A 56307-nucleotide genomic window follows, 5' to 3' on the forward strand; every position below is an offset into this window, starting at 1 on the left:
GCCGGGGTGCTCAACGTGGTGCACGGCGGCCCGGATGTCGCCAATCAGATCTGCGATCACCCGGACATCAAGGCGCTGTCGTTCATCGGCTCGACCCATGTGGGCACGCATCTCTACCGCCGCGGCTCCGAGGCCGGCAAGCGGGTGCAGTCGATGATGGGCGCCAAGAACCATTGCGTGGTGATGCCCGACGCCAACCGCAGCCAGGCCATCAACAACCTGCTGGGCTCGGCCTTCGGCGCCGCCGGCCAGCGCTGCATGGCCAACTCGGTGGTGGTGCTGGTGGGCGAGGCGCGGGCCTGGCTCGACGACATCGTCGAGGGTGCCCGCAACATGAAGGTCGGTCCCGGCACCCAGCGCGACGCCGATCTCGGCCCGCTGGTATCGCCCGCGGCCAAGGAACGCGTCGAGGGGCTGATCGAGGCCGGGGCCCGGGAAGGCGCAACCCTGGCGCTGGACGGCCGTAGCCTCAAGGTCGAGGGCTACCCGAACGGCAACTTCGTCGGCCCCACGGTGTTCAGCGACGTGACCGCCGAGATGACCATCTACCGCGAGGAGGTCTTCGGGCCGGTGCTGTGCGTGGTGGGCGTCGAGACCCTCGATGAGGCCATCGCCTTCGTCAACGCCAACCCCAACGGCAACGGCACCTCGATCTTCACCAATTCCGGCTGGGTGGCACGGCGTTACGAGAGTGACATCGACGTCGGCCAGGTCGGCATCAACGTGCCGATCCCGGTGCCGGTCGCCTACTTCAGCTTCACCGGCTCCCGGGCCTCGAAGCTTGGCGATCTCGGCCCCAACGGCAAGCAGGCGATCGCCTTCTGGACTCAGACCAAGACCGTGACCGCCCGCTGGTTCGAGCCCGAGAACGTCTCCGGCGGCATCAACAGCACCATCTCGCTGGGTTGAGCATCCGTCAGCCGTGGTTTCGAGCGGCCCCGTCTGATAGCAGGCGGGGCCGCTTGCGTCGGGACGTCGCATGAGCCGAGACCGGCACCGTGGCGCTGACCTAAGTCCAATTGCCGCTGGTGAACGCGCTGGCCTACCGTGGAGCCTTTGCGCTTTCTCGAGCCCTCACGAAAAACAACAAGGATCCACGACATGAAGATCAATGCCGCCGTGCTGCAGGAGATCGGGCGTGCTCGCCCCTATCACGAGACCCGACCGCTGGAGATCGAGGAACTCGAGCTCTCGCCGCCTGGCGATAACGAGGTACTGGTGCAGATCAAGGCCGCCGGCCTGTGCCACTCGGATCTCTCGGTGATCGATGGCAACCGGCCGCGCCCGGTGCCGATGGCGCTCGGCCACGAGGCGGCCGGGGTGGTCAAGGCGGTGGGCCGGGGCGTCACCGACCTGAAGGAAGGCGATCATGTGGTGGCCGTCTTCGTGCCCAGCTGCGGACACTGCGCGCCCTGTGCCGAGGGGCGGCCGGCCCTCTGCGAGCCGGGCGCCCAGGCCAACAACGCCGGCACCCTGGTCGGCGGCGGTCATCGCCTGCATCGCGCCGACGGCACGCCGGTGAATCATCACCTCGGGGTTTCCGCCTTCGCCGATCATGCGGTGGTCTCCCGGGACTCCCTGGTCAGGATCGACCCGCGGCTGCCGTTTCGTCATGCCGCCCTGTTCGGCTGCGCGGTGCTTACCGGCGTGGGCGCCGCCATCAACTCGGCGGGCATCCGCGCCGGCCAGACGGTAGCGGTGATCGGCCTCGGCGGGGTGGGGCTCAACAGCGTGCTCGGCGCCCTGGTGGCGGGGGCCAGCGAGGTGATCGCCATCGACCTGGATGACGACAAGCTGGCGCTGGCCGCGGAACTGGGCGCGACGCAAACATTCAACAGCGCCGCCGCAGATTGTGCCGAGCAGGTGCGCGAGGCGACCCAGGGCGGCGTGGACTGCGCCATCGAGATGGCGGGCTCCGAGAAGGCACTGGAGTTCGCCTACCGGATCACTCGTCGCGGTGGCCTGACCGTTACCGGCGGCCTCGCCCACCCCGAGCGTAAGGTGGCCATCCAGCAGGTCAGCCTGGTGGCCGAGGAACGCACCCTTCGCGGCAGCTACGTGGGCAGTTGCGTGCCGGTGCGCGACGTCGGCCGCTACGTCGCCCTCTTCCAGCAAGGCAGGCTACCCGTCGACCGGCTGCTCTCCCGGGTGCTGACTCTCGACGAGATCAACGACGGCTTCGAGCAGCTCGCCGCCGGTCAGGCCGTGCGCCAGGTGGTGGAGTTCGAGTAGACGCCTCACTTACGCCGCGATCGCGCACTTGTCCAGCAGCGCCATCACCGGCTCGACCTGACCGACATGCAGCACCAGCTTCACCTCGCCAGCCGGAGCATCCTGCTGCGGGGTGACCACGGCGAATTCACCTTCTTCCAGGTGGAACTCATGGATCTCGCGCTGGCCCGCGGCGGTCAGGCAGCGAATCGAGCGGTAGGACTCGTCCTCGCCATAGGTCAGGCGATGATAGACCTTGAAGAAGGTGTAGAGGCTCAAGCCCTGAGGAAACGTGGGCCAGCGGGCGGGAATGCGGCGCGTCTCATTGTCGATGGTCTGGCCGGTGCGTTCGGCATCGGCAATCGCCTTCTCCAGCGGCTCGGACAGCAGGGTGGCGGCAGCATCCGGGCGGGGCGCTGGCGTTTCCTGGGTATCCTTGTAGCGGACCAGAAGGCGGGTGATGTCATCTGCCGAACCCAGCGCATGGTCGCTGTGATGCAGGTCCGCCGGCGCAAAGCTGCCATTCTCCCAGCCGTAGATCACCTGCAGGGTCAGGCGCCCCTCGCGTAGCGGTTTCCCCAGCAGGGCTTCGAGCGCCACGCGCAGATGGAGGTTGCGCTCGGGCACATCGTTGTCGAAGGCCTTGTAGGGCATGGCAAAGATCTGGTGCAGGCGCCCTTCGGCGTGCTCCTTCGCGGCGGTATATAGCATCCTGAGTCCCTGCAGGTGGTTGTTGGTGTCGGGTCTTCCGGGCATCGTCAAGGTTATCGGCCGGATAGGCCATTACCTGAGCGGGAGAGATGACTGGCCCGGGCGGGATGACGCCGCCGCTTCAACACGAGATAATCCCCTCGTCATACCCACAATTCATTCACTGTCGCCAGGGGAGTCCCCGGCCGCGCCGTCACCAGAGACACGGCCGAGCCGGGACTGAGAGTGCACCGTGTGCTGACCCTGGAACCTGATCCGGATCATACCGGCGGAGGAAGTGCGACATGCCTTACCCGACGTTTGCCGCGCTGGGCGCGGCGCTTGTGCTGTTCACCTGGCTTGGCCTGCGCGCCCGGCGTACTAACGGGGCGCTTGATGAAGATGTTCTCGAGGACGATGTTCTTGATGACTATGTCACCGCCCGCAACTCCCAGACCGCCTCGACCTTAGGGCTATCCTTCCTGGCCTCCGGCATGGGGGCGTGGATTCTCTTCGCGCCGCCGGAAGTGGGTGCCTTCGTGGGGCCTATCGCGCTGGCAGGCTATGCGCTGGGCGCGGCGCTGCCCTTCGTGGTGCTGGCCGCCTGTGGTCCGGCGATCCGCCGCTACCTGCCCGAGGGGCGCAGCATCGGCGAGTTCGCCGAGCGCCGCTACGGGACCGGCGTGCGCCGTTATGTGTCACTGATCTCGATCCTCTACATGGCCTGCTTCCTGGCCGCGGAGCTGACCGCCATCGGCGGCATCACCGCGCTGCTCTCCGAGGTGTCGCCGGCGCTGGTGGTGATCGGCGTGGCCGTTACCACGCTGCTCTACACGGCGCTCGGCGGGCTGCGGGCGAGTCTCGCCACCGACCGCTGGCAGGCGGGGCTCCTGATCGCCTTGCTGGCGGTGGTCGGCTGGCTGGGCCTGTCGCGGCTGCCGGCCTTGCCGGAAACGGCCGAGATGCCGGGCATTCCGACTGGCAGTGCGCTCTCCGTGGCGGCGACCCTGGTGATCGCGGTCACCGCGGCGAATCTCTTCCATCAGGGCTACTGGCAGCGGGTCTGGGCGGCGAAGAGCGGCCAGGCTCTGGGGCGCGGGGCGCTTCTCGGCGGCCTGGTGACCGTGGCGGTGGTCGCGGTGGTCGGGGGCCTGGGCATCCTCGCCGCCATGTCCGGGATCGCACTTGGCGAGCCGCCGATGCCATTCTTCGCGCTGCTGATCGACGCGCCCGCCGGCCTCAAGCTGCTCGGCCTGGTGCTGGCGGTGACCCTGGTGGCCTCGAGCGTCGATACCCTGCAGAACGCCATCGCTTCGCTGGCGGTGGGCGATGGCAGCGAAAGCGGCCGGACGGGCCTGGGCCTGCCCATGGCCCGCTGGCTGACGGTGGCGCTGATGGTGCCGGTGGTGGCGCTGGCGCTGCAGAATCTTTCGGTGCTGCGGCTGTTCCTGATCGCCGATCTGCTCTGTGCCTCGGCGGTGGTGCCGGTGCTGCTCGGCCTGTGGCCGCGCATGACCACCGCCGCCGCGGTAGCCGGCGGCCTGGCGGGCCTTTTGGGTGCCGTGCTGCCCGGCTGGCTGGCTCAGGGCAGCTTCATGGCGGGGCTGATGGCGGCGAGCTTCCCCGGCGGAGTGCCGACGCTTGCGCCCTTCCTCGGCGCCTTGCTCGCCTCGACGCTGGTCAGCCTTTTCGTCGCTTCCCTGCGCCCGGCGTTGGCCACCCGCACTGGCTAGGAGGCGCCAGAGGGTTTGCAAGGCCATGACATGGCGCCCACTATCAGGAGATTGACGATCAATCCGCTGATAGGAGGCTCCATGTCCGATACCCCCAAGGATCCGCGCCGGCGTCATTCCGCCCCGGTGGTTGATGGTCTCGGCAAGTCCGCCAGTCGCGCCATGCTGCGTGCGGTGGGCTTCACCGACGCGGACTTCGCCAAGCCCCAGGTGGGCATCGCCTCGACCTGGAGCCAGGTCACGCCCTGCAACAGCCATATCGATGGCCTCGCCGACGAAGCCCGGGCCGGGGCCGACGGTGCCGGCGGCAAGGGCGTGATCTTCAACACCATCACCATCTCCGACGGCATCGCCAACGGCACCGAGGGCATGAAGTACTCCCTGGTGTCGCGGGAGGTGATCGCCGATTCCATCGAGACCGTGGCCGGTTGCGAGGGCTTCGACGGCCTGGTGGCGATCGGCGGCTGCGACAAGAACATGCCCGGCTGCCTGATCGGTCTGGCGCGGCTCGATCGCCCCAGCGTCTTCGTCTACGGCGGCACCATCCTGCCCGGCGAGAACCACACCGATATCGTCTCGGTGTTCGAGGCGGTGGGCGCCCACGCCAAGGGCGATCTCGACCTCATCGACGTCAAGCACATCGAGGAGACGGCTATTCCCGGACCCGGTGCCTGCGGCGGCATGTACACCGCCAACACCATGGCCTCGGCCATCGAGGCGCTGGGCATGAGCCTGCCGGGCAGCTCGGCGCAGAATGCCGTCTCAAAGGCCAAGCGCGACGACTGTGCCGCCGCCGGGGCACAAGTGCTCGAGCTGCTCGAGCGCGATATCCGCCCCTCGCACATCATGACACGCGAGGCCTTCGAGAACGCCATCACCGTGGTGATCGCGCTGGGCGGCTCCACCAACGCGGTGCTGCACCTGATCGCCATGGCGAACAGCGTCGGCGTCGAGCTTTCCCTCGATGACTTCACCCGGCTCGGCAAACGGGTGCCGGTGCTTGCCGACCTGCGCCCCAGCGGTCACTACATGATGAGCGAGCTGATCGAGATCGGCGGCATCCAGCCGCTGATGAAGATGCTGCTCGAGGCGGGACTCCTGCACGGAGACTGCCTGACCGTGACCGGTCGCACGCTCGCCGAGAACCTCGCGGGTGTGGCGGCCTACCCGGACGATCAGCGTATCATCGCGCCGCTCACGGCGCCGTTGAAGGCCGAGAGCCACCTGCGCATCCTGCATGGCAACCTGGCTCCCGAGGGGGCGGTCGCCAAGATCACTGGCAAGGAAGGCGTGCGCTTCACCGGCACCGCCCGAGTGTTCGGCTCAGAGGAGGAGGCCCAGGCCCGCATCAACGACGGCACCGTGGTGGCCGGCGACGTGGTGGTGATCCGCTACGAGGGGCCGCGCGGCGGCCCCGGCATGCGCGAGATGCTGACCCCGACCTCGGCGATCATGGGGCGCGGGCTCGGTGATTCGGTGGCGCTGATCACCGACGGGCGCTTCTCCGGTGGCAGCCACGGCTTCGTGGTCGGCCACATCACCCCGGAGGCCTTCGACGGCGGGCCGCTGGCGCTGCTCGAGGATGGCGATGAGATCACCATCGACGCCGAAGCCGACACCATCACGGTGGCACTCCATGAAGCGGAACTCGAGCGTCGCCGGGCCGCCTGGCAGCAGCCGGCGCCGCGCTATCGGCGTGGGGTGCTGGCCAAGTACGCCCGTACCGTGAGTTCCGCCTCCACGGGCGCGGTCACCGACCTACCGGACTAGGCTCAGCCGCCAGGGCACGTTCACGACATGTAAGGTGCCCTGGCTGTTCGACGCCAGCTAGCCGTTCGAGGGCTCCTTTCCCTGCGTGCCGGGTAAGGGGCCTGCCGGCGAGCCCGTCGGTGCATCCTTCTTCTCTCCCTCGTCCTCTCCCTCTTCCCGATCCCCGGCCTCGCCCTGCGCCTCGACGGCCTCCATGACCTTGGCGCCGTCGGGCAGCGCGAAGAGGGTGGCGTCGGGTGTCTCGCCGGATATCGACAGTAGCCGGAAGCGCCCGGTGAGGCGCAGCATGCCGAGGTCTCGTTTCACCAGGGCGCTGATGATGGGGTCGGGCCGATCGCTCAGGGCACGGTAATAGGCCTGCATGCCCGTCATTAGCTCGGCCACCAGGGGATGATCGCTGACCACCAGTCGTTCCTCGTGGGGCTCTCCCCGGCCATCGACCCAGTGCAGGCGATAGACCTCGCCTTCGATGCCGCCCACGGCCTCCTGCTTGTGCATCGGCTCCAGCACCTTGAGCTCGGCCGCCGGGCGGGGATGCTCCGCCAGGTTCTCGTTGCGGGTGCGCTTCGCGAGGCGTCGGAGGTTGGTCAGGCTGATGACCACCCGACCACGGTTGAGATCAGTGACCAGATAGGCGGCGTCACCCCGGCGCAGGAGGTAACTCGCCGGTCGTGAGGGAAAGTCCAGGCGCAGCCGATCATCGGCCCAGCGAACGGTCATCTCCAGCAGGCGATTGCCGCGACTGCTCTCCAGGGTGGCGATGCCATCGGCGTGGGCAGGCAGGTCGGCCAATACCAGCAGGATCAGCAGCGAGCCGAGCAGCGGGCGTTGCCATGGCATGGGCCGGCACTCCCTGTCGATGAAGGCGGAGCAGCGGCACTTTCCCCCTGCGCTAGGGTTCAGTGTAGTCAGCCTCGGGGGCGGTTACCGGTGTCAGGGCTCGCAGTTGGCGGTATGACGCAGGCGCAGCCGGGCCCGCAGGTGGCGGGCCAGGGCATCGACGCCGATATTGAGCAGGGCGGTGATCAGGATCAGCACCATGGCGCGGTCGAAGCGGATCTCCTGGATGGCGCTGTCGACGTAGAACCCCAGGGTGGTGATGCCGAGAATGCCGAGAATGGCCGTCTCGCGCATGATGATCTCCCAGCGATAGAACAGTAGCGCGAGGAAGGGGCCATAGAGGCGCGGCGTCAGCTCATAGGCATAGCGCGAAAGGCCCCGTGGGGCGTCCGGACGCAGGCGGATTTCGTTGCTGCGCCGGCCGACCAGGTGGCCGATGATGCCGCCGTTGTGAATCGCCAGCGCCACCACCGCCGGCAGCATCGAGGGCCCCCAGAGCTGCAGCAGGATGAAGGCCAGCAGGTATTCGGGGGTCGATCGCAGCACCACCAGCAGGCCGTGGCCGAGCAGGTGGGGCAGGCGGGTGCCCGGGAGGCCGTCGCCGCTGCGATGACCATTGGTGTGATGATCGTCGGCAAGGGCAGAGCGGCGTTGAAAAGAGTGTCGTTGGAAAAAGTGACGGGACACCAGCGGGTAGAGCACAAGCGCCAGCATGCCGGTCAGCACCAGGGCGATCTGGGTCAGCACCAGGGTATGCCAGATGCCGGGCAGCGCCTGATTGGCCAGCAGATCCCCTAGCCAGCCGGCGAGGCCGGACAGCCCCTCGCCCTGGCGCAGCGGCGCGGGCACGATATCTTCGGTGAAGAAGCGCGAGACGTTGCTCCACACGATCGGCAGGCCGCTGCCCAGGCAGAAGGGCGCCACGGCCAGATACACCGGCACCAGCCAGGGCCGCACCCAGAGCCTCAGGGTGGCGATCAGGGCGTAAAACAGCAGCAGCAGGGCGCCCACGGTGTCGTAGTGGCCCTGGGCGAAGGCCGATTCCAGGTAGAAGCCGAGGGTCGGCATGCCGACGAAGCCCAGCACGGCGCTGGAGCGCAGGCCGCACTCGAGTCGGTAGCTGGTATAGCTGACCAGATGCGGCCAGGCCTCGTGCAGGCGGGTGAAGGCAAGCGTAGAGAGCCGGCCGCTGCCCGACGGCAGCACTCGTTCGGGCAGCGGGTCGGTTTCCTCGAGGATCTCGGCAAAGACCTTGGCGAAGACCCCGGCATAGGGCAGGGCGATGGCCAGCACCCCGGTCAGCGGGTGCAGGCCAAAGAACTGCAGGAAGATCAGCGCCCAGAACAGTTCATGGATGGCGCGCACGAAGGCACAGAGGCTGCGTACCAGACGAGAGCGAAAGACCAGCGCCAGCAGGAAGCCCGCCGCCGCGCCGAGCCCCACGCCGACGAAGGCGAAGGCCAGGGTACGCAGCAGGGCTACCCCCAGTGCATCGACGGCGCTGACATCCGGCTGCACCAGGCCCTTTACCAGCCGGAGGAGCTCGTGCCAGGGATCGTGGGCGGTGATGGACAGATCGGCGAGGCCGAGGCAGAGAATCGCCAGGGCCACGAAGCCCAGGCTTAAACGAGCCGTTGCGGAATGCCACATGGGAAAGGCCTTGCGGATGGGGTGCCTCAGTAGAGCGGCAACAGGTCCTGGGCGGTGAGCCGCACGCTGGGGGCGTCCAGCGCGATGCCGCCTTCGGCGATGCCGATCACCCGGTCGGTGAAGCGCAGCGCCAGCTCGACGTCGTGCATGGCCAGCACGGCGGTGGGGTAGGCGCGGGTCAGCTCGACCATTAGCGTTTCCGACTGGGGGCCGTCCAGCGCCGAGACCGGCTCGTCGGCCAGCAATACCTCGCCGCCCTGGTGAATCGCCCGCGCCGCGGCCACCCGCTGGCGCTGGCCGCCGGAGAGCTCACCGGCCACCGCCCAGCACTTGTCATCGATCGCGAGCCGTGCGAGCAGCGGCCGGATGGCCGCCACGTCACGGCGGAAGGGCCGCGCCAGGGTCACCAGGTTGTACCAGGTGGGGTGCGTCGCCAGGGCGCCCATGTAGACGTTATGGAAGACGCTGAGCGAGGGCACCAGGCCCAGATCCTGAGGCATCAGGGCCGCGCCGCGGCCCTGCCAGTGCTGGTACATCACCGACAAAAGACTCGATTTGCCTGCGCCGCTCTTGCCGACCAGCGCGACCCGCTCGCCACGCTTGAGGGTCAGGCTGAGCGGCCCCAGCACACGGCTGGCGCCATAGTCGGCGACCGCCTCGGTCAGGGCCAGGCTGCTCATCAGTCGATCAGGCCCAGTTCCTGGCCGACGGACTCGATGATTGCATAGTCATCATTGCTGGCCGGGATGAAGCCGGAGCGGGGGAAGCTTTCCAGCAGCTCGGGGGCATCCATGTCGAGCAGGGCCTGCTGGACGCGATCGGCGAAGCCGGCGCCGAAGCGCTCGTTCACGTCGCCGCGGATGGTCCACTGGTAGTCCGGGTAGTTCGGGGTCTTCCACACCACCTCGACCTGGTCGGTGTCGATGTTGCCGGCCTCGACCTCGTTTTCCCACACCGTGTAGTTGACCGCGCCCAGGTCATAGGCGCCGGAGGCCACCAGCGAGATGGTGCGGCTGTGGTTGCCGCTGAAGCCGACCCGCGAGAAGATCTCTTCCGGCGGCTGGCCGAAGGCCTCGCGCAGGAAGTACTCGGGCATCAGACGCCCTGAGGTGGAGCCCTTGGAGCCGAAGGTGAAGGTCTTGTCGCGCATCGCCTCGGACAGGCCTTCCCCGGCCTCGAGGCCAGTGCTCTGGTGGGCGATGAAGTAGGTCATGAACTCGGCGTCCTCGACCCCCTGGGCGAGGGCGCGAGAATCCGGCACTCGGGCGCGGGCCTGCACGCCGGAGAGGCCGCCGAACCAGGCCAGCTGGACCTGGTTGTTGCGAAAGGCGGTGACGGCGGCAGCATAGGACTTCACGGGCACGAAGCGCACGTCTACCTCGAGTTCGTCTTCCAGGTAGTCGGCGACCTTCTGGAAGCGCTGCTGCAGACGGGTCTCGTCCTCGTCGGGAATGGCCGTGAAGACGAAGGTCTCGGCGCTGGCGACGGGGGCGGCCAGCAGCACGGTCAGGGCGAGAGTCAGGCGCTTGAGCATCGAAGGGGGTCCTTGTGAAACGAGGGAAGAGCCGCCATGGCGGGCCGGATCAGGCGCTATGGTACTCAAAGGGGGGCGTCTTGTCCTGCCGGACGCTCGCGCCCCCCGCCCTCAGGCGCCGAGCCGGATCGGCGCCGGATCGTCGTTGGGAGCGTCGCCGGGAGCGTCCTCCGGCGCCAGCACCCGGCCGATGATCGCCGCCTCGCCATAGCCCAATGCCTGGAGTTCGGCGAGGCAGGCCTCGGCCCGGTCGGGCGGCACCCCGGCCAGCAGGCCGCCGGCGGTCTGGGGGTCGAAGAGCAGTGGGTAGCGGGGATGCTCGCGCCACTGCGCCTGATCGCGGAGGGCTCGGCGCAGGCGCACGTTGGCCGGCTGTAGCGAGCTCAGGATGCCGGCGGCGGCGGTGGCCTCGGCGCCCTCGAGCAGCGGCAGCGCCGACAGCGAGAGCTCGGCGTCGACGCCGGAAGGGCGCGTCATCTCGATCAGGTGGCCGAGCAGGCCGAAGCCGGTGACATCGGTGCAGGCGCGAGCGCCGTGAGCCACGAGGCAGGTCGCGCCTGCCTGGTTCGACTGGCACATGCTGTCAAGCGCCGCATCGATCCAGCGTCCGCGGGCGGCGAGCTGGGCCTGGGCGGCGAACAGGGTGCCGGTGCCCAGTGGCTTGGTGAGGATCAGGGCATCTCCCGGGCGCAGGCCGCCCTTGCGCAGGGGGCGCTCGGGCGCCTCATCGATCAGACCGTTGACGGCGAAGCCGAGCGCCAGTTCCTGGCCCTCGCCGGTATGACCGCCGACCAGCTGGCAGCCGGCGGCGTCGAGCACCTTAACGGCGCCGGTCATCATCTGGCGCACCGTGTCCTCGACCTTGGCCTCGAGCCCCGGCGGCACCGTGGCCACGGCCATTGCGGTCTGAGCCTCGGCGCCCATGGCGAAGATATCGCCCAGCGCATGGTGGGCGGCGACCTGCCCGAACACATAGGGGTCATCGATGAAGGCGCGAAAGAAGTCGATGCTGTGCACCATGGCCTTGCCCGGCGGTACCCGCACCACGGCGGCATCGTCGGGGTCAGCGAGCCCCACCAGTACCTCGTCGCGCGTGATCGGGGCGAGATCGGCAAGCGCCCGGGACAGTACCGAGGCGCCGACCTTGGCCCCGCAGCCGCCGCAGCGCATGGCCAGCGCCGAGAGCGCCTGGTGCTGCTCGGCGTCGTCCAGCGGCACTCGGGGCGCAGCGCGGGATGACTTGCCCTCGCTCATCGCCGGCAGCGCATTGAAGCGCGCCATGAAGTTCCGGTCGATGCGGTCCTTCCAGCGCCACAGCCAGGCTCCGGCCCAGGACAGGGGGCCGCGGGAGGCCACGGCGTAGCGGTCGCCGCTGCTGATCAGCGCCAGCCACTGGCGCTGCGGACAGTAGGCCGTCAGCGTCTTGCCGATCAGGCTGGCGCGCAGGTTGTCGGCCAGTGGCCGCCCCTGGCGCACCGCGAACACGCCGGCCTTCTCCCGGGGCCGGTCGTCCTGGCTGGCGATATCGCCGGCGGCGAAGATATCCGGGTCGTTGACGCTCTGCAGGTAGTCGTTGACGCGGATGAAGCCCTGCTCATTCAGGGCTAGGCCGGTGCCCTCGAGCCAGGAGGCGCCGCCGGCCTGGGTCACCCAGACGGTCTCGTCGGCGGCGAAGGCCTCGCCGCGGGCATCGATCAACCGATCGGCCTCGACCCGGGTGATCTCGCAGTCGGTATGCACCGCGACTCCGCGGGCCTGTAACAGATGCATGAAGCGGGCCCGCACCCGGCGATTGTGAGTGGGCAGGATCTCGGCGCTCTGGGTGAAGAGGGCGCAGCGGAGCGCGTCCGGGTCGCGGCCCTGAGCCGAGAGCTCATGGCGCAGGCGATGCTGCATGGCCAGCAGCAGCTCGACACCGCCGGCACCGCCGCCCACCACGGCGAGCCGCAGGGGCGCTTCAAGGGTGGCGGGGCGCTGGGCGAGACGCGTGAGCAATTCACGCCAGCGCTCGCGGAAGGCGCGGATCGGCTTGACCGCGACCGCATGATCCTCGGCGCCGGCCACCTGGCCGACTCGAGGGGTCGAGCCGATGTTGATCGAAAGCTTGTCGTAGGGCAGCGGCGGGCGATGGGCGAAGGTCACCCTGTGTGCGGTGCGCTCGATGCCGGAGGCCTCGTCGCGGATGAAGCGGGCGCCGGCGGCCTGAGCCAGGCGGCGCAGGTCGATGTGGACCTCGTCGAAGTCGTAGTGCCCGGCCACATAGCCCGGCAGCATGCCGGAATAGGGGGTATGGGTATCGCGGCAGACGAGTGTCAGGCGCACCCCGGGTTCCGGGCGCATGGCGAAGCGCCGCAGCACGGCGACATGGCTGTGCCCGCCGCCGATGAGCACGATATCGCGACGGATCGGAGAGGAAGCTGTCTGCATGCGCATGGTCTCTGCAAGGCGGTAACGGGAGAGCGTGACGGCTGGCCGGATGGCACCCGCCAGCAATAAAAAGGTCCAGCCCCGACGTGGGGCTGGACCTTCATAGTCTATCGGCCGGGCGTGGCTTGACGCCATGCCGTCGTCAGCGCAGCACGTCAGGCGCGGCGAGGCATTAGCCGAAGGGGCAGATCAGGGGAGTCATGTCCTAGGGTGGCAGGGGACTGCCATCATCGACGCACACGCAGTTGCGCAGCGATTGAAGCTCGTCGACCGAGAAGTGCTCGATCTTGCCGGCCAGCAGGTCGCTGAGCCGCTTGGAGGGGATGCCCGCGCGTTGGGCGATCTCGCGGTTGGGAAGCTCGGAAAGAGCGATCTTGCGGGAAACGATGCGCATCAGGCGCGAACGCTTCTCCAGTTCCCTGACGTCCAGGTCGGGTGCCATTCGCGAGGGTTCGAGGGCATCCCAACCGGTCGATAATCGTGCCGTACTCATGACGCTCCGTAGACTTGGCTTTCGATGGGCTCAGCATGCAAGGTTTTGGCGTGATTCGCCAGTGGAATCACCACGATTTTTGCGATCTTTTCTGCTCGCGGTCAAGGCGTGCCTGGAGCGTCATCGTGCTGAGGCGGGAAGGGGAGTAGACTGCCGGCCCGACACCCCTGACTGGACGTTTTTTCATGGCGCTCACCGCGACCCCCTACAAGGTGGATCTCAACCTTACCGATCTCGACCGCAACGTCTACCAGACGCTGCGCTTCACCGTGGCTCGCCACCCCTCCGAGACCGAGCCGCGCATGGCGGCGCGCCTACTGGCCCATGCGCTGTGGTATGACGAGGCGCTGGCCTTTGGCCGTGGGCTGTCGGACGTCGACGAACCCGCGCTGTGGGAGAAGAGCCTGGACGGTCGCGTGCTGCACTGGATCGAGGTCGGCCAGCCGGATGCCGAGCGCCTGACCTGGTGCTCGCGGCGCACCGAGCGGGTCTCGCTGCTGGCCTACGGCAGCCTGCGGGTCTGGGAGACCAAGGTGCTGCCGGCGGTGGCGACCCTCAAGAACCTGTCCATCGCGGCCCTGCCCCAGGAGGCGCTGGAGGCCCTGGCCCAGGACCTGCCCCGCAGCATCAACTGGGCGGTGATGATCTCGGAGGACACCCTCTACGTGACCGACGAGCGTGGCCAGCACGAGCTGGCGCTCGCGTGGCTCAAGGGCGGCCGCGACTGAGCGAGCCTATCCTTTGGTCGTAAGAAGATGGAGATGGTGGGCGGCCTCGTGCTAGCGTTTTAGCGACTATGCATTAAGGTGACAGGACAGTCCGCAGCGCCGGCATGACCTGTCGCCGCGAACAACAACACCGGGGCGCCGGCCTGCGCCGAGCTAAGCCCTGCACCAAGGAGTCACCATGCGCGTTCTCAAGTATGCCCTCGCCGCGTCGCTGATCGCGGCCTCGTCCTCGGCCACGGCCCAGCAGCTGTCGATCGCCACCGGCGGCACCGGCGGCACCTATTACCCCTACGGTGGCGGCATCGCCGAGCTGATCAACAACCAGCTCGAGGGCTTTGAAGCCGTCGCCGAGGTCACCGGTGCCTCGGTCGAGAACATGGCGTTGATCTATCGCGAGGATTCGGACCTGGCCATCGCCCTGGCCGACACCGTCTACCAGGCCTACTCTGGCACCGGCGACTTCGACGGTCGTCAGGTCGAGGACGTGCGCGCCATCGCCTCTTTGTACCCGAACGCGGTACAGATCGTGACCCTGGCCGATTCCGGCATCGAGAGCCTCTCGGACCTCGAGGGCAAGGTGGTGTCGGTAGGTGCGCCGGGCAGCGGCACCGAGCTCAATGCCCGCGCCGTGCTCGAGTCCAACGGCATCAGCTACGACGACTTCGATCCGCGCCGGCTGAACTTCAACGAGACCGCCGATGCGCTGCGCGACGGCGATATCGCCGCCGGCTTCTGGAGCGTCGGCCCGCCGACCAGCTCGATCCTCAACCTGGCCACCACCCGCGACATCCGCCTGATCGGTCTGACCGATGAGGAAGTCGCCAATGCTCGTCAGGAATCCGAGGTGTTCGCCCCCTACAAGCTGCGTGCCGGCATCTACGAAGGCGTCGAGGAGCCCGTGCAGACCATTGGCGTCCCCAACGTGCTGACCGTCAATGCCGCCATGGATGATCAGCTCGCCTATGACATCACCAAGCTCTTGTTCGAGCAGACCGACAAGCTGATCGCCATCCATCCGGCGGCCAACGACACCACCGTGGAGTTCAGCGTGGATGCCACGCCGATCCCCTTCCACCCGGGCGCCCTGCGCTACTACGAGGAAGTGGGCGCCGAGGTGGCGGACCATCAGCGGCCGTGAGGTCATGATGTTATTGACCCAAGATGATGCACAGGGGCGAGCCGGCGGGCTCGCCCCCTTGTGTTTAGGCGGCCTGCGTTTCGGCACCTTCCGTCTCGACCTTGGCCGTCGGCACGCTTTCCTTGGGCTGCTGGCGGCGATGCTGATCGTCGCCGCTTCGCCCGCGCTTGCCGACGGTAGCGACGAGGATCGCCTGCTCCAGGTGCGGGATCGCCACGGGACGCTGCTGGTGAGCCTGCCGATGCCAGAGGGCGAGGGCTGGTGCCTTGAGTGGAACCACTCGGTCGAGGGCTTTCCGGTGCTCGACTGCTACCGCAACCAGCAGGGCCGAATGGTGCTCGAGCGCAGCCATCAGCCAGACTTCGCCGCCGGGCTCGGGCATGTGCCGGGTCGGGGGCGTCAGGTCAGCGACGGTGAGGGTGGCTACTGGATCGAGGAGATCCAGGAGCCGGTGCCCGGCGACCGCTACCTGCTGCGGGTTGGGGCGTTGCGGGTCGATCATCGCCTGATCCGCGAGGGCCGGACCATCAGCCTGAGCGAGCTGGCGGCCGGGCAGCGGGTCAGCATCGGGCTGCGCCCGCTACCGTCGCCCTGATTGTGCCGCCCGGCGCCACTTGGAGGCCGGGTGGTGTTACCTTACCGATTCTCCGTATGCGATCTTCGCGTACTCGACTCTAGTGTACTGAAGGGACTCCATGAGCGATTCGGCAACTTCTCCTATCGTGCCTGGCAGCCAGGCCCCCCATGCGCGACCGATCCTGTGGCTGATCGCCCTGGTGGCGGTGGGCCTGTCGCTGTTTCAGCTCTATTCGGCGGGCATCGAGCCGCTGGGGCTCTTCTACCAGCGCAGCATTCACCTGGCGCTGATCATGATGCTGGCCTTCCTGATGTTCCCGGTGTTCGGTCCGCACCACCGGCGGGGCGTCGTTGGGGGCATCATCGACCTGGCCTTCTTCGCCGGCGCGCTGATCACCGGCGGTTACCTGGTGCTGTATCTGGATGACATCTTCAACCGCGCCGGCTTCTGGAACCAGACCGACATCGTGGTGGGCTGCATCGCCACGGTCACGGTGCTGGAGGCGAGCCGTCGGGCGGTGGGCCTCGGCATGACGGTGATCGGGATCCTGGCGCTGCTCTATGCCTTCGCCGGGCCCCGAGGCGAGCTGCCCTGGCTGGGTCAGTTCCTGCCCGGGATCATGGAGCATCGCGGCTACAACCTGGACCGGGTCGTGGGCCAGCTGTACCTGGGGCAGGAGGGCATCTTCGGCCTGCCGATGGGGGTCGCCGCCACCTACATCTTCATCTTCGTGTTGTTCGGCGCCTTTCTCGAGATCACCGGCGCGGGCAAGTTCTTCATCGACCTGGCCTATGCGGCCACCGGGCGCCAGCGCGGCGGCCCGGCCAAGGCGGCGGTGATCGCCTCGGCCGGCATGGGCTCGATCTCCGGCAGTGCGATCGCCAACGTGGTCACCACCGGGGCCTTCACCATTCCGCTGATGAAGCGGCTGGGCTTCAAGCCGGCCCAGGCCGGTGGCATCGAGGCCGCGGCCTCCACCGGTGGGCAGATCATGCCGCCGCTGATGGGGGCGGGCGCCTTCCTGATCGCCGAATACACCCAGATGCCCTACCTCGAGGTGGTCAAGGTCAGCGTGCTGCCGGCGATTCTCTACTTCGCCACCGTTTATTTGTTCGTGCACATCATCGCCCTCAAGCAGGGCATGCAGGGCATGCCGCGCGCGGAGTTGCCACAGATGCGCGAGGTGATGCGCGAGGGCTGGCACTTCCTGCTGCCGCTGGGGGTGCTGGTATGGCTGCTGGTGATGAACATGTCGCCGATGCGGGTCGGCTACTTCGCGGTGATCACCATGCTGGTAGTGGCGGCGCTGCGCTTCTCGGTGTGGTTCCTGTTCGTGGCCCCGGCCGAGGGCCAGCCGGTGACCGGCAAGCGGATCGGCGAGGCGCTGTGGGCGGGCCTGGTCAAGCTGACCCGGGGCCTGGAGCTCGGCGCGCGCAATGCCGTGGCGGTGTCGATGGCCTGTGCGGTGGCCGGCATCATCGTCGGTGTGGTCGGTCTTACCGGCCTCGGGCTCAAGTTCTCGGCGATGATGCTGGCCTTCTCGGACGGCAACCTGCTGCTGGCGCTGGTGATGGTACTGCTGGCGAGCCTGGTACTGGGCATGGGCCTGCCGGTCACGGCGAGCTATATCGTGCTGATCGTGCTGGTCGGCCCGGCGCTCTCCAATGAGTTCGGCGTGCCGCTGCTGATCGCCCACCTGGTGGTGTTCTGGTACTCCCAGGACTCCAACGTCACGCCGCCGATTGCGCTGGCGGGCTTCGCCGGGGCGGCGATTGCCGGCAGCAAGCCGATGGAAACCGGCTTTCAGGCCTGGAAGTTCGCCAAGGGCCTCTACCTGATTCCGCTGTTCATGGTCTTCAATCCGGAGATCATCGTCGGCGGCCCGGTGCCGGTGGTGATCTGGAACGGCCTGATCGCCATCCTGGCGTTGGGCGCCTTCGCGGCGGCCCTGGAGGGCTACCTGTTCACTCGCATGTCCTGGCCGGTGCGGCTGGCCATCGTGCCGGCGATCGTCGCGGTCTTCTACCCGGACCTGCGCGCCGAGATCATAGGTGCCGCCGTGATGACGCTGGCCATCGCCGGCAACTGGCTGGCCTGCCGCCGGGAGGCATCGGCAACGGCGGCCTGATCGTGGCTTGACGTAACAGGCTGCATGACCAGACAGAACTTATGAACAGACTGGCCGTATAGACAGGCCCCGCCCGGACTTTCCGGGCGGGGCCTTTTACTTTTGGTTCGTCGCAGACTGGCGTGGCACCAGCCATCGGTTTACGACTGAGGGGTGTGAGGGGCCTCAGGCCTGTTCGGGCGTCTGTGTCTCTGTCGGTGTCGCCTGCTCGGCAGGTGTGGCCTCTTGGCCTGCCTGGCTGACGGCTCGTTCGTCGGCCTCGAGATCCTCGTTCGGGGCGGTTTCCACGGCCTCCAGTACCAGGGCCACCGGCGCGGGCTCGCGGTCGGCGCTCAGCGCCAGGGCCTCGGGCTCTGCCGTCGACCAGCGCACCATGTCATCGCCGTCGCGCACCTCGGCCTGCAGCACCTGGCGGTGGTCGTCATTCAGGGCATCGCTTGGCATCTTCAGGCTGAAGGGCAGCGGCAGGGCGACCTCGCTGGCGTCGAAGGTCTTATCGGTTAGCACCTTTGCGCTGCCGTCCTCGAGAGTGACATCGATCAGCTGTACGTGGATCTTGGCATCCGCCGGCAGCGAGATATTGTCGGGGGCGCTGAGGGTGCCGTTGAGGGTCAGGGTGGCGGCATTGTCCAGGGAATCGTCAAGCGTCTCGGCATCCTGCTGATTGGCGTTCTGCTGGGTGATGGTCTTCTCGTCGGCGCCTTGTGCCGTGCTGCTGTCTGCCTTATTGCCGGTGGTGGGCGCCTCGCTGCCGGTGTCACAGGCTGTCAGGGCGAGGGCGCTGGTCAAGGCGGCGATCAGAGTCAGATGGCGTGTCATGTGGGCATCTCCTTCGTGCGTGTTCGGGGCCGGGCCCCGGGCTGGCCGGCAGTCCTGCCGGCGTTGATGGGCCAGACCCTAGCAAGTGAGTGAGCACTCAGGGTGCAAGTTGCTGTCTCCGTCGGGCGACGCCCGGCGGCGTGAGACTTCCCCCGACGCCCCGGAGGCGGTATGCTGCGCGGTTTTCAGGCGGCTGGATCGGGTTTGGTCGGGCCGTCTCCTCGCCCCGCTGTGCGCTACCTTCAAGGCGTGCAGCCCAACCATTCAGGAGCAAGGCGATGCAGCCGTCGAACGAGCCGCCACGCGTTGGCGTGATCATGGGATCCAAGTCGGACTGGCCGGTCATGGAGCACGCCGTGGCGATGCTCGAGAGGCTCGGTGTGGCCTACGAGACCAAGGTGGTGTCCGCCCATCGGACCCCGGACCTGCTCTTCGACTACGCCAAGAGCGCCGCCGAGCGTGGCCTCTCGGTGATCATCGCCGGCGCCGGCGGGGCCGCCCACCTGCCCGGCATGGTGGCCTCCCAGACGCCGCTGCCGGTGCTCGGCGTGCCGGTGGAATCCAAGTCCCTCAAGGGTCTGGACTCGCTGTTGTCGATCGCCCAGATGCCCGGCGGCATCGCCGTGGGTACCCTGGCCATCGGCAAGCCCGGCGCCACCAATGCGGGGCTGCTGGCCGCGCAGATCGTCGGCCTGCAGGACGGCCGGGTGCGCGAGGCCGTCGAGGCCTTCCGCGCCGAGCAGACCCAGAAGGTGCTGGATAATCCCGATCCCCGGGCCGAGTGAGGAGAGACTGTCATGAGTGATGCCGCGATCAAGGCGCCCGGAACCGCCATCGGCGTGCTGGGCGCCGGCCAGCTGGGCCGCATGCTGGCCCTGGCGGGCTACCCGCTGGCCAACCGCTTCGTGTTCCTGGACACCACGGGCAACCCGAGCGCTGGTATCGGCGAGGTGATGATCCTCGACCCGAAGGACCAGCAGCGTCAGCTCGAGGAGTTTTTGGCCAAGGTCGACCTGGTCACCTACGAGTTCGAGCACCTGCCGGTGTCGCTGGTGCAGGCGATCGAGGCTCACCGGCCGGTCTATCCCTCCAGCGAGGCGATTCGCGTCTGCCAGAACCGGGCCGAGGAGAAGGCGCTGTTCGATCGCCTGTCGATCCCGACCCCGGCCTATCGTCTGGTCGAGAGCGCCGAGGCGCTCGAGGCCGCGGCCCGCGAACTGGGCACGCCGGTGGTCGCCAAGTCGGTCACCGAGGGCTATGACGGCAAGGGGCAGGCGGTGCTCAAGTCGCCTGACGAGGCCCGGGATGCCTGGGAAGCGATCGGCCACCCGCGCCTGATCGTCGAGGCCTTCGTGGACTTCGTGCGTGAGGTGTCGATCATCGCCGTGCGTGGCCGTGACGGCGAGGTGGTCTTCTATCCGATGGCCGAGAACCAGCATGTCGACGGCATCCTGCGCTACTCGGTGGCGCCGCTACCGGATCTCGATGCCAGCGTCCAGCAGACCGCCGATGGCTACATTCGCGCCCTGCTCGACGAGCTGGACTACGTCGGGGTGCTGACGCTTGAGCTGTTCCAGACCCGTGACGGCGGCCTGATGGCCAACGAGATGGCGCCGCGGGTGCACAACTCCGGCCACTGGAGCCAGGACGGTGCGGCGACCAGCCAGTTCGAGAACCACCTGCGCGCCATCCAGGGGCTGCCGCTGGGCGCGACCGAGGCGCGGGCGCCGACCTGCATGGTCAACGTGATCGGCCGCGAGGGCGACTCCGCCGAGATCCTCGCCCTCGACGACGCCCACCTGCATCGCTACGGCAAGAGCGAGCGGGCCGGACGCAAGCTCGGTCACGTCAATCTGGTGGCGCCGACCCACGGCGCGCTGATGGAGAAGGTGCGTGCCTGCGCGGCTCTGCTGCCCGAGGCGCCGGCGCCGAAGATGAGCTTCGAGGACTGACGCTTTGGGAGCGGTGGTCGGCTCCGGACCCGATCGCCGCACCGAGCTGAGCCCATGTCGACCAGGCCATGGCTCCTAGGCTCAGCCTATGTCTCTCAGGCTCAGGCCATGTCGCTCAAGCCGAGGCGGCCTCCGACGCAAAGACGCCGCACCCCCTTGGGTGCGGCGTCTTCGTGTGGTGGTGGGTGCGAGCGGCGGCGGATCAGCCCATCAGCCACTGGCTCGCCAGGCCACCCCCGCCCAGCAGCAGCGCGAACAGGATCAGCGCCAGGATGAAGGGACGCAGGCCCAGCGAGCGCAGCCGCTCGAGGCGGGTCTCGTAGCCCAGCGCCGCCATGGCCATGGTCAGTGCCAGCTGGCCGGCGAGCACCAGGCCGTCATGCAGTACCGCGGGCAGGACGATGAAGCTGTTGAACACCACCATGGCCATGAAGCCGAAGGCGAACCAGGGAATCACCAGGCCGCCTTTGGTGTCTGTTTCGGCGGCGCCGTCGCCCCGGCGCAGCCACCACTGGCCGACGATCAGCAGGAAGGGCACCAGCAGCATCACCCGCACCAGCTTGACGATCACCGCATTGGCCAGGGCGTCCGGGCCCACCGCCTCGCCGGCGGCGACCACCTGGGCGACCTCGTGGACGGTGGCACCGATATAGACGCCGAACAGACCCTCATCCATTCCCATCAGCGGATACAGCAGCGGGTAGATCAGCATCGCCAGCGAACCGAACAGCACCACCGTGGCTACCGCCATGGCGGTGGCGGCGGGGCGGGCGCGGATGGTGGACTCGGTGGCCAGCACCGCGGCGGCGCCGCAGATGGCACTGCCGGCGCTGGTCAGCAGGGTCGTTTCCCGATCCATCCCCAGCAGCCGGGTGCCGATGAAGTAGCCGCTGACCAGCACGCTTGAGATGATCAGGATATCCAGCAACAGCACCTTGGGGCCGAGGGCCATGATCTGCTGCAGCGTCAGCGAGAGGCCGAACAGCACGATGCCCCCGCGCAGCAGCCAGCGGGTGGCGAATTTCAGCCCCGCCGCGGTGTCTGTGAGTCGCCGCGAGACGGGCAGGTTGCCGACCAGGATGCCCAGCAGCAGCGCCACGACCAAGGGGCTCACGCCGCTCCCGGCGAGGGGGGGCAGTTCGGCCAGGCCGACGCCGGCGGCGGTGAGAACGATGCAGACCAACAAGCCTTGCCACATGAGTCGTGTCTCCTTGAAGCGTGATGCGACAAGGCTAGGCGAGGATAGATCAAAAGGTTATCGTTTAATAACGATATCCCTTTTCGGTAAAACCGATATGACGCCACCCGTCAGTTTTCGTCAGCTCCAGGTCTTCGTCGCGGTCGCCCGCCGCGGTACGGTGAGTGCCGCGGCGCGGCAGCTGAGCCTCTCCCAGTCGGCGACCAGTCAGGCGCTGTCCGACCTGGAACGGGCGCTGGAGGTGGCGATGTTCGAGCGGCTGGGCCGCCGCCTCGAGCTCAACGACCGGGGGCGACAACTGCTGCCCCAGGCCGAACGGCTGCTCGACGGCATGCAGGAATTCGTGGCCTCGGCTCGGGAGCCGGAGGGCGCCCTGCGCGGCACCCTGTCGGTATCGGCCAGCGCCACCATCGGCACCTATCTGCTGCCGACGCTGGCGGGTGACTTTGGCGAGCGCCATCCCGGCGCGGATCTGCGCCTGAGACTTCGCAACAGCGGCGAGGTAATGACGGACGTGCTGCGCTTCGATGCCGACCTGGGCCTGATCGAGGGCCAGTGCCACGAGCCAGGGCTCGTCAGCGAGCCCTGGAGCGAGGATCGGCTGCTGGTGGTCGCCTCGCCCCGTCATCCCCTGGCCGCGTTGGACACCCTCGAGGGCGAGGCCCTGGCCGAGGCTCCCTGGATCCTGCGCGAGCAGGGCTCCGGGACCCGGGAGGTCTTCGAGGCGGCGATGGCGCCGGTGCTGCAGGCCGCGCCTTCGCGACGCCTGCGGGTGCGCATGGAACTCGGTCAGCACGAGGCCATCAAGCAGGCGGTGAAGGCCGGGCTGGGGCTCGGCTGCCTGTCGCGACTCGGCGTGGTCGACGAGCTGGAGCGAGGGGAGCTGGTGACGCTTGCTACCCCGCTGTCGCTGGTGCGGGCCTTCTCGCTGGTCTGGCATCCCGAGCGCTATCGCAGTCCACTGTGGCAGGCCTTCAAGGTCTTCCTCGACGAGGCGCGCTGACGCCTCTGTCGTCGGTCGCGGGCCCTGCCAGGAGCCCGGTTAGAAGGTCTCCAGCCGCCATGCTTCGAAGGCCGGTTCCTCGTAGGGGTGCGCCGCCCTGAGCGCCGCCACGGCGTCGCGGATCCGCGCGTCCTCGCACACCAGTTCGATCTTCAACTCCTCGACCCGCTCCAGTTCCCCGACCCGGCCGATGTGCGGGTCGGCGCCATCGAGGGGGCGAAACTGGCCGATGCCGGGCGTCTGGAAGCAGCAAGCTTCGTAGTCGCCGATACGCCCGGCACCGCTTGCGAAGACGGCTTCCTTCACGGTCTCGGCGTGCTCGGCGGGCACGAAGAAGGCGAGCTTGTACATGGTTCTGTCCCTTTTGGATGGGGGATGGAAGAAAAAACTTGTGCGCCTGGAACTTATTGTCCAGTATTTGTACAAATAGGTGTGTGTAGTACAGGGCTGGCGCGACCCTTTCGCGTCTGAGGGACACCTTGGGCCAATTATGCCCCGAGGACACCGCAATCAGGTATGTCCGACAGGAGAAGGTTCCATGAAAGTCATCGCAGTCGCAGCACCTCAGTGGATGGGTATCGGTCTGGTCGGCATGATGCTCGCCGGCACGGTCCAGGCGGATCACCACGGCATGGCCAAGGCCGATATCGTCGACACCGCCGTCGCGGCCGGGCAGTTCGAGACCCTGGTGGCCGCGGTCAAGGCTGCCGACCTGGTCGACACCCTCAAGGGCGAAGGCCCCTTCACGGTGTTTGCGCCCACCGACGAGGCCTTCGCCGCCTTGCCGGAAGGCACCGTCGACACCCTACTGATGCCGGAAAACCAGGATCAGCTGCAAGCCGTGCTGACCTATCACGTGGTGCCCGGCAAGATCATGGCGGAAGATGCCATGGTCGCCAGCTCCGCGACCACCGTGCAGGGTCAGGATCTCACCATCACCACCATGGACGGCAAGGTGATGATCAATGATGCCACCGTGACCGCGGCCGACGTGATGGCCAGCAACGGCGTCATCCATGTGATCGATAAGGTCCTGCTCCCCGATTAAGGCACTGATTACTGAGATGATCCCCAGATCAGTAGCGGGGAATCCAGACGGCTCCGTGCCTAGCCCGTCAAGCCCGACGCCATCCCGTCGCACCCCTGTACCGCCTCCCTCGGGAGGCGGTATTTTTATGTCCAGCCCTTTTGTGGCGGTCTCTCGTGTGGCGATCCCCTGCCTGACAACAGGTATTGGCGATGTGTCCCGCGCGGTTACGTCATTGACGGGGGCCGTCATTCACCTGGCTGGAGATGAGCATGGACGACGAACTTGCCGCCTTGCTAAAGCGCCTGGGCCTTACGCCGAGCGGGCCTCTTGCCCCCTTGAGCGGCGGCGATATTGCCGAGGTGGCACGACTCGAGACCCGTCAGGGCGCGATCGTCGTCAAGCGCGACGATCCCGCACGGCTGGCGGGCGAGGCCGAGGGCCTGTGCACACTTCATGATGCGCTTAAGGGAAGTGCGCTGCGGGTGCCCGAGGTGCTGGGCCAGGAAGGACCCTGGCTGGTGATGGAGGCGCTGTCGACTGCGCGGCCGAGCGCCACCAGCGACACGGCGCTGGGCGAGGGGCTGCGGGCGCTGCATGGCGTGAATCGCGAGGCGCATGGCTGGCCCCGGGACAATGCCTGCGGCCACACGCCCCAGCCCAATGCGCCGCTCGCCGATGGTCGCGCCTTCCAGCGTGAACGCCGGCTGATGCCTCTAGCGAAGGCCTGTCACGAGCAGGGCCTGCTGGAGCGGCCACTGCGGAGACGGCTGGAGGCCGTGGCCGAGGGGCTCGAGAGCTGGTTGCCCGATGCGCCGGCGAGCCTTCTGCATGGTGATCTGTGGTCGGGCAACGTGCTGCACACCGACGAGGGCCCGGCGCTGATCGATCCGGCGGTGTATGCCCACTACCCGGAGGTGGACCTGGCCATGCTGACGCTGTTCGGCACGCCGTCCGCGGCCTTCTTCGAGGCCTACTGGAATGGCCACGGTCCCGGCGATTGGCCGAGGCGGGAGGCCCTGTTCCAGCTCTACCCGCTGCTCAATCACCTGCTGATGTTCGGCAGCGGCTACCGGGGCGCCGTGGAGCGCGTCCTGGGACGACTGGAGATGAGCTAGAGGCCGTCGATGGCGAGGTGAGCTGAAGGCCGGGAAATCGACTCAGCGGCCTCTGCGGCCAGTGGCTCGCGTCAACCAGTCTCGACCACGCTGCCACCAATGAGGCTTTGATGTGGCCCTTGCCGTTTCGGGGTGGCGCAGGAAGTCGGCGAGGGGAGCCACCTGGCTTGGCCGGTCGAGCATCGGCGCATGGCCGCAGCCCGGTACCTCCAGGCTGACCAGGGAAGGCTGGGCCTTGCGCATTCGCTCGATGCTCTCGTGGGCGAGCAGCGGCGAGTCGGCGCCGCGTATCACCATCATCGGACAGCGAATCGCCCGCCAGTCGGCCCAGGTGTCGCGGGGCGTGTCGTGGATGAATTGCTCGCCGATGCGGGGATCGTAGTGATAGGTCCAGCTGCCGTCGGGCAGGCGGCGGGCGCTGTCCAGGGCCAGCTGCCGCCAGGCGTCGTCGCTGTCGATGCCGAAGCCCGCGTAGTGGTCGCGAAGCTCGGCCTCGAGGTCGCCGAAGTGGACGAAACGATGCATGGCGCCGAAATAGGTGGCCAGGCTCGCCAGGCCATCCGGATCGAGTTCGGGGCCGACGTCGTTGAGCACCAGGCGCTCGATCCGCGAGGCGGTGGCGGGCTCGGCGGCCAGCAGCAGGCCCAAGAGCCCGCCCATCGAGGTGCCCACCCAGGGCACGCGCTCCAGGCCGAAGTGATCGAGCAGGGCCACCGCCACTTCCTGGTAGTGGGCGTAGAGGTAGTCATGGGCGGGGTAGAGCGACCAGCTCGACAGGCCGCGGCCCGGGGTGTCCGGGGCCAGCACCCGCCACTCGGGGCCCAGTTCGCGGGCCAGGGCCGCGAAGTCACCGCCGTGGCGAGCCAGCCCGTGCCAGGCCACCAGGGTGCGCGGGGCCTCGGGGTTCCAGATGCGCACCGCGATCTGTAGTGCCCTGACCTTGACCAGCTCCAATCGATCCATGCGGTCTGCCTTCTCTTTCGTGGTGCTGAGCTCTTGGTATTAAGCTCTTGGTATTAAGCTCTTGGTTTTGAACTCGTGGTAGCGGGTGCTTGGTACCGGGTTCTTGGTACCGGGTTCTTGGTACCGGGTTCTTGGTACCGGGTTCTTGGTACCGGGTTCTTGGCGCTTGGGGCCGGCGAGGGGTGGGCGGCGGCCTATGCTGCTATGCAGCATAGCTCACCCTGGCGCAGGGCCGCCATCGGCAGGGGTTCGATAGTCAGGCTCAATCAAGACCGGAAAAAGGAACAATCATTAGCCTGCTAGTATACATACACGCATGTAGCTATAATGTGCGACATCCGATTACAGCCTGATGCGTCGTTGGCTTGCCTGGCGATGCGGGGACGCGTGATAGCAACGTCCCCTATGCTATACCTGTCTCTTCTCTTTTCTCGATCAAGGAACGCTCATGCCGCCCATTCATGCTCCCTCTGTATCCGGCAGGCGCCTGGCTCGGCGAGCCCTCATGCTGCCCCTGGTGATGTCGCTTGCGCTGGCAGCTCAGGCGCAGGGCGCCGATCTTTTGGGTATCGCCAGCGACGCCCTGGAGAACGATGCCAGCCTGGCCGCGGCGCGAGCGAACCTCAACAGTACCCGGGAAAGCCGTGAGGTGGCGAACGGTGACCTGCTGCCGCAGCTCACCGCCTCCGGCCAGCTGGCTCACAACCGCACCTATGACAGTCAGCAGTCGACCCTGAGTGGTCAGGGCAGCGATGACACCTACAACAGCGGCAGCCTTTCCCTCGCGGCTAGCCAGGCGCTTTATGATGCGGCCAATGCTCGGGACGTGGAGGCGGCCGAGCGCCAGATCGACCAGCAGACCCTGGAGCTGGTCGCCGATGAGCAGCAGCTGCTGTTCGATGCCTCGAGCGCCTACTTCGAGATCCTTCGCGCCAATGACATCCTCGCCGCTCGACAGGCCCAGGAGCGGGCGATTTCCCGCCAGCTGGAGCAGGCTCGCGAGCAGTTCGAGGTCGGCCTGATCGCGATCACCGATGTCGAAGAGGCCCGCGCCAGCTTCGACCAGGCTCGGGCCGAGCGGATCACCGCCCAGAGCGATCTGGAGGTCAGCTTCGAGGAACTCGAGCGGCTGACCGGCAAGCGGTATTCGAGCATCCAGGGGCTGGCCGAGGAGCTGGCGGTCGAGCTGCCGACCCCGTCCGATCGGGATGCCTGGGTCGACCTGGCCCTCGAGGAGAGCCCGCTGCTCAAGAGCGCCATGGCCGGGGTCGAGGTCTCCCGCGCGAACGTCGAGACCTCCAAGGCCGCTCGCCTGCCGGTGGTCGAGGCCTTTGCCGACTACGACTATGCCGATAGCGACCGGGATCAGTATGAGGGTCACGACTCGGCCAGCCAGGTCGGGGTGAGTGTCAGCCTGCCGCTCTATACCGGCGGCTCGACCAGCGCCCAGATCCGCCAGAGCACCTACACCCTGGAGTCGAGCCAGTACGAGGCCGAGGCCCAGCGTCGTTCCACCATCCAGCAGGTGCGCTCGCTGTTCACCCAGGTGCGCAACGACGTGGCCACCGTGGAGGCGCGTCGTCAGGCGGTGGTCTCCAACCGCAGTGCCCTGGACGCGACCCGCTCGGGCTACGAGGTCGGCACCCGCAACATCGTCGACGTGCTGGATGCCGAGCAGAGTCTCTACGACGCCATCTCCAACCTCGCCGAGGCGCGCTACGACTATGTGCTCGACCTGCTCGAGCTGCGACAGCAGGCCGGCACCCTGAATGTCGAGGTGATCCGCGAGCTCAATGCGGAGCTCGACGCCGACCAGGCCGTGATGCTGGACGTCGGCGAGGGCAGCGATGCCTACGACGCCATGCTCGACATCGGCAAGCCCCCGCAGCGGGGGAGCTAAGCCAAGGCCGCCGCCTGCAAGGGCGGCGGTGTCGCATCGGGCGGGTCAGACACATCCCGGCCACTCATCATCACTAGCCTTCGCGCCCCCGAGCGGCGGCCGGCCATCCAGTTCGTTGCGCGGCATCACCGGCCATGCATGTATCCATACATGTATGGATGTTATGGGGCGAAGGTCGACGGTAGTGAACACACAACGCATTGATTTCAACATTCGAGCGGGAGACACACATGCAGGATAACGCACACCCGATGCGCCGCTGGCGCCTGGCGTTGCTGGGCCTTGGCCTGGCGGGGCTGCTGGCCGGCTGCGGCAGCGAGTCGAGTGGCCAGGCCCAGGCCGCGGGGAACGGTCAGGCGGCGCCGCCGACGCCCGGTCAGGTCATGACCCTCGAGCGGCGCGATATCGCGCTGGACAAGTCCTACCCGTCGCTGCTCTCCAGCGAGAACGAGGTCACGGTGGTGGCGCGGGTCAGCGGTCTGCTCGAGGCACGTCAGTTCGAGCCTGGCGAGCGAGTCGCACAGGGCGACAGCCTCTATGCCATCGAGCGGGCCACCTACCAGGCGGCGCTGGACAGCGCCGAGGCCGACCTCGCCAGCGCCAAGGCCGAGCGGGAGCGTGCTCAGCGGGACGCCGCCCGCTACGAACGATTGCTCGATCAGAACTCGGTGAGTCGTCAGGACTACGACGATGCGCTGGCGGACCTGCAGGTGGCAAGGGCCAGCGTGGCTCAGGCGCAGGCGGCGCTGGACAGCGCCCGCATCGACCTGGACTACACCGACGTCGCCGCCCCGGTCGGCGGCGCGATCAGCCTGAGCGAGGTCAACGTCGGCAACCTGGTGCAGTCCGGCACCGAGCTTGCCACCATCACTCCGTTGGATCCCCTCGAGGTGCGCTTCCAGCTGCCCCAGGCCGACGCCCTGGCGCTGCGGCGTCAGCGTGACGACAAGGCCGCCCCGATCGCGGCAACCCTGTCGCGTCCCGCGGAGCAGGGGAGTGTCGCCCAGCGTCTCGAAGGCGAGCTCGACTTCCTGGGTAGCCGGGTCAACGAGAGCACCAGCACCATCGAGGCCCGGGCCATGTTCGACAATCCCGAGGGCCGCTTTCTGCCGGGGCAGTTCGTGCGTGTCTCCCTCGAGGGCCTCAAGCGCTATGACGTCCTGGCGGTTCCCGAGATCGCCGTGACCGAGGGGCTGATGGGACCGCAGGTGTTCGTGCTGGACGACGAGGACAAGGCGCGGTCGCGTACCGTGGAGCTCGGCGAGACCGCCGGCCACTGGCTGATCATCAAGGGCGGCCTCGAGGTCGGTGACCGGGTGCTCGCCAGCGACCCGGGCGGTGTTCAGCCGGGTATCACCATCGACCCCCAGCCCTTCGACGGCGACGCAGCGAGCGGGAGCTGATCCATGACGTTTTCCGATTTCTTCATCCGCCGGCCGGTGTTTGCCACCGTGGTGTCGGTGATCATCGCGCTGGTGGGCATCATGGCGCTGCGTGCGCTGCCCATCGAGCAGTACCCGAGCGTGGTGCCGCCGACGGTGTCGGTGGAGGCCAGCTACCCGGGGGCCGACGCCGACACGGTGTCACAGACGGTCGCTGCGCCTCTCGCCGAGGCGATCAACGGCGTCGAGAACATGCTCTACATGAACTCGACGACCTCCGACAGCGGCACCCTGAGCATGAACATCGCCTTCGCGATCGGCTCGGACGGTGACACCAACACCATCAATGTCAACAACCGGGTCCAGCAGACCCTGTCGCAGCTGCCCGAGTCGGTGCAGTCGCAGGGCGTCACGGTGGAGTTGAAGTCCAGCAGCATCCTGATGGTGCTGGGCCTGACCTCGCCGCAGAACGATTATGATGCCACCTTCATGCAGAACTACGCGACCCTCAACCTGCTCGACGAGCTGCGCCAGGTGCCCGGGGTCGGCAGCGCCGAGGTGCTGGGGGGCGGCGAGTTCGCCATGCGCATCTGGCTCAATCCGGATCAGCTGGCCGAGTACGACATGACGCCGGCCGAGGTGGCCGAGGCGGTCGGCTCCCAGAACACCGAGGTGTCCGCGGGCGGCCTGGCCAAGACCCCGCAGGGCGAGGCGCGGGCCTACAGCTATACCATCACCGCGCCGGGGCGCCTGAAGAGCGCCGACGAGTTCCGCGACATCATCCTGCGCACCAACGCGGACGGCTCGGCGCTGCGCCTGGATGACGTGGCGCGCATCGAGCTGGGGGCTTCGTCCTATAACGTCGATGCACGGCTGAACGGCGGCAGCATGACGCCGATCATGATCAGCCAGCAGCCCGGTGCCAACGCCCTGGAGACGGCGAAGCAGGTGATTGCCACCATGGACCGGCTCCAGGAGCGTTTCCCGCCGGGGCTCGAGTACAAGGTGCCCTACGACACTACCCTGTTCATCGATGCCTCGGTTAACACGGTGGAGCATACCTTCATCGAGGCCTTCCTGATCGTCGCCGCGATCGTGCTGATCTTCCTGCAGAACTGGCGGACCACGGCGATCGCCATGTCGGTGGTGCCGGTGTCGGTGGTGGGCACCTTCGCCGGGCTCTACCTGTTCGGCTTCTCGATCAACCTGCTGTCGCTGTTCGCCCTGGTACTGGCCATCGGCATCGTGGTCGACGACGCCATCCTGGTAGTGGAGAACGTCGAGCGTATCCTCGAGGAAGACCCCAATATCAGAATCCTGGCCGCCACCAGCCGGGCGATGACGGAGGTCGGCGGCCCGGTCATCGCCACCTCGCTGATCATGGCGGCGGTGTTCGTGCCGGTGGGCTTCCTCGGCGGCTTCACGGGACAGATCTATCAGCAGTTCGCCTTGACCATCGCGGTGTCGGTGGCGATCTCGGCGGTGGTGGCGCTGACCTTCACGCCGGCGATGTGCGCGATCTTCGTGCGCCACAAGTCGCGCCATCCCCGCTCCCGGCTGGTTCAGGGTCTGACCGCGCCGCTGCGCGCCTTCGATCGCGGCTTTGCCGCCGTGACCCGGGCCTATCTGTGGCTGGTGGCCCTGCTGGTGAAGCGCTGGATCCTGGCGCTGACACTGGGCATCGCCACCTGCGTGGGCTCCTATGCCCTCTACGAGAGCACCCCGACCTCGCTGGTGCCCGAGACCGACCAGGGCATGGTGCTGGCCAGTGTCACCCTGCCCGAGGCGGCCTCGCTTGCGCGCACCCAGGACTACATGGCGCGGCTCAGCGACAAGATCGAAGAGGTGCCCGCGGTGCGCTATGTGGCCGCCGTGGCGGGCTATGACATGCTGTCCGGCGCAGTGAACTCCGCCCGTGGCATCATGTTCATCGCCATGGAACCCTGGGCCGAGCGTGACATGAGTGCCAGCGAGTTGATCGGGCAGATCATGCAGTTCGGGGCCGGCCTCGACGGCGGCAAGGCGATGGCCTTCAACCTGCCGCCGATCATCGGCCTGTCGACCACCGGCGGTTTCACCGGTTACCTGCAGTCCTACGAGGGGGCCGGCGCCAAGGAACTGGCACAGGCCTCGATGAAGGTGATGCAGGCGGCCAACCAGCGGCCCGAGCTCAACCGGGTGTTCACTACCTACAACGCCAATGTGCCGTCCTACCGCGCCGAGATCGATCGCGAGAAGGCCCTGAGCTATGGCGTGTCGCTGGATGACCTGCACACCACCCTGTCGAGTACTCTGGGCAGCGGCTTCGTGAACTACTTCTCGTATCGCAGCCGCAACTTCCAGGTCTACATGCAGAACGAGGCCGAGTTCCGTCAGACCCCGGACGCACTGAATCAGATCTTCGTACGGGGCGGCGACGGCGAGCGCATTCCGCTCTCCGAGTTCGTGACCCTCGAGCGGCAGTCCACCGCCGCGGTGATGACGCGCTTCAACGTCTATCCGGCGGCGCAGTTCCAGGGCGGGCCGGCGCCGGGCTACAGCTCCGGTCAGGCGGTCGAGGCCATGCAGGAGGTGGTCGCGGACACCCTGGGTGATGGTTGGGGCATGGGCTGGACCGGTACCGCCTACCAGGAGACCAATGCCGGCAATGCGGCCACCCTGGCGGTGGTGTTCGGCATCGTCATGATCATCTTGATCCTGGCCGCCCAGTACGAGAGCTGGTCGCTGCCGCTGGCGGTGATCACCGCGGTGCCCTTCGCCTTCCTGGGCGCCATCGGGGGCATCGTGCTGCGCGGGCTGGATATTAGCGTCTATGTCGAGATCGGCATGCTGGTGGTGGTCGGCCTGGCCGCCAAGAACGCCATCATGATCGTCGAGTTCGCCGAGCTGCAGCGCAAGGAGCACGGCAAGTCGATCCGCGAGGCGGCGATGATCGCCTCCGAGCTGCGCTTCCGGCCGATCGTGATGACCTCGCTGGCGTTCATCTTCGGTACCCTGCCGCTGGCCACCGCCACCGGTGCCAGTGACACCAGCAGCCAGCACATCGGCACCACCGTGGCGGTGGGCATGGCCTCGGTGGCCGTGCTGGCGAGCCTGTTCGTGCCGACCTATTACGCGATGATCGCCAACGTGCAGCAATGGCTGGCCGACAAGCGTGGCCGGCGCCACGACGACATGGCATTGGAGTCGTCCACGCACTGATCGCCTTGCCGTGATCGCCCGACCAGGCCGCTTCCCCACCGGGGAAGCGGCCTTTTTTGGGTCTTAGTGCGCGGGCGCGCCTGGGGACGTTGGCCGCCCTCTGGTGGCGTTTATGCCTTGGGGTGAACGATCAGGGCGCGCAGGGAGACGGCGGCGGGGAAGGAGGCGAAGAGAGGGCGAATAAGGCGTTCAGGCAGAACCGTCGGCCGGGGAGGACGGCTCTGCGGTATCGCGGGACAGCAGGTCGAGGAGGCTATCGATGATGCCCCGGCCCCGCTCGGTGAGGGAGTACTCCTCGGGGGTACGCAGCCAGTCGTGCAGCATGCCGCCGATGGTGTATTCCATCATCTGGGCGGCCCGGGTCGCATCGACGCCCGGTGCCAGCTGTCCGGCGCGCTCGGCCATCTCGAAGTGGCGCAGCATCGAGCGGTAGCAGTCATTGGCCATCCGGTGTTGCATCTGCAGCGGGTTGATGTCGCTGAAGAACTCGCAGCGATGCAGGATGATCGAGAGCACGCGGCGATGGCGGGGCTGTTCGATGCGCATGAGCGCATGTCTGAGCGTCAGGCGAATGGTCTCGATCGGCGTATGACCCTGCTGCGGGGCGTCCAGCTCCCGGGTCAGCTCTTCGAAGGGAAGGTGCACCCGGTCGCTCATGGCGTGAAACAGATCCGCCTTGTTCTTGAAGTGCCAATAGACGGCGCCACGGGTCATTCCCGCATGGCGGGCGATCTGTTCCAGTGTCGTGCGGGCGACGCCCTTCTCGAAGAAGATGTCCTCGGCGGCATCCAGCAGCGCCTCGCGGGTCGCCTCGGCGTCGGCTTTGGTCTTTCGGGCCATAGGGAAGGGCGTTGATCGTCACGGGGAATGGTGGGGTCATTCTAGCGCATTGAGCGTCCACTTACATGCATGCGTGTATGCATCAATCGTCGCAGATCGAGCGGTCGAGCTCGTCATGCCTGCCGCGAGGGCGTATAACGGCAATCGATTGAAATCGTGTTATCAGAATCCTGTTTTCAAAACGCCGTTTTCAAATCCCTGTTTTCAACCTACTGTTGTCGACATGCTGTCTTCGAGACGGTGCTCGTCCAGCGCCGCCGGCCCGGGCGCGGTAAGGCACCGGCACCCCTGTTTGCGAATAAGGAAACTCCGCTCATGGCTCGTGCCCCCTTCGAACTCGCCGGTGTCAGGGTGTCCCCCGGTAGCCGCGCTCAGATCGACGTGCCGGTGGCGAAGCTCTACACCCATGCGCCGCTGCACATTCCCGTCGAGGTGGTGCATGGCCGCCAGCCCGGTCCCACCCTGCTGGTCTGTGGCGCCATCCACGGCGATGAGATCAATGGCGTCGAGATCGTGCGCCGTCTATTGCGTTTGAAGGGCCTTCAGGGGCTGCGCGGCACCCTGATCGCGGTGCCCATCGTCAACGTCTTCGGCTTCGTGCAGCACAGCCGCTACCTGCCCGATCGTCGCGATCTCAATCGCTGCTTCCCGGGCAGCGAGACCGGCTCGCTGGGCTCGCGGGTCGCCGCGCTGTTTCGCGAAGAGATCGTCGATCAGGCCAGCCACATCATCGACCTGCACACCGGCGCCATCCATCGCACCAACCTGCCACAGATCCGGGCCCAGCTGACGCCGGGCAGCGAGACGGAGGCCATCGCCATGGCCTTCGGTGTGCCGGTGATCCTCAACGCCGAGCTGCGCGAGGGCAGCCTGCGCCACTATGCGCAGAACCGCGGTGTGCCGGTGCTGACCTACGAGGCCGGCGAGGCGCTGCGCTTCGACGAGTGGGCGATCGCCCCCGGGGTGCGAGGCGTGCGCCGGGTGATGCGCGCCATCGGCATGTTGGCCAGCGACCGCCGTCGCGCCACGCCGCGTCCGGCAGAGATCGCCAATGGCTCGAGCTGGGCGCGGGCGCCGATCGACGGCATTCTGAGGCCCAAGGTGCGTCTCGGCGCTCGGGTCGCCAAGGGCGAGGTGCTGGGCAAGGTCGCCGACCCCTTCGGCAATTCGGAGGAGGAGGTGCGTGCCACCGCCGATGGTATCGTGATCGGCATGGGCAACCTGCCGCTTGCCAATGAGGGGGAAGCACTTTTTCATGTGGCGCGCTTCGATGCCATCGAGGAGGCCGAAAGCGCGGTCGAGACCTTCCAGTCGGATTACGACCCGGTCCCGGAGGGCATGGCGTAGCCCGACGGCATGTCGTCGCCGTCAGACATGAGTAGCCGGCAGACCAGCGCGGAAAGGGCGGATGCTGGCGTTTGGCAATGACGGGGCAGCTCGGGCCCCATCCTTGCTGTCAGGCCGGCTGGGCCAGGCGCTCCTCTGAGACCAGTGACAGCGCTTCGTCGAAGACCTCGAGCCCGGCGCCATCCCGGTGGGCGTTTTCCGAGAGGTGACGGCGGAAACGTCGGCCGCCCGGACACCCCTGGAAGAGGCCCAGCAGGTGGCGGGTGAGGTGGTTGAGCTTGGCGCCTTCGTCAAGCCGCGTGGCGATGTAGGGGCGGAAGGCGCGAGCCGCGTCATGGCGGCTCGCCGCCGGCCCTGGCTGGCCATAGAGCGCCTCATCGACGCCGGCCAGCAGCCAGGGGTTCTGGTAGGCCTCGCGACCGATCATCACGCTGTCGACCCGTTCCAGGTGTGTGCGGCACTCGTCCAGGGTCTTGATGCCGCCATTGATGCCGATGTGCAGTTCGGGGTGCTGCTGCTTCAGCCGATGCACGCGGCCGTAGTTCAGCGGCGGCACGTCGCGGTTCTGCTTGGGCGACAGGCCTTCGAGCCAGGCCTTGCGGGCATGCAAGGAGAAGATCTCGCAGCCGGCGGAGGCGACCTCGCCGATGAAACGCTCGAGATCCGCGTCCTCGTCCTGGTCGTCGATGCCGATGCGGCACTTCACCGTCACCGGGATCGACACCGCCGCCTGCATCGCCTTGACCGCCGCCGCCACCTTGTCCGGATGCCCCATCAGGCAGGCGCCGATCAGGTTGTTCTGCACCCGATCGCTGGGGCAGCCGACGTTGAGATTGACCTCGTCATAGCCCCAGGCCTCGGCGATCGCCGCGCACTCGGCCAGTTCGCCGGCATCGCTGCCGCCGAGCTGCAAGGCGAGGGGGTGTTCCACGCCGTCATAGCCCAGGAATCGCTCCCGCGGGCTGCCATGCAGGATCGCCCCGGTGGTGACCATCTCGGTATACAAAAGGGCACGACGGCTCAGGGTGCGGGCGAAGGCGCGGTAGTCGCGGGTCGTCCAGTCCATCATCGGGGCCACCGAGAAGGTGCGATCCAGCGGCGCGGGAGTCGGGGTCGGATTGGCCAGGTCAGTCATAATGTTGCAGTGCCGTGGTGATGCCCTGTTGCCGTCGCCGTGAAGCCTGATGGCCGCTGTTGCGCCGGATCGCCGGATCGCCGGATCGCCGGATCGCCGGATCGCCGGATCGCCGGATCGCCGGATCGCCGGAGCCGAAGGGCTGGGGGCGTGGATCAGGGGGCGTGGATCGGAAATACGGTGCGATACGCGCACCCTGGAAAGCGGCGTATTCTCCCACACCTGCTCGCCGGCTGCATGGGGGGCGGACCGGATGTCCTTGCCATGCCGAGGCAGTGAATGATTCAGCGGGATCAGAGGCGCTCGATATCGATCAGGTAGCCGATGATCGGGTAGCCGGCCTTCTTGGCGGCTTCTTCCGCTTCCATCTGAGCTTCCAGGCGCGAAATGCTGCTGGAGCGGTGCTCGAAGACGGTATCCAGTTCCAGGCGTTTGGTGCGCACGGCCAGCTTGACCAGGTGACCAGTCTTGTAGGACTCCACCTGCTGCTTGGTGGGGCGCTGCGTCGGGCGAGGTTTCTTGCTCGGTAGGATGGTCTGCTCGGCGGCTTGTGCCAGGCGCTTGGCCCTTTCTTTCTCACTTTCGTCCTGGAACGCGCTGATCTCGCGCCGCATGCTTTCTTCAAACTCGCTTAAATCACTCATCATTTACGCTGTTCCTGATGCTATGCCCATTCCCGATAAAGGAATGGCGATATCGTGGTTCATTTAATTGAATCAACCCTTATTACATTGGCGCTGCATGACGTGAGCCCTGGATTCTAAGCACCCGAGTTCGAGCCCCTGGATCCATGGGAAAGCCGCAGCACTTAAATCATTGCCCTGGGGTGAAGAGAGTCTGGCGATGCTGGCGAACCGACCAAGTGTCTCGGTATCGCGTGTCATGAGCCGAGGTGCCAGGCCGAGCTGGGTTGTCGACGACGACCCTTGGAACGTCCATGTGGACGACCAAGCCTCGTGCCGCAGACCATTCACAGGCGATGATTACTTGACCGAAAGAGGCTCGTCTAGTTCATATTGGCGATTCGTGAACGCTGCCACGCCAGCAGGTAACACGCGTTTCATGATCTGCCAGCGAGTGTTCGCCCTGCGGCGCCAGGCGATCCGCATTGCCGGACCTCGGCGAGCAGCGGTCACCGGTGGCGGAGGCCATGGAGTCGGTGCGTCAGACACGTCAGGGGCATTCGCGAAGACTGCCTCGATGGCGACGGTCACACCACGAGCTCGTGGCGGTAAATGCCCGTGACGCACCAGGGAGTGCCGCCGACGCCGCGCGTCTCACCCGCGAGGACGGATGCCAGACGGCGGGTGGTGGCAATGCATTATGGCCTTGACGCTAGTTTGGCGAAGATACATGACCCTCGCTGGTTTGGCTACTGGCGGCGCGGTGAGGGAGCGAGGGGACATACAGAAGAGGAATCGGACCCAGGCCATCGTCCAGGCGCAAGTTCGCGTTCAAGCTGGTAGAGCGACGGCCAGGGAGTCATGGTGCCCATGGGTAGCGTCGACCGACGTGAGAAGGGGAATTGCCCGTGTGCGTGGCTGGTGCTAGGACTATCCTCAAGCGTATCCGTTTATTGCCAAATGCCAGAGTGAGTCGAGAGGGAATGACATGAGTCAACGCACCATGGCCCTCGAGGCCCTGCGAGACGATCTGATTGCGCGACTCGAGCGATATCGTGACAGCAAGGAGCGCTCTGAGGGCGCCCTGGACAAGGACCTGGAGGATCAGTCCATCGAGCTCGAGAGTAGCGAGGTGGTCGATGCGCTGGAAAACGAGGCGGAAGCCGAACTCAAGCAGGTGATGCATGCCTTGGCGCGCATCGCTGCGGGAGACGGCGAGCGTTGTGAAGATTGTGGCACCCCCATCGAGGCCAAGCGGCTGACGGCGCTGCCTTCCACGACCCGTTGCCTGAACTGCGCCCAGCAGCCCTGACGGGTCGGCGACTCGGTTCCTCCTGCCATCTCATCCTTTTGACGACGGGGCGCGCCGGGTCGGTGCTGCCCGTGTCCTCGTGCGCGGAATTCAACGGTTCCCGTCACGGTCATTTGATAGAGCCCGGGTTCACGCGAGTCGATGCCAGGCGTCAGAATGGAGAACAGGCGAGGTAAAGGGGAGGCAGTATGCACGAGGGGCGCAACAGGAAGATGAGGCAACGGGAGCCATGGCGTTCACGCTGGGCGACGAGGGTGCTGGGCGCTGTCCTGCTGCTGGCGCTGGTCGGCTGTGAAGGCGGCTCGACGCCGCCGGCCGGCGATGACGCCGCTTCGTCGGCTTCCGCCCCGGCGACATCGACGCCCGCGCGAGACGACGCGGCGGCCTCCTCGACCATAGCCGTGCTCAGCGAGCCCGTCAGTGTGACCACGACGACGGCGCTGACGCCGGCTCGACGTCTCGAGGTGACCGGGCGTACCAATCTGCCGGACCGGACTCGGCTGCTGGTGGAACTGGAGCGCAGCGCCAGCGGGGTCAGTTGGCAATCACGAACCGAGGTCCGCGATGGCGCCTTCGCGGTGGGCCCCTTGGGGCCGGGTAGTGGTCTGGTGGCCGGACGCTATCAGATTCGGGTCTCGATGCCGGTAGCCGACGTCCAGCCGACGCCGGTCAAGAATCGCATCGGCACACGCGGCGAACACCTGACGGGGCCACTGGTGGCGCGGTCGCCCCATGGGCTGGGTAACGTCATCGACTATCGCCGTGACTATCTGTTCGATGAATAGTGCCGTGCTGTTCGATGAGTAGCGGCGCGGTCGCTTGCCAAGGCGCAGGCAGCAGAGATGTCGGTATGGGAGATGCCTGTATATCGGGGAGCGCGAGCACAAAAAAAGAAATGCGCGCCGGTCGAGCCGGTCACGCAAAAAAGAAATGCACTGAAGGCGACATCCAGGCGACGGCGGGATTGCCTTCGCCTGATGACGGTGGCATGGCCGAGGCACCGATTCTCGCTGCCTTGACCACGCCCGTGCAGTATAGGGAGTCGGCCTTTGCGGAATAAGTGGGTACAATCGAAAACCAGTGTTTCCATTTTGGAAACTTGCACCCGTGAGTACCGGCAAGGAGTCGACAATGGCAGTGCTCGATGCCCTCAGGGTCTTCGTCGAGGTGGTGAGAGCCGGCAGCTTCACCGCCGCCTCGCGGCGGCTGGGAATTTCCAAGTCCATGGCCTCCAAGAGGGTGGCGGCGCTCGAAGACGAGCTGGGGGTCAATCTCCTGCATCGCTCGACCCGCTCGCTGCACCTCACCGAGGCCGGGCAGATCTATTACGAACATGGCCTGCGCATCCGCGAGGAACTGGAGGCCGCCGAGGCCCAGGTGCAGTCAGTTACGGCGCGGCCGCGCGGACAGCTCAAGGTGAGTGCTCAGGTCAGCTTCGGTTTCATGTACCTGGCCGAACCCACCACGGCCTTCATGCGGCGCTACCCCGACGTGGCGGTGGAGATCCTGCTCGAGGATCAGCGTTTCGAGCCGATCGATGACGCCGTCGATCTGGCGATCCGCATGGGGCCCCTGCCGCCCTCGAGCCTGGTCTCCAGGCCGTTGTGCAAGGTGGTCTATGGGCTCTATGCGGCGCCGGAGTACCTGGCGCGGGTCGCCGATCCGTTGCATCCCCAGGACATCCGTGACCACGACACCGTTTTCTACGGCAACTACGACCTGGGCGCCCACTGGCGCTTCTCGCTCAATGGCCAGCCGCTGGATATCGAGCCGAACTCGCGGCTGGTGATCAACAATCTGCTGGGGGTGGTGGAGGCGGCCAAGGCCGGCTTCGGGTTGGCCTACCTCCCGACCTTCGCTGCCCGCTCGGCCGTAGCCGAAGGGCAGCTGGTGCCGCTGCTGCAGCCCTACTGGAACGAGCACGGCAGCATGTTGGTGCTGTTCCGCTCGCGCAAGTACCTGCCGGACAAGACCCGGGCCTACCTGGATTTCATCACTGACTGGTTCCGCGAGCACCTGGCGCTATAGGCATTCCCCCGTAGGGCCTGCCAGACAAGCGTCCCTTTACCAGGGAATCGGCTCGCCGGCCCAGTCCCAGAAACTGCCGCTGTCGGCGGGGGTGCGGGCATCCATCACCTCGAGTAGCCGCTCGGCGACGAAGGCGGGGGAGAACAGCTTGCCCTCCGGCACCCTGGCTTGGAAGGGCTTGGACAGCCCGGTATCGGTGGTGCCGGGGTGCAGGCTGAGCAGGATGGCCTGCTTGTTGAGACGCCTGAGCTCGACGCTGGCGCCCTTGAGCAGCATGTTGTGGGCCGCCTTGCTGGCGCGATAGGCGTACCAACCGCCGAGCCCGTTGTCGCCGATCGAACCGACCCGCGCCGAGAGGCTGGCGAAGAGGGTGGGGTGCTGGCCCTTCAGCGAGGGCTCAAGGGCCCGGAGCAGCATGGCCGGCGTGGCGGCGTTGACGTGAAAGAGATGATCCAGGGCCGAGAAGCTCAACTCGTCGAGCTTCTTCTCCGGGGCGATGCCGAGCGTGTCGTCATGCAGGGTACCGACGGCATTGAAGACGAGGTGAACGGGCGTGCCCTCGAGGTGCTCAGCGAGCGCACCGAGCCCCTCGTCGGTGGTGACATCCAGCGCCAGGTGGGTGAGGCGCGGGTCATCCTGCGCCGGCGGCTGACGCGACATGGCGATGATTCGACCGGGGCGGGGGCTTTGCAGCAGGGCCTTTAGCATGGCGCGGCCGATGCCGCCGCCGGCACCGGTGATCACGGCGGTGAAATCGTCGGGAAGGTGCTTGAGCATGGGGCGTCCTCGTCATTGAGGGAGGGGGATCATCGAGGCCGCCACACCGGGCGGTCCGGTTATGGACTCGACGGGCCGCGGATGATTCCCGGCTGATGGGGGCCGGGGGAGTGCGTATAATGCCCGCCAGGTTTCAATCACCCATGGATCGATCGACATGACCGTACGTACCCGTATCGCGCCGTCCCCCACCGGCGATCCCCACGTGGGCACCGCCTACATCGCCCTGTTCAACCTGTGCTTCGCCCGGGCCCTCGGCGGCCAGTTTATCCTGCGCATCGAGGACACCGACCGCGAACGCTCCACGGCAGAATCCGAGCAGATGATCCTCGATTCCCTGCACTGGCTGGGGCTTGATTGGGACGAGGGCCCGGACGTCGGTGGCCCCCATGGCCCCTACCGTCAGAGCGAGCGCGGTGATATCTACGCCGAGTACGCTCGCCAGCTGCTCGAGGCGGGGCATGCGTTCAAGTGCTACCGCACCAGCGAGGAGCTCGATGAGCTGCGCGAGTCCCGCAAGGCCTCCGGTCTGCACATGGCCCTCAAGCCGGCCGACCTGGCGCTGCCTGCCGAGGAACACGCCCGCCGCGAGGCCGAGGGTTGGCCCCATGTGGTACGCATGGCCGTACCCAGCGAGGGCACCTGTGTGGTCGAGGACATGCTGCGTGGCACCATCGAGGTGGAGTGGGCGCAGGTCGATGCGCAGATCCTGCTCAAGTCCGACGGCATGCCGACCTATCACCTGGCGAATGTGGTCGATGATCACCTGATGGGCATCACCCATGTGCTGCGCGGTGAGGAGTGGATCAACTCGGCACCCAAGCATCAGCTGCTCTATGAATACTTCGGCTGGCCGATGCCGACCCTCTGCCACATGCCCCTGCTGCGCAACCCGGACAAGTCGAAGCTCTCCAAGCGCAAGAACCCGACCTCGATCAACTACTATCGCCGCATGGGCTTCCTGCCCCAGGCCGTGACCAACTATCTGGGTCGCATGGGCTGGTCGATGCCCGACGAGCGGGAAAAGTTCAGCCTCGATGAGATGATGGCGCACTTCGATATCTCTCGCGTGTCCCTGGGCGGTCCGGTCTTCGACCTGGAGAAGCTGACCTGGCTCAACGGCGTCTATATTCGCGAGGATCTGGACGACACGGCACTGTTGCAGGCGCTGCGCGACTGGGCCTTCAACGAGGACTACGTGCGCGAGATCCTGCCCCAGGTGCGTCCCAGGGTGGATACCCTGTCTCAGGTGATGCCGCTGGCCGGACACTTCTTCTCGGGCCTGCCGGCCATCGACGAGTCGAGCTTTTCAAGCGTCAAGCTCGAGCGCGACGAGCTCATCAAACTGCTGCAGTTCCTGGTCTGGCGCCTCGAGGGTGTGAGCCGCTGGGACAAGGAAACGCTGCTGGCCGAGGTCAAGCTACTGGGCGAGCACTTCGGGCTCAAGATGAAGGCCTTCCTGGCGCCGGTGTTCATCGCCATCACCGGCTCGACGACCTCCACCTCGGTGATGGACGCCATGGCGATCCTCGGCTCCGACATGACGCGGGCGCGGCTGCGTCACGCCATCGACGTGCTGGGTGGTGTGTCGAAGAAGCAGGCCAAGCGCCTCGAGAAGGAATTCCGCGAGCTGTAGGCCGGCTCAAATAAGTGGCAAAAGTGTGTTGACGAGAGCGGGGCGAATCAGTAACATACGCCTCGTTCTCGAGAGACACGGGGCCTTAGCTCAGCTGGGAGAGCGCAACACTGGCAGTGTTGAGGTCAGCGGTTCGATCCCGCTAGGCTCCACCAATCTCGAACGGAACACATGTTCCGGAGCCAAGAACGGGTTATAATGCGTCCCATTCGTCTAGTGGTCCAGGACACCGCCCTTTCACGGCGGTGACAGGGGTTCGAACCCCCTATGGGACGCCATCCGATTCTCCTACAGCAGTTGTCAGTAAAGAAAACCAGACGCTTAAGGCGTCTTTTTTTGTCGCTGTCATTCCGTCTGATCCCACCTTATCTAACCTGACCAACACCGTGCTGGTGTCTCCCTGGTCATGGGCATGCTGCTGTTGCCGATCCCGGTGTTTTCGCCGATTTGGCCGTCTTGATACTTGACATGGGCGCTGAGTTGTCCACGTCCCCTTCGTCCTGCCCGCGTCTTGTGTATAATTCTTATACCTTTCATCCTAGAGTATGGCTTTTCTAATAAATCTAATAAAATCAATGCGTTATAACTGGTTAAAAAGTGATCAATTTGAGCGTAACCCCCCTGTCATGGTGGCTGCTGGCACTTTTCTCAAGGTTTTGAACAGACTTATCCACAGAAAGTGTGGAAAACGCCACAAGGCCAGTTCCCAGCCGGTCTGCCCGGCGAGATGGCAGGGCGAGGCGTCGCTCCCGTCCCCGTCGAGCGAGTGCCGATGTAAGAGAATGCCGACAGGGAAGTGAGACAAGGCTTGTGCAGCCGACAAGTCCGGGAGGGGCGCCTTCCGGTCCCTGTGAGGCGCATCGGGGGGGGGCGGGAGCTTTCCCGCAGGCGCGAAGACCGCCGCGCCGAGAGAGGGTGCCTTGGCCCGGCATGTCGCCGGGCCCGTGATCGAGCGAGCCGCTGTGAGGCGGCGACGGTGAAGAGGAGGGCGGCTTAGTCGCGCCGCAGGCGCTTGAGCAGCGAGGAGGTGTCCCAGCGGCCGCCGCCCATGGCCTGGACGTCGCCGTAGAACTGATCGACCAGGGCGGTGACCGGCAGGCGGGCGTCGAGCTCCCGGGCCTGGTCGAGGCAGATGGCCAGGTCCTTGCGCATCCAGTCCACCGCGAAGCCGTGATCGTACTGATCCTCGATCATGGTCTTGTGGCGGTTCTCCATCTGCCAGGAGCCGGCGGCGCCCTGGGAGATGACCTCGATGGCCTGCTCTCGGTCGAGCCCCGCCTGCTCGGCGAAATGGAGGCCCTCGGCTAGGCCCTGGACGAGGCCGGCGATGCAGATCTGGTTGACCATCTTGGTCATCTGGCCGCTGCCGGCAGGGCCGAGCAGGTTGAGGGCGCGCGCATAGACGCCGAGTGCCTGGCGGACGCGCTGGAAGTCACCTTCCTCGCCGCCGCACATGATGGTCAGGGCCCCGTTCTCGGCGCCTTGCTGGCCGCCCGACACCGGGGCATCGAGAAAGGCGACGCCCTGCGCCCGGCAGGCGCTGTCGAGTTCGCGGGCCAGGTTGGCCGAGGCGGTGGTGTGATCGACCAGCGCGGCGCCTTCCTTGAGGCCGTGCAGGGCCCCCTGGTCGCCCAGGGTGACCTGGCGCACGTCATCATCGTTGCCGACGCACACCAGTACCAGGTCGGCGCCCTTGGCGGCCTCTCGGGGCGTGGCATGGTGGCTGCCCGGATAGTCCTTCGTCCAGGCTTCGGCCTTGGCTGAGGTGCGGTTGTAGACCCGTACCGCGTAGCCTTCCCTGGCCAGATGCCCGGCCATGGGGTAGCCCATGACGCCCAGACCGATGAAGGCGATGGTGTGGATGGCGTTGTCGCTCATGGTGTTCTCCTTGTTGTGTGGCGGCAGCCTCTCTTGCCAGGGTAGAAAGAAAAGAGGTCGCCCGTGGGCGACCTCTTTTCGTTCATGGCGTGACCATCGCGGCTTACTTGGCCGGGTAGTCGCGCTTGGTGTAGCCGGTGTAGAGCTGACGCGGGCGACCGATCTTGTGGTCACCGCTGCTGATCATCTCGTTCCAGTGGGAGATCCAGCCGATGGTGCGCGACACGGCAAAGATCACGGTGAACATGTTGGTCGGGATGCCGAGGGCCTTGAGGATGATGCCGGAATAGAAGTCGACGTTCGGGTACAGCTTGCGTTCGATGAAGTAGTCGTCTTCCAGGGCGATCTGTTCCAGGCGCTTGGCGATCTTGAGCTGCGGGTCGTCTGCCATGCCCAGTTCGCTCAACACCTCGTCGCAGGTCTGTTTCATGACCTTGGCGCGTGGATCGAAGTTGCGATAGACCCGGTGGCCGAAGCCCATCAGCTTGAACGGGTCGTTCTTGTCCTTGGCGCGGTCAACGAAGGCCTGGATGTTCTCCTCGGAGTCATCGCCGATCTCGTCGAGCATGTTCAGCACGGCTTCGTTGGCGCCGCCGTGAGCCGGGCCCCAGAGCGCGGCGATGCCGGCGCTGATGCAGGCGAAGGGGTTGGCCCCGGTGGAGCCGGCCAGGCGTACCGTGGAGGTCGAGGCGTTCTGCTCATGGTCGGCATGCAGCATGAAGATGCGATCCATGGCCTTGGCGAACACCGGGTTGATCTCGTAGGTCTCGCAGGGATTGCCGAACATCATGTACAGGAAGTTTTCGCTGTAATTCAGATCATTACGCGGGTACATGAAGGGCTGGCCGATGTTGTACTTGTAGCACATGGCGGCCAGGGTCGGCATCTTGGCGATCAGGCGGATCGCGCTGATGCGCCGGTCTTCCTCGCGGGTGATGTCCATGTGGTCGTGATAGAAGGCGGCCAGGCCGCCGACCACGCCACACATGATCGACATCGGGTGGGCGTCGCGACGGAAGCCCTTGTAGAAGTTGGCCAGCTGCTCATGGACCATGGTGTGGTTGCGCACGGTCCGCTCGAACTCTTCATATTGCTCGGCACTCGGCAGTTCGCCGAACAGCAGTAGGTAGGAGAGCTCGGGGAAGTTGGAGTGGGCGGCCAGTTGGTCGATGGGATAACCGCGATGCAGCAGGATGCCCTGGCCACCATCGATATAGGTAATGGCTGACTGGGTGGCGGAGGTTGCCATGAATCCCGGGTCATAGGTGAACAGGCCGGCCGCGCTCAGCGTGCGCACATCGATGACGTCGGGACCGGCCGTACCAGAATAGACCGGCAGCTCGATCGCTTCGTCCAGACCATCTATCGTCAAATGTGCTTTTCTGTCAGCCATGCTAGGCTCCTCATTGTCTGGTATAAGGCGATAAGTCCTTGACTCGCTTGTCACGCGGGCGGGAAAAAGTGGGCCCCACTATAGAATCGATCCAAGGATTGTCAATTCGCCATTCGGCTGGCCGCCTTGTGCAATCTTGATAGTTCTGTACTTGTTTTGTACAGTTATTGGTGCTTTGCATCATTGTGCGCCTTTCCCGTTGCGGGTCAAGGCGTAACTGCCGGGGCACCCGGCTGTCACCATTTGTCATGGTTGCGCCCAATCCCTATAATCCACCCCGCGCGACCGGCCGACACGTGTGGTCGTGCCGACTTGGCAGACGGCCGAGCCCTTCCTCAAAACCACCGCCCGCTCGGGCCCTAGCCCCGACGCACCCACAGCGGGCCAAGAGAGTGTGTAAAGAGCCGTGAATAGCAAACGACCCGTAAATCTCGATCTCAGCACGATCAAGTTCCCCCTCCCGGCACTAACGTCGATCACTCACCGCATCACCGGCATCCTCCTCTTCATCGGCTTGATCTTCGCCTTATGGGCGCTCGATACGTCGCTGTCTTCCCCGCAGGGGTTCGAGGCCGTGAGCGATGCGATCGCCCATAACTTCCTGGCCAAGCTGATTGCCTGGGGCCTGCTGTCCGCCCTGGCCTTTCACTTCGTGGCGGGCATCAAGCATCTGCTGATGGATGTAGATATCGGCGTGACCCTCGAGGGCGGTATCAAGAAAGCGCAGATCACCGTGGTGATCAGTGCCGTTCTGGTGATTCTGGCAGGAGTCTGGGTATGGTAACCAACATCACGAACTTCGGTCGTAGCGGCCTGTCCGACTGGCTGATTCAGCGCGTCTCGGCCGTCATCCTGGCGCTTTATACGCTCTTCATGGTCGGCTATCTGCTGCTGCACCCGAACCTGGACTACGCCACCTGGAGCGCTCTGTTCGGCGCCACCTGGATGCGCATCTTCTCGCTGCTCGCCTTCGTGTCGATCGCCGCCCACGCCTGGATCGGCCTGTGGACCGTGACCACCGACTACCTGAAGCCGACCGGCATTCGCGTCACCGCCCAGACCGTGATCATCCTGTCGATCTTTGTCTTTCTGGTGTGGGGCGTTCAAGTCCTGTGGGGAGCCTGATAAATGTCTAACATGCGTAGCCTGACCTTCGACGCAATCATCATCGGTGGCGGCGGCTCCGGCCTGCGTGCCGCCCTCGAGCTGGCCAAGTCCGGCAAGAAGACCGCGGTCCTCTCCAAGGTCTTCCCGACCCGCTCGCATACCGTGTCCGCCCAGGGCGGCATCACCTGCGCGATCGCCTCCGCCGACCCGAACGACGACTGGCGCTGGCACATGTACGATACCGTCAAGGGCGGCGATTACATCGCCGACCAGGACGCGGCCGAGTACATGTGTTCCGAAGGCCCCAAGTCGGTGTTCGAGCTCGAGCACATGGGTCTGCCGTTCTCCCGTTTCGATAACGGCCGCATCTACCAGCGTCCGTTCGGCGGCCAGTCCAAGGACTTCGGCAAGGGCGGCCAGGCCGCGCGTACCTGTGCCGCCGCCGACCGGACCGGTCACGCCCTGCTGCACACGCTTTATCAGAATAATCTGAAGAACAATACCACCTTCCTCAACGAGTGGTATGCGGTCGATCTGGTCAAGAACGCCAACGGTGACGTGGTGGGCTGTATCGCCATGTGCATCGAGACCGGCGAAGTGGTGCACGTCAAGTCCAAGGCCACGGTGTTGGCCACCGGCGGTGCGGGCCGTATCTATGCCTCTACCACCAATGCCCTGATCAACACTGGCGACGGCATCGGCATGGCCCTGCGGGCCGGCTTCCCGATGCAGGACATGGAGATGTGGCAGTTCCACCCGACCGGCATCTACGGCGCCGGCACCCTGGTCACCGAGGGTTGTCGAGGCGAGGGTGGCTACCTGATCAACAAGGACGGCGAGCGCTTCATGGAGCGCTATGCGCCGAACGCCAAGGACCTGGCCGGCCGCGACGTGGTCGCCCGTTCCATGGTCATGGAGATCCTCGAGGGTCGTGGCTGCGGCGAGAAGGGCGATCACGTCTTCCTGAAGCTCGATCACCTGGGTGAGGAAGTCCTCGGCAAGCGCCTGCCGGGCATCGTCGAGCTGTCCAAGACCTTCGCTCACGTCGATCCGGCCAAGGAGCCGATCCCGGTCGTGCCGACCTGCCACTACATGATGGGCGGTATTCCGACCAACGTGCACGGTCAGGCGATCATGCAGGACGAGGACGGCAACGACCAGATCGTCAACGGCCTGTTCGCCTGTGGCGAGGCAGCCTGCGTGTCGGTCCACGGTGCCAACCGCCTGGGCGGCAACTCGCTGCTCGACCTGGTGGTGTTCGGTCGCGCCGCCGGCATGTACATCGAGAGCGCCCTGAACGAGGGCATCGAGTACCTCGACCCGACCGAGTCCGACATCGATGCGGCCATGACGCGCCTGAATCGCTGGAACGAGTCCAATGGTGGCGAGTCGGTGCCGGCCCTCAAGGCCGAGTTGCAGGAGATCATGCAGAGCGCCTTCGGCGTTTTCCGTCAGGAAGACAACATGCAGGAAGGCGTCAAGAAGCTGGCCGATCTGCGCGAGCGGATCAAGAACGCTCACCTGGGCGACAAGTCCAATGCCTTCAACACCGCGCGTGTCGAGGCCCTGGAACTCGATAACCTGATGGAAGTGGCCGAGGCCACCGCGATCTCCGCGCTGGAGCGCAAGGAAAGCCGTGGTGCGCACTCCCGTTACGACTATCCGGACCGTGACGATGTCAACTGGCTGAAGCATTCGCTGTTCTTCCCGGCCACCAAGACGCTGGGCAAGCGCGACGTGAACTTCAAGCCGAAGACCGTCGACACCTTCGAGCCGAAAGTCCGTACCTACTAAGGGGGTCCACGATGTCCATGCTTCAGGTATCCGTCTACCGATACAATCCGGAAACCGACTCCGCGCCCTACATGCAGGAGTTCCAGGTGGACACTCAGGGCCGCGATGTGATGGTTCTGAATGTCCTGGCCATGATCAAGGAGCAGGATAGCTCCATGGCCTATCGTCGCAGCTGCCGGGAAGGGGTCTGTGGCTCCGACGGCATGAACATGAACGGCAAGAACGGCCTGGCCTGCATCACGCCGCTGTCCGAGGTGGTCAAGGACGGCAAGCTGACCCTGCGCCCGCTGCCGGGCCTGCCGGTCATCCGTGACCTGGTCGTCGACATGGCGCTGTTCTACAAGCAGTACGAGCGCATCCAGCCGTACCTGCAGAACGACGAGCCGGCGCCGGCCATCGAGCGCCTGCAGTCGCCGGAGGATCGCGACAAGCTCGATGGCCTCTACGAATGCATCCTGTGCGCCTGCTGCTCGACCTCCTGCCCGTCGTTCTGGTGGAACCCGGACAAGTTCGTCGGCCCGGCAGGCCTCCTGCAGGCCTATCGCTTCCTGGCCGATTCCCGCGACGAGGCGACTCGCGAGCGTCTGGCCGAGCTCGAAGATCCGTTCAGCGTGTTCCGCTGCCGCGGCATCATGAACTGTGTGGCGGTCTGTCCGAAGGGACTCAACCCGACACGGGCGATCGGCAAGATCCGCGAGATGCTGCTGGCGAATGCCACTTAAATCGTCGCGCTCGTCTTGCTATGATGGGCGCCGTTCTCTGGCCGCGGCCATATGCCGCGGCTGAGCCGGCCCCGTCGTCAAGAGCCGGTGCCCCGTGCACCGGCTCTTGACGATCGTGACCTGGGCCTTCGGCTCATGCCGAGGCTCGCCGGATCAAGACATAAGCCCAACCGGCAGGGCAACAGTCACGCCGATGCGGCGATGCCGTAGATGGCGCCGATAACACCCCATCAGTGCAGGGTGACCGAGAGATGCAAGAAGGCATAATGGAGTTGATGTGGCGCACTTCCCATGTCAGTGGCGGTAATGCCCACTATGTGGAAGCGCTCTACGAACAGTACCTCGTCGATCCAAACGCTGTCCCCGACGAGTGGCGCAATTACTTCGATCAATTGCCCCGCCCGGAAGGCAGCCCCTCCCAGGACATTCCGCTTAGTCCGATTCGCGACCAGTTCTATCAGCTTGCCAAGTCCCCGCGCAGCGCACAGGCCGCGCCCGGCGTCGACAGCGGCGAGAGCAAGAAGCAGGTCAAGGTCCTTCAGCTGATCAATGCGTATCGCTTTCGTGGCCACCAGAAGGCCGATATCGATCCCCTGAATCTGCGCAGTCAGGTGCCGGTGCCGGATCTCGATCTGTCCTTCCACCAGCTGACGCAAGCCGATCTGGACACCGAGTTCCAGACAGGCTCGTTTTTCCTGGGCAAGGACAAGGCGCCGCTCAAGGAGATCGTGGGTGCCCTGGAGCAGACTTACTGTCGCTCCATCGGCTGCGAGATCATGCATATCGTCGACACCGAAGAGAAACGCTGGCTGCAGCAGCGCTTCGAATCGGTGCGCTCCAAGCCCAAGTTCAGCCCGGACGTGCGCAAGCATGTGCTCGAGCGGCTGACCGCGGCCGAAGGGCTGGAAAGCTACCTGGCGTCCAAGTACCCGGGCACCAAGCGTTTCGGTCTCGAGGGCGGCGAGAGCTTCATCCCGATGATGGATGAGATCATCCAGCGGGCCGGCAGCTATGGCACCAAGGAAGTCGTCATCGGCATGGCGCACCGTGGTCGCCTCAACCTGCTGGTCAATATCCTGGGCAAGAGCCCCTCCGAGCTGATCGAGGAATTCGACGGCAAGAAGGTAATCTCCCAGGGCTCCGGCGACGTCAAGTATCACCAGGGCTTCAGCTCGAACGTGATGACGGCGGGCGGCGAAGTGCATCTGGCGCTGGCGTTCAACCCGTCGCATCTGGAAATCGTGTCTCCGGTGGTCGAGGGCTCGGTGCGGGCCCGTCAGGACCGTCGCGACGACAGCGACGGCAGCAAGGTGCTGCCGATCAATATCCATGGTGACGCGGCCTTCGCAGGGCAAGGCGTGGTCATGGAAACCTTCCAGATGTCACAGACCCGTGCCTACAAGACCGGCGGCACGGTGCACATCGTGATCAACAACCAGGTCGGTTTCACCACCTCCCATCCTGGCGACACGCGCTCTACCGAGTACTGCACCGATATCGCCAAGATGGTCCAGGCGCCGATCTTCCACGTCAACGGCGACGATCCGGACGCGGTGCTGCACGCTACCCAGGTGGCCATCGACTACCGCCACCAGTTCAAGCGTGACGTGGTCATCGATCTGGTCTGCTACCGCCGCCGCGGCCACAATGAGGCCGACGAGCCGTCCGGCACTCAGCCGATGATGTACCAGAAGATCAAGAACCATCCGTCGGCTCGCACGCACTTCGTCAATCGTCTGGTCGACGATGGCGTCATCAGCGAAGACGAAGCCAAGGCGCTGATGGAGAAGTACCGCGACGACCTGATGGCCGGCAACCATGTGGCCAACGCCCTGGTCAAGGAGCCGAATACCTCGCTGTTCGTCGACTGGGCACCGTATCTGGGCCACGAGTGGACCGGCGATGCCGATACCACTGTCGACATGAAGCGCATGCAGCAGCTCGCCCACAAGATGTGCGAGGTGCCGGACGGCATTCAGGTCCAGCGGCAGGTCGCCAAGATCTATGAAGACCGACGCAAGATGGTGGCCGGTGGCATGGCGCTGAACTGGGGCTTCGCCGAAACCCTGGCCTACGCCACGCTGCTCGATCAGGGCCATCCGATCCGCATCACCGGTCAGGATTGTGGCCGCGGCACCTTCTCCCACCGCCATGCGGTGGTCCATAACCAGAAGGACGGCAGCACCTATGTGCCGCTAGAGCATATCGCCGACGGTCAGCCGCGCTTCACCATCCACGACTCCTTCCTCTCGGAAGAAGCCGTGCTGGCCTTCGAGTACGGCTACTCCACCACCGTGCCCAATGCGCTGAACGTCTGGGAGGCCCAGTTCGGGGACTTTTTCAACGGCGCTCAGGTGGTGGTCGACCAGTTCATCTCCTCCGGTGAGACCAAGTGGGGTCGGCTGTGTGGCCTGACCATGCTGCTGCCCCATGGCTACGAGGGTCAGGGCCCCGAGCACTCCTCGGCCCGTCTCGAGCGCTTCCTGCAGCTGTGTGCCGAGCACAACATGCAGGTCTGCGTGCCGACCACGCCGGCCCAGATCTTCCACCTGCTGCGTCGCCAGGTGATTCGTCCGCTGCGCAAGCCGCTGGTGGTGATGTCGCCGAAGAGCCTGCTGCGCCACAAGGAAGCCACTTCCACCCTCGAGGAACTGGCTCACGGCAAGTTCCAGATGGTGCTGCCCGACCAGGGCAAACTCGAGGCCGAGAAGGTCAAGCGGGCGGTGCTGTGTGCCGGCAAGGTCTACTACGATCTCGCCGCCTACCGCGCCGAGAACGAGCGGGAAGACACCGCGGTGGTGCGCGTCGAGCAGCTCTATCCCTTCCCCAAGGAAGAGCTGCAGGCGGCCCTCAAGGCGTATCCGAACCTCGAGCAGGTCGTCTGGTGTCAGGAAGAACCGCTCAACCAGGGCGCCTGGTACCAGAGCCAGCATCACATGCGGGCTGTCGCCGACATGCTGCGCGATGGCATGGGGCGCGACCTGAAGTTCGCCGGTCGTCCTGCCTCCGCGGCGCCGGCCGCCGGCTACATGTCCGTGCACGTAGAACAGCAGCGCCAACTGGTGGACGACGCCTTCAACGCCTGAAGGCGTCCCCACCGGACGAGAGAGAATACATAAGGGAAATTCAATGGCTACCGAGATCAAAGCGCCTACCTTTCCGGAATCCGTTGCCGAGGGCAGCGTCGCTGCCTGGCACAAGAAGCCGGGTGACAGCGTCGAGCGTGACGAGCTGATCGTCGAAATCGAGACCGACAAGGTGGTGCTCGAGGTCGTGGCACCCGAGGCGGGCACCCTGAGCGAGATCAAGGCCGAAGAGGGCGACACCGTCGCCTCCGAACAGGTCCTGGGCATGCTCGGTGCCGCCGGTGAGGCCAAGGCCGCACCGAAGGCGGAAGAAAAGAGCGACGCAGCGCCGGCTCCCAAGGCCGCAGCGTCCGGCAAGACCCACGACGTCAAGGCCCCGACCTTCCCGGAGTCCATCCAGGAAGGCACCGTGGCGACCTGGCACAAGCAGGTCGGTGAAGCGGTCAAGCGTGACGAAGTGCTGGTCGACATCGAGACCGACAAGGTGGTGCTCGAGGTCGTCGCGCCCGCCGATGGTGCCCTCAGCGAGATCAAGGCCGAGGAAGGCGCCCAGGTCGAGTCCGAGGCTGTGCTGGCCACCTTCGCCGAAGGCGCCGGCGGCGATGCCGCGCCAGCGGCCGAGGCGAGTGCCTCTGCCGATGAAGGCAGCGACGACCAGGGCAGTGACGAAAAGGTCGGCGACAAGATCCTCGCCCCGGCGGCACGCAAGATGGTCGCCGAGCATGACCTGGACGTGGCCAAGATCGAAGGCACCGGCAAGGGTGGTCGTGTGCTGAAGGAAGATGTCCAAAAGGCCGTCAAGGAAGGCAGCGCCAAGAAGTCCAAGGCCCCGGCCGCCGCAGCCGCCCCGGCACCTGCCGCTCCGGTCGCCGAAGGCGAGCGTCCCGAGAAGCGCGTGCCGATGAGCCGCCTGCGCAAGACCATCGCCAAGCGCCTGGTCGAGGCTCAGCAGACCGCTGCCATGCTCACCACCTACAACGAGGTGGATATGGGCGCGGTCATGGACCTGCGGGCCCAGTACAAGGACACCTTCCTCAAGGCGCACGACACCAAGCTCGGCTTCATGGGCTTCTTCGTCAAGGCGGCCTCCGAGGCGCTCAAGCGCTTCCCGGACGTCAACGCCTCCATCGACGGCGGCGACATCGTCTACCACGGTTATCAGGATATCGGCGTCGCCGTCTCCACCGATCGTGGCCTGGTCGTGCCGGTGCTGCGTGACACCGACAGCATGAAGATCGCCGATGTCGAGAAGACTATCGTCGACTTCGGCAAGCGGGCCCGGGCTGGCAAGCTCGGCATCGACGAGATGCAGGGCGGCACCTTCACCATCACCAACGGTGGCATCTTCGGTTCGCTGATGTCGACGCCGATCCTCAACCCGCCGCAGACTGCGATCCTTGGCATGCACAAGATCCAGGAACGTCCGATGGCGGTGAACGGCAAGGTCGAGATTCGCCCGATGATGTACCTCGCCGTGTCATACGATCACCGCATGATCGATGGCAAGGACGCGGTCCAGTTCCTGGTCACCATCAAGGAACTGCTCGAGGACCCGGCACGCCTGCTGCTCGATATCTGAGCCGGCGTGACGCCAAGGATTCAAGCGAACCGACAACAGGAAGGAAAGCATGGCCGATAAATTCGATCTGATCGTCATTGGTGCTGGCCCCGGTGGCTATGTCGCCGCCATTCGTGCCGCCCAGCTGGGCCTGAAGACCGCGTGCGTCGAGAAGTGGATCGGCAAGGACGGCAAGACCGTGCACGGCGGTACCTGCTTGAACGTGGGCTGCATCCCGTCCAAGGCGCTGCTCGAGGCCTCCCACAAGTTCGTCGAAGCGCAGCACGACTTCGACGACATGGGTATCCAGGCGGGCGACGTCACCATGGACGTCAAGAAGATGATGGCCCGCAAGGACAAGATCGTGAAGAACCTGACCGGCGGCATCGCCGGCCTGTTCAAGGCCAACGGCGTGACCGCCCTGGAGGGCCTGGGCAAGGTGCTCTCCAGCAAGCAGGTCGAGGTCAGCAAGGACGGCGAGAAGGCCGTCTATGAAGCCGATAACATCGTCATCGCCTCCGGCTCCGTGCCGGTCGAGATCCCGCCGACCCCGCTCACCGAGGGCCTGATCGTCGATTCCACCGGCGCGCTGGAGTTCGACGAGACGCCCAAGCGCCTCGGCGTGATCGGCGCCGGCGTGATCGGCCTCGAGCTTGGCAGCGTGTGGAACCGTCTGGGCTCCGAGGTCACCGTCCTCGAGGCCATGGACAGCTTCCTGCCGATGGTCGATCAGGCCGTCGCCAAGGAAACTCAGAAGCTGCTCAAGAAGCAGGGCATGGACATCAAGCTGGGCGCCCGGGTCACCGGCTCCGAGATCAAGGACAACGAGGTCGTCGTCAAGTACGCCGACAGCGAGGGCGACAAGGAGATCACCTTCGACAAGCTGATCGTCTGCGTCGGCCGCCGTCCCTACACCCAGGGCCTGCTGGGCGACGATGCCGGGGTCAAGCTCGACGAGCGTGGCTTCATCTTCGTCGACGATCACTGCCGCACCAGCGTGCCGGGCGTCTACGCCATCGGTGACGTGGTGCGCGGCCCGATGCTGGCCCACAAGGCGTCCGAAGAAGGTATCATGGTCGCCGACATCATCGCCGGCCATAAGGCCGAGATGAACTACGACGCCATCCCCAGCGTCATCTATACCTTCCCGGAAGTCGCCTGGGTGGGCATGAACGAGCAGGAAGCCAAGGCGGCCGGCATCGAGGTCAAGTCCGGCTCCTTCCCGTTCGCGGCCAGCGGTCGCGCCATGGCCAACAATGCCACCGAGGGCATGGCCAAGGTGATCACCGATGCCGAGACCGACCGCGTGCTGGGCATGCACATCGTCGGCCAGCATGCCGGCGAGATGATCGCCCAGGGCGTGATTGCCATGGAATTCGGCTCCAGCGCCGAGGATCTGGCGCTGACCTGCTATGCGCATCCGACCATGTCGGAAGCCGTGCACGAGGCCGCCCTGGCGGTCGACGGTCACGCCATCCACATGGCCAATCGCAAGAAGCGCAAGTAAGTCGTCGAACAACGAGCGCCGCCTTCCCGAGCGGCGCCTCGCCCCGGCCGGTCCGGGGCGAACGGGGATGACCTGGCCCGCTACAGTCGTGGCGGGCCACGGTCATCGTTCGAGTCAAATGCAACCAATGGCATGACACGATGAACCTTCACGAGTATCAGGGCAAACAGCTGTTTGCCGATTATGGTCTGCCGGTATCCAAGGGCTTTGCCGTGGATACCCCGGAAGAAGCAGCAGAAGCCTGCAAGAAGATCGGCGGTGACAAGTGGGTCGTCAAGGCCCAGGTCCACGCCGGTGGCCGCGGCAAGGCCGGCGGCGTCAAGCTGATCAAGAGCCCGGAAGAAGCCCAGGCGTTCGCCGAGCAGTGGCTGGGCAAGAACCTGGTGACCTTCCAGACCGACGAGCACGGTCAGCCGGTTGCCAAGATCCTGGTCGAGAACTGCACCGACATCGCCAACGAGCTGTACCTGGGCGCCGTCGTCGACCGCACCACCCGTCGCGTGGTGTTCATGGCCTCCACCGAAGGCGGTGTGGAGATCGAGAAGGTCGCCGAGGAAACCCCGGAGAAGATCCTCAAGGCCGAGATCGATCCGCTGGTCGGCGCGCAGCCGTATCAGGCGCGTGAGCTCGGCTTCGCCCTGGGCCTGAACAAGGAACAGATCAAGCAGTTCACCAAGATCTTCCTGGGCCTGTCGAAGCTGTTCCACGACAAGGATCTCGCCCTGCTCGAGATCAACCCGCTGGTGATCACCGACGAAGGCAACCTGCACTGCCTCGACGCCAAGCTCGGCCTGGACGGCAACGCCCTCTACCGTCACCCGGACCTGCAGGCCATGCAGGACCCGTCTCAGGAAGACGCGCGTGAAGCCGAAGCGGCCGCCTGGGAGCTGAACTACGTGGCCCTCGACGGCAACATCGGTTGCATGGTCAATGGCGCTGGCCTGGCCATGGGCACCATGGACATCGTCAACCTGAACGGCGGCAGCCCGGCCAACTTCCTCGACGTGGGCGGTGGCGCCACCAAGGAGCGCGTGGCGGAAGCGTTCAAGATCATCCTGTCCGACGACAACGTCAAGGCCGTA

The 56307-nt window shown here is 65.9% G+C and carries 46 protein-coding genes, 2 tRNA genes and 1 riboswitch (2 of these 49 cut by a window edge); of the genes, 31 read left to right on the top strand and 17 right to left on the bottom strand.

Annotated elements, in window-relative coordinates; genetic code table 11:
- On the top strand, positions 1–909 hold the 3' portion of the coding sequence (locus IEJ03_RS03165) for a CoA-acylating methylmalonate-semialdehyde dehydrogenase (protein WP_192036272.1). It extends 591 nt beyond the left edge of the window; 909 of the gene's 1500 nt are visible here — the last part of the coding sequence; its start codon lies beyond the left edge, outside the window; its stop codon occupies positions 907–909.
- 192 nt (positions 910–1101) lie between these two features.
- Positions 1102–2232 carry a zinc-dependent alcohol dehydrogenase family protein gene (locus tag IEJ03_RS03170; protein WP_192036273.1) on the top strand — a complete coding sequence of 377 codons (1131 nt, stop codon included), beginning with the start codon at positions 1102–1104 and terminating at the stop codon, positions 2230–2232.
- Positions 2233–2241: 9 nt separating this feature from the next.
- Here the strand turns inward: IEJ03_RS03170 and IEJ03_RS03175 are convergent, their stop codons facing one another.
- On the bottom strand, positions 2242–2967 hold the full coding sequence (locus IEJ03_RS03175; protein ID WP_242458034.1) for a hypothetical protein: 726 nt from the start codon (positions 2965–2967) through the stop codon (positions 2242–2244).
- A 116-nt stretch (positions 2968–3083) separates the two neighbouring features.
- Positions 3084–3217, top strand: a riboswitch (TPP riboswitch).
- Between IEJ03_RS03175 and IEJ03_RS03180 the strand changes: the two genes are divergently transcribed.
- Together IEJ03_RS03180 and ilvD are read left to right on the top strand one after the other, a co-directional pair.
- Positions 3207–4634 (top strand): sodium:solute symporter, encoded by a 1428-nt coding sequence (locus IEJ03_RS03180; RefSeq protein ID WP_192036274.1) that lies wholly within the window; start codon positions 3207–3209, stop codon positions 4632–4634. It overlaps the preceding riboswitch by 11 nt.
- Before the next feature lie 81 nt (positions 4635–4715).
- Complete coding sequence (gene ilvD, locus IEJ03_RS03185) at positions 4716–6404, top strand: dihydroxy-acid dehydratase (RefSeq protein ID WP_192036275.1); 1689 nt, start codon at positions 4716–4718, stop codon at positions 6402–6404.
- Positions 6405–6461: 57 nt separating this feature from the next.
- Here the strand turns inward: ilvD and IEJ03_RS03190 are convergent, their stop codons facing one another.
- The 6 genes from IEJ03_RS03190 to IEJ03_RS03215 all read right to left on the bottom strand — a co-directional run bounded on the left by IEJ03_RS03190 (position 6462) and on the right by IEJ03_RS03215 (position 13297).
- The gene (locus tag IEJ03_RS03190; RefSeq protein ID WP_192036276.1) at positions 6462–7244 is read right to left on the bottom strand and encodes a hypothetical protein; all 783 of its coding nucleotides are present in this window, start codon (positions 7242–7244) and stop codon (positions 6462–6464) included.
- A gap of 93 nt (positions 7245–7337) precedes the next feature.
- Complete coding sequence (locus IEJ03_RS03195) at positions 7338–8894, bottom strand: ABC transporter permease (RefSeq protein ID WP_192036277.1); 1557 nt, start codon at positions 8892–8894, stop codon at positions 7338–7340.
- Between the two features lie 26 nt (positions 8895–8920).
- On the bottom strand, positions 8921–9574 hold the full coding sequence (locus tag IEJ03_RS15955) for an ATP-binding cassette domain-containing protein (protein ID WP_192036278.1): 654 nt from the start codon (positions 9572–9574) through the stop codon (positions 8921–8923).
- A complete protein-coding gene (locus IEJ03_RS03205) occupies positions 9574–10428 on the bottom strand; it encodes a putative selenate ABC transporter substrate-binding protein (protein WP_192036279.1) in 855 nt (284 codons plus the stop codon). Before IEJ03_RS03205 ends, IEJ03_RS15955 begins: the two co-directional genes overlap by 1 nt.
- A 111-nt stretch (positions 10429–10539) precedes the next feature.
- A complete protein-coding gene (gene selD, locus IEJ03_RS03210; RefSeq protein ID WP_192036280.1) occupies positions 10540–12855 on the bottom strand; it encodes a selenide, water dikinase SelD in 2316 nt (771 codons plus the stop codon).
- Between the two features lie 205 nt (positions 12856–13060).
- Positions 13061–13297: an XRE family transcriptional regulator gene (locus tag IEJ03_RS03215; RefSeq protein ID WP_242458035.1), complete on the bottom strand. Its 237-nt coding sequence runs from the start codon at positions 13295–13297 to the stop codon at positions 13061–13063.
- 236 nt (positions 13298–13533) lie between these two features.
- On the opposite strand from IEJ03_RS03215, the gene IEJ03_RS03220 reads away from it, so the two are divergent.
- From IEJ03_RS03220 to IEJ03_RS03235, 4 genes are all read left to right on the top strand, one after another.
- The gene (locus tag IEJ03_RS03220) at positions 13534–14076 is read left to right on the top strand and encodes a YaeQ family protein (protein ID WP_192036282.1); all 543 of its coding nucleotides are present in this window, start codon (positions 13534–13536) and stop codon (positions 14074–14076) included.
- A gap of 178 nt (positions 14077–14254) precedes the next feature.
- The gene (locus IEJ03_RS03225; protein ID WP_192036283.1) at positions 14255–15214 is read left to right on the top strand and encodes a TAXI family TRAP transporter solute-binding subunit; all 960 of its coding nucleotides are present in this window, start codon (positions 14255–14257) and stop codon (positions 15212–15214) included.
- A gap of 139 nt (positions 15215–15353) precedes the next feature.
- A complete protein-coding gene (locus IEJ03_RS03230) occupies positions 15354–15809 on the top strand; it encodes a DUF1850 domain-containing protein (protein WP_192037158.1) in 456 nt (151 codons plus the stop codon).
- A 100-nt stretch (positions 15810–15909) separates the two neighbouring features.
- A complete protein-coding gene (locus IEJ03_RS03235; protein WP_192036284.1) occupies positions 15910–17919 on the top strand; it encodes a TRAP transporter permease in 2010 nt (669 codons plus the stop codon).
- 165 nt (positions 17920–18084) lie between these two features.
- On the opposite strand, the gene IEJ03_RS03240 is transcribed toward IEJ03_RS03235, so the two are convergent.
- Positions 18085–18738 carry a YbaY family lipoprotein gene (locus IEJ03_RS03240; RefSeq protein ID WP_192036285.1) on the bottom strand — a complete coding sequence of 218 codons (654 nt, stop codon included), beginning with the start codon at positions 18736–18738 and terminating at the stop codon, positions 18085–18087.
- Positions 18739–19016: 278 nt separating this feature from the next.
- Between IEJ03_RS03240 and purE the strand changes: the two genes are divergently transcribed.
- Both purE and IEJ03_RS03250 read left to right on the top strand, forming a co-directional pair.
- Positions 19017–19523, top strand: a complete 507-nt coding sequence (gene purE, locus IEJ03_RS03245; RefSeq protein WP_192036286.1) for a 5-(carboxyamino)imidazole ribonucleotide mutase — start codon at positions 19017–19019, stop codon at positions 19521–19523.
- 12 nt (positions 19524–19535) lie between these two features.
- Positions 19536–20690 (top strand): 5-(carboxyamino)imidazole ribonucleotide synthase, encoded by a 1155-nt coding sequence (locus tag IEJ03_RS03250; RefSeq protein WP_192036287.1) that lies wholly within the window; start codon positions 19536–19538, stop codon positions 20688–20690.
- A 202-nt stretch (positions 20691–20892) separates the two neighbouring features.
- Here the strand turns inward: IEJ03_RS03250 and IEJ03_RS03255 are convergent, their stop codons facing one another.
- Complete coding sequence (locus tag IEJ03_RS03255) at positions 20893–21888, bottom strand: YeiH family protein (RefSeq protein WP_192036288.1); 996 nt, start codon at positions 21886–21888, stop codon at positions 20893–20895.
- A 97-nt stretch (positions 21889–21985) separates the two neighbouring features.
- Here IEJ03_RS03255 and IEJ03_RS03260 point away from each other — a divergent pair, with 97 nt between their 5' ends.
- Positions 21986–22891: a LysR substrate-binding domain-containing protein gene (locus IEJ03_RS03260; protein WP_192036289.1), complete on the top strand. Its 906-nt coding sequence runs from the start codon at positions 21986–21988 to the stop codon at positions 22889–22891.
- 39 nt (positions 22892–22930) lie between these two features.
- Here the strand turns inward: IEJ03_RS03260 and IEJ03_RS03265 are convergent, their stop codons facing one another.
- Entirely contained in the window at positions 22931–23242 is a 312-nt protein-coding gene (locus IEJ03_RS03265; protein WP_192036290.1) for an NGG1p interacting factor NIF3, read from the bottom strand.
- Between the two features lie 187 nt (positions 23243–23429).
- On the opposite strand from IEJ03_RS03265, the gene IEJ03_RS03270 reads away from it, so the two are divergent.
- Both IEJ03_RS03270 and IEJ03_RS03275 read left to right on the top strand, forming a co-directional pair.
- Positions 23430–23939 carry a fasciclin domain-containing protein gene (locus tag IEJ03_RS03270; protein ID WP_192036291.1) on the top strand — a complete coding sequence of 170 codons (510 nt, stop codon included), beginning with the start codon at positions 23430–23432 and terminating at the stop codon, positions 23937–23939.
- A gap of 251 nt (positions 23940–24190) precedes the next feature.
- On the top strand, positions 24191–25036 hold the full coding sequence (locus tag IEJ03_RS03275; RefSeq protein WP_192036292.1) for a fructosamine kinase family protein: 846 nt from the start codon (positions 24191–24193) through the stop codon (positions 25034–25036).
- A 42-nt stretch (positions 25037–25078) separates the two neighbouring features.
- Here IEJ03_RS03275 and IEJ03_RS03280 read toward each other — a convergent pair whose 3' ends face one another.
- A complete protein-coding gene (locus IEJ03_RS03280) occupies positions 25079–25999 on the bottom strand; it encodes an alpha/beta hydrolase (protein ID WP_192036293.1) in 921 nt (306 codons plus the stop codon).
- 505 nt (positions 26000–26504) lie between these two features.
- Here IEJ03_RS03280 and IEJ03_RS03285 point away from each other — a divergent pair.
- The 3 genes from IEJ03_RS03285 (at position 26505) to IEJ03_RS03295 (ending at position 32482) form a co-directional block, all read left to right on the top strand.
- Positions 26505–27899, top strand: a complete 1395-nt coding sequence (locus IEJ03_RS03285; protein ID WP_242458036.1) for a TolC family outer membrane protein — start codon at positions 26505–26507, stop codon at positions 27897–27899.
- A 230-nt stretch (positions 27900–28129) separates the two neighbouring features.
- Positions 28130–29302: an efflux RND transporter periplasmic adaptor subunit gene (locus IEJ03_RS03290; protein WP_242458037.1), complete on the top strand. Its 1173-nt coding sequence runs from the start codon at positions 28130–28132 to the stop codon at positions 29300–29302.
- Positions 29303–29305: 3 nt separating this feature from the next.
- Positions 29306–32482, top strand: a complete 3177-nt coding sequence (locus IEJ03_RS03295; RefSeq protein ID WP_192036295.1) for an efflux RND transporter permease subunit — start codon at positions 29306–29308, stop codon at positions 32480–32482.
- A 189-nt stretch (positions 32483–32671) separates the two neighbouring features.
- On the opposite strand, the gene IEJ03_RS03300 is transcribed toward IEJ03_RS03295, so the two are convergent.
- Entirely contained in the window at positions 32672–33322 is a 651-nt protein-coding gene (locus IEJ03_RS03300; RefSeq protein ID WP_192036296.1) for a TetR family transcriptional regulator, read from the bottom strand.
- A gap of 315 nt (positions 33323–33637) precedes the next feature.
- On the opposite strand from IEJ03_RS03300, the gene IEJ03_RS03305 reads away from it, so the two are divergent.
- Positions 33638–34669 (top strand): succinylglutamate desuccinylase/aspartoacylase family protein, encoded by a 1032-nt coding sequence (locus IEJ03_RS03305; protein WP_192036297.1) that lies wholly within the window; start codon positions 33638–33640, stop codon positions 34667–34669.
- Positions 34670–34778: 109 nt separating this feature from the next.
- Here the strand turns inward: IEJ03_RS03305 and dusA are convergent, their stop codons facing one another.
- Entirely contained in the window at positions 34779–35804 is a 1026-nt protein-coding gene (dusA, locus tag IEJ03_RS03310) for a tRNA dihydrouridine(20/20a) synthase DusA (protein WP_192036298.1), read from the bottom strand.
- Positions 35805–36097: 293 nt separating this feature from the next.
- Positions 36098–36451 (bottom strand): hypothetical protein, encoded by a 354-nt coding sequence (locus tag IEJ03_RS03315; RefSeq protein WP_192036299.1) that lies wholly within the window; start codon positions 36449–36451, stop codon positions 36098–36100.
- Between the two features lie 964 nt (positions 36452–37415).
- Here IEJ03_RS03315 and IEJ03_RS03320 point away from each other — a divergent pair.
- From IEJ03_RS03320 to IEJ03_RS03330, 3 genes are all read left to right on the top strand, one after another.
- A complete protein-coding gene (locus tag IEJ03_RS03320; RefSeq protein ID WP_192036300.1) occupies positions 37416–37739 on the top strand; it encodes a TraR/DksA C4-type zinc finger protein in 324 nt (107 codons plus the stop codon).
- 254 nt (positions 37740–37993) lie between these two features.
- On the top strand, positions 37994–38524 hold the full coding sequence (locus IEJ03_RS03325) for a hypothetical protein (RefSeq protein WP_192036301.1): 531 nt from the start codon (positions 37994–37996) through the stop codon (positions 38522–38524).
- Positions 38525–38870: 346 nt separating this feature from the next.
- A complete protein-coding gene (locus IEJ03_RS03330) occupies positions 38871–39767 on the top strand; it encodes a LysR family transcriptional regulator (RefSeq protein ID WP_192036302.1) in 897 nt (298 codons plus the stop codon).
- A 36-nt stretch (positions 39768–39803) separates the two neighbouring features.
- On the opposite strand, the gene IEJ03_RS03335 is transcribed toward IEJ03_RS03330, so the two are convergent.
- Positions 39804–40544, bottom strand: coding sequence for an SDR family NAD(P)-dependent oxidoreductase (locus IEJ03_RS03335; RefSeq protein ID WP_192036303.1), 741 nt, complete (start codon positions 40542–40544; stop codon positions 39804–39806).
- A gap of 157 nt (positions 40545–40701) precedes the next feature.
- On the opposite strand from IEJ03_RS03335, the gene gltX reads away from it, so the two are divergent.
- The 3 genes from gltX (at position 40702) to IEJ03_RS03350 (ending at position 42458) form a co-directional block, all read left to right on the top strand.
- Entirely contained in the window at positions 40702–42180 is a 1479-nt protein-coding gene (gltX, locus tag IEJ03_RS03340; protein ID WP_192036304.1) for a glutamate--tRNA ligase, read from the top strand.
- Positions 42181–42259: 79 nt separating this feature from the next.
- Positions 42260–42335: transfer RNA gene (locus IEJ03_RS03345), tRNA-Ala, on the top strand.
- 47 nt (positions 42336–42382) lie between these two features.
- A tRNA-Glu gene (locus tag IEJ03_RS03350) sits at positions 42383–42458 on the top strand.
- Positions 42459–43173: 715 nt separating this feature from the next.
- Here IEJ03_RS03350 and IEJ03_RS03355 read toward each other — a convergent pair.
- On the bottom strand, positions 43174–44058 hold the full coding sequence (locus tag IEJ03_RS03355; RefSeq protein WP_192036305.1) for an NAD(P)-dependent oxidoreductase: 885 nt from the start codon (positions 44056–44058) through the stop codon (positions 43174–43176).
- Between the two features lie 103 nt (positions 44059–44161).
- Positions 44162–45451, bottom strand: coding sequence for a citrate synthase (gltA, locus tag IEJ03_RS03360; protein WP_192036306.1), 1290 nt, complete (start codon positions 45449–45451; stop codon positions 44162–44164).
- A 406-nt stretch (positions 45452–45857) separates the two neighbouring features.
- Between gltA and sdhC the strand changes: the two genes are divergently transcribed.
- The 8 genes from sdhC to sucC form a co-directional block, all read left to right on the top strand.
- A complete protein-coding gene (gene sdhC, locus IEJ03_RS03365; protein ID WP_192036307.1) occupies positions 45858–46235 on the top strand; it encodes a succinate dehydrogenase, cytochrome b556 subunit in 378 nt (125 codons plus the stop codon).
- Positions 46229–46576, top strand: a complete 348-nt coding sequence (gene sdhD, locus IEJ03_RS03370) for a succinate dehydrogenase, hydrophobic membrane anchor protein (RefSeq protein WP_192036308.1) — start codon at positions 46229–46231, stop codon at positions 46574–46576. The genes sdhC and sdhD overlap by 7 nt, the downstream gene beginning before the upstream one ends.
- A gap of 3 nt (positions 46577–46579) precedes the next feature.
- The gene (sdhA, locus tag IEJ03_RS03375; protein ID WP_192036309.1) at positions 46580–48352 is read left to right on the top strand and encodes a succinate dehydrogenase flavoprotein subunit; all 1773 of its coding nucleotides are present in this window, start codon (positions 46580–46582) and stop codon (positions 48350–48352) included.
- Positions 48353–48369: 17 nt separating this feature from the next.
- Positions 48370–49074: a succinate dehydrogenase iron-sulfur subunit gene (locus tag IEJ03_RS03380; protein WP_192037160.1), complete on the top strand. Its 705-nt coding sequence runs from the start codon at positions 48370–48372 to the stop codon at positions 49072–49074.
- A gap of 251 nt (positions 49075–49325) precedes the next feature.
- Positions 49326–52160 carry a 2-oxoglutarate dehydrogenase E1 component gene (locus IEJ03_RS03385; protein ID WP_192036310.1) on the top strand — a complete coding sequence of 945 codons (2835 nt, stop codon included), beginning with the start codon at positions 49326–49328 and terminating at the stop codon, positions 52158–52160.
- Between the two features lie 43 nt (positions 52161–52203).
- On the top strand, positions 52204–53739 hold the full coding sequence (gene odhB, locus IEJ03_RS03390) for a 2-oxoglutarate dehydrogenase complex dihydrolipoyllysine-residue succinyltransferase (RefSeq protein WP_192036311.1): 1536 nt from the start codon (positions 52204–52206) through the stop codon (positions 53737–53739).
- A 49-nt stretch (positions 53740–53788) separates the two neighbouring features.
- The gene (lpdA, locus tag IEJ03_RS03395) at positions 53789–55225 is read left to right on the top strand and encodes a dihydrolipoyl dehydrogenase (protein ID WP_192036312.1); all 1437 of its coding nucleotides are present in this window, start codon (positions 53789–53791) and stop codon (positions 55223–55225) included.
- A gap of 140 nt (positions 55226–55365) precedes the next feature.
- Positions 55366–56307: the 5' portion of an ADP-forming succinate--CoA ligase subunit beta gene (sucC, locus tag IEJ03_RS03400; RefSeq protein ID WP_192036313.1), read on the top strand. The gene runs 225 nt beyond the window's last position; the window shows 942 of its 1167 coding nt (coding positions 1–942); its start codon is at positions 55366–55368; the stop codon falls past the right edge of the window.

The sequence above is a fragment of the Halomonas sp. YLGW01 genome (genome assembly GCF_014840935.1).
Taxonomy (GTDB): Bacteria; Pseudomonadota; Gammaproteobacteria; order Pseudomonadales; family Halomonadaceae; genus Onishia.

Excerpts from the sequence above, each read along its gene's own strand:
- IEJ03_RS03170 (WP_192036273.1), top strand. The coding sequence starts at position 1,102 with ATGAAGATCAATGCCGCCGTGCTGCAGGAGATCGGGCGTGCTCGCCCC.
- IEJ03_RS03175 (WP_242458034.1), bottom strand. The coding sequence starts at position 2,967 with ATGCCCGGAAGACCCGACACCAACAACCACCTGCAGGGACTCAGGATG.
- IEJ03_RS03180 (WP_192036274.1), top strand. The coding sequence starts at position 3,207 with ATGCCTTACCCGACGTTTGCCGCGCTGGGCGCGGCGCTTGTGCTGTTC.
- ilvD (WP_192036275.1), top strand. The coding sequence starts at position 4,716 with ATGTCCGATACCCCCAAGGATCCGCGCCGGCGTCATTCCGCCCCGGTG.
- IEJ03_RS03190 (WP_192036276.1), bottom strand. The coding sequence starts at position 7,244 with ATGCCATGGCAACGCCCGCTGCTCGGCTCGCTGCTGATCCTGCTGGTA.
- IEJ03_RS03195 (WP_192036277.1), bottom strand. The coding sequence starts at position 8,894 with ATGTGGCATTCCGCAACGGCTCGTTTAAGCCTGGGCTTCGTGGCCCTG.
- IEJ03_RS15955 (WP_192036278.1), bottom strand. The coding sequence starts at position 9,574 with ATGAGCAGCCTGGCCCTGACCGAGGCGGTCGCCGACTATGGCGCCAGC.
- IEJ03_RS03205 (WP_192036279.1), bottom strand. The coding sequence starts at position 10,428 with ATGCTCAAGCGCCTGACTCTCGCCCTGACCGTGCTGCTGGCCGCCCCC.
- selD (WP_192036280.1), bottom strand. The coding sequence starts at position 12,855 with ATGCAGACAGCTTCCTCTCCGATCCGTCGCGATATCGTGCTCATCGGC.
- IEJ03_RS03215 (WP_242458035.1), bottom strand. The coding sequence starts at position 13,297 with ATGGCACCCGACCTGGACGTCAGGGAACTGGAGAAGCGTTCGCGCCTG.
- IEJ03_RS03220 (WP_192036282.1), top strand. The coding sequence starts at position 13,534 with ATGGCGCTCACCGCGACCCCCTACAAGGTGGATCTCAACCTTACCGAT.
- IEJ03_RS03225 (WP_192036283.1), top strand. The coding sequence starts at position 14,255 with ATGCGCGTTCTCAAGTATGCCCTCGCCGCGTCGCTGATCGCGGCCTCG.
- IEJ03_RS03230 (WP_192037158.1), top strand. The coding sequence starts at position 15,354 with ATGCTGATCGTCGCCGCTTCGCCCGCGCTTGCCGACGGTAGCGACGAG.
- IEJ03_RS03235 (WP_192036284.1), top strand. The coding sequence starts at position 15,910 with ATGAGCGATTCGGCAACTTCTCCTATCGTGCCTGGCAGCCAGGCCCCC.
- IEJ03_RS03240 (WP_192036285.1), bottom strand. The coding sequence starts at position 18,738 with ATGACACGCCATCTGACTCTGATCGCCGCCTTGACCAGCGCCCTCGCC.
- purE (WP_192036286.1), top strand. The coding sequence starts at position 19,017 with ATGCAGCCGTCGAACGAGCCGCCACGCGTTGGCGTGATCATGGGATCC.
- IEJ03_RS03250 (WP_192036287.1), top strand. The coding sequence starts at position 19,536 with ATGAGTGATGCCGCGATCAAGGCGCCCGGAACCGCCATCGGCGTGCTG.
- IEJ03_RS03255 (WP_192036288.1), bottom strand. The coding sequence starts at position 21,888 with ATGTGGCAAGGCTTGTTGGTCTGCATCGTTCTCACCGCCGCCGGCGTC.
- IEJ03_RS03260 (WP_192036289.1), top strand. The coding sequence starts at position 21,986 with ATGACGCCACCCGTCAGTTTTCGTCAGCTCCAGGTCTTCGTCGCGGTC.
- IEJ03_RS03265 (WP_192036290.1), bottom strand. The coding sequence starts at position 23,242 with ATGTACAAGCTCGCCTTCTTCGTGCCCGCCGAGCACGCCGAGACCGTG.
- IEJ03_RS03270 (WP_192036291.1), top strand. The coding sequence starts at position 23,430 with ATGAAAGTCATCGCAGTCGCAGCACCTCAGTGGATGGGTATCGGTCTG.
- IEJ03_RS03275 (WP_192036292.1), top strand. The coding sequence starts at position 24,191 with ATGGACGACGAACTTGCCGCCTTGCTAAAGCGCCTGGGCCTTACGCCG.
- IEJ03_RS03280 (WP_192036293.1), bottom strand. The coding sequence starts at position 25,999 with ATGGATCGATTGGAGCTGGTCAAGGTCAGGGCACTACAGATCGCGGTG.
- IEJ03_RS03285 (WP_242458036.1), top strand. The coding sequence starts at position 26,505 with ATGCTGCCCCTGGTGATGTCGCTTGCGCTGGCAGCTCAGGCGCAGGGC.
- IEJ03_RS03290 (WP_242458037.1), top strand. The coding sequence starts at position 28,130 with ATGCAGGATAACGCACACCCGATGCGCCGCTGGCGCCTGGCGTTGCTG.
- IEJ03_RS03295 (WP_192036295.1), top strand. The coding sequence starts at position 29,306 with ATGACGTTTTCCGATTTCTTCATCCGCCGGCCGGTGTTTGCCACCGTG.
- IEJ03_RS03300 (WP_192036296.1), bottom strand. The coding sequence starts at position 33,322 with ATGGCCCGAAAGACCAAAGCCGACGCCGAGGCGACCCGCGAGGCGCTG.
- IEJ03_RS03305 (WP_192036297.1), top strand. The coding sequence starts at position 33,638 with ATGGCTCGTGCCCCCTTCGAACTCGCCGGTGTCAGGGTGTCCCCCGGT.
- dusA (WP_192036298.1), bottom strand. The coding sequence starts at position 35,804 with ATGACTGACCTGGCCAATCCGACCCCGACTCCCGCGCCGCTGGATCGC.
- IEJ03_RS03315 (WP_192036299.1), bottom strand. The coding sequence starts at position 36,451 with ATGATGAGTGATTTAAGCGAGTTTGAAGAAAGCATGCGGCGCGAGATC.
- IEJ03_RS03320 (WP_192036300.1), top strand. The coding sequence starts at position 37,416 with ATGAGTCAACGCACCATGGCCCTCGAGGCCCTGCGAGACGATCTGATT.
- IEJ03_RS03330 (WP_192036302.1), top strand. The coding sequence starts at position 38,871 with ATGGCAGTGCTCGATGCCCTCAGGGTCTTCGTCGAGGTGGTGAGAGCC.
- IEJ03_RS03335 (WP_192036303.1), bottom strand. The coding sequence starts at position 40,544 with ATGCTCAAGCACCTTCCCGACGATTTCACCGCCGTGATCACCGGTGCC.
- gltX (WP_192036304.1), top strand. The coding sequence starts at position 40,702 with ATGACCGTACGTACCCGTATCGCGCCGTCCCCCACCGGCGATCCCCAC.
- IEJ03_RS03355 (WP_192036305.1), bottom strand. The coding sequence starts at position 44,058 with ATGAGCGACAACGCCATCCACACCATCGCCTTCATCGGTCTGGGCGTC.
- gltA (WP_192036306.1), bottom strand. The coding sequence starts at position 45,451 with ATGGCTGACAGAAAAGCACATTTGACGATAGATGGTCTGGACGAAGCG.
- sdhD (WP_192036308.1), top strand. The coding sequence starts at position 46,229 with ATGGTAACCAACATCACGAACTTCGGTCGTAGCGGCCTGTCCGACTGG.
- sdhA (WP_192036309.1), top strand. The coding sequence starts at position 46,580 with ATGTCTAACATGCGTAGCCTGACCTTCGACGCAATCATCATCGGTGGC.
- IEJ03_RS03380 (WP_192037160.1), top strand. The coding sequence starts at position 48,370 with ATGCTTCAGGTATCCGTCTACCGATACAATCCGGAAACCGACTCCGCG.
- IEJ03_RS03385 (WP_192036310.1), top strand. The coding sequence starts at position 49,326 with ATGCAAGAAGGCATAATGGAGTTGATGTGGCGCACTTCCCATGTCAGT.
- odhB (WP_192036311.1), top strand. The coding sequence starts at position 52,204 with ATGGCTACCGAGATCAAAGCGCCTACCTTTCCGGAATCCGTTGCCGAG.
- lpdA (WP_192036312.1), top strand. The coding sequence starts at position 53,789 with ATGGCCGATAAATTCGATCTGATCGTCATTGGTGCTGGCCCCGGTGGC.